This is a genomic window from Lutibacter aestuarii (assembly GCF_042676885.1).
Classification (GTDB): domain Bacteria; phylum Bacteroidota; class Bacteroidia; order Flavobacteriales; family Flavobacteriaceae; genus Lutibacter; species Lutibacter aestuarii.
The window spans coordinates 230,685-288,355 of sequence record NZ_JBHTIC010000006.1 but is presented as its reverse complement, the minus strand read 5'-3'; the positions used below and the strand labels follow the sequence as shown (position 1 = coordinate 288,355).

The 57,671-nt window shown below is 29.3% G+C and carries 45 protein-coding genes (2 of these 45 cut by a window edge); 11 read left to right on the top strand and 34 right to left on the bottom strand.

Annotation, left to right across the window (positions count from 1 at the left end):
* Positions 1-191: the final stretch of a universal stress protein gene (locus tag ACFQZW_RS05995; RefSeq protein ID WP_386781771.1), read on the top strand. Its footprint begins 604 nt before the window's first position; the window shows 191 of its 795 coding nt (coding positions 605-795); its start codon lies beyond the left edge, outside the window; its stop codon occupies positions 189-191.
* Here ACFQZW_RS05995 and ACFQZW_RS05990 read toward each other — a convergent pair.
* The 8 genes from ACFQZW_RS05990 to ACFQZW_RS05955 form a co-directional block, all read right to left on the bottom strand.
* A complete protein-coding gene (locus ACFQZW_RS05990) occupies positions 186-1,028 on the bottom strand; it encodes an alpha/beta hydrolase family protein (RefSeq protein ID WP_386781769.1) in 843 nt (280 codons plus the stop codon). The two genes, ACFQZW_RS05995 and ACFQZW_RS05990, sit on opposite strands and share 6 nt — an antisense overlap.
* Before the next feature lie 12 nt (positions 1,029-1,040).
* On the bottom strand, positions 1,041-3,779 hold the full coding sequence (locus ACFQZW_RS05985) for a PD-(D/E)XK nuclease family protein (protein ID WP_386781767.1): 2,739 nt from the start codon (positions 3,777-3,779) through the stop codon (positions 1,041-1,043).
* Positions 3,780-3,868: 89 nt separating this feature from the next.
* On the bottom strand, positions 3,869-5,233 hold the full coding sequence (locus ACFQZW_RS05980) for an OmpA family protein (protein ID WP_386781765.1): 1,365 nt from the start codon (positions 5,231-5,233) through the stop codon (positions 3,869-3,871).
* A gap of 137 nt (positions 5,234-5,370) precedes the next feature.
* A complete protein-coding gene (locus tag ACFQZW_RS05975) occupies positions 5,371-6,732 on the bottom strand; it encodes an OmpA family protein (RefSeq protein ID WP_298262711.1) in 1,362 nt (453 codons plus the stop codon).
* 119 nt (positions 6,733-6,851) lie between these two features.
* Positions 6,852-8,045: a glycine C-acetyltransferase gene (gene kbl / locus ACFQZW_RS05970; protein WP_386781762.1), complete on the bottom strand. Its 1,194-nt coding sequence runs from the start codon at positions 8,043-8,045 to the stop codon at positions 6,852-6,854.
* Positions 8,046-8,076: 31 nt separating this feature from the next.
* The gene (locus ACFQZW_RS05965) at positions 8,077-11,247 is read right to left on the bottom strand and encodes a UvrD-helicase domain-containing protein (RefSeq protein WP_386781760.1); all 3,171 of its coding nucleotides are present in this window, start codon (positions 11,245-11,247) and stop codon (positions 8,077-8,079) included.
* Between the two features lie 82 nt (positions 11,248-11,329).
* Positions 11,330-11,764 (bottom strand): tellurite resistance TerB family protein, encoded by a 435-nt coding sequence (locus ACFQZW_RS05960; protein WP_298262714.1) that lies wholly within the window; start codon positions 11,762-11,764, stop codon positions 11,330-11,332.
* Between the two features lie 61 nt (positions 11,765-11,825).
* On the bottom strand, positions 11,826-12,266 hold the full coding sequence (locus ACFQZW_RS05955; protein ID WP_386781757.1) for a TerB family tellurite resistance protein: 441 nt from the start codon (positions 12,264-12,266) through the stop codon (positions 11,826-11,828).
* A gap of 103 nt (positions 12,267-12,369) precedes the next feature.
* On the opposite strand from ACFQZW_RS05955, the gene mfd reads away from it, so the two are divergent.
* From mfd to ACFQZW_RS05940, 3 genes are read left to right on the top strand one after another with little or no spacing between them, the layout of a single operon-like run.
* On the top strand, positions 12,370-15,750 hold the full coding sequence (gene mfd, locus ACFQZW_RS05950; protein ID WP_386781755.1) for a transcription-repair coupling factor: 3,381 nt from the start codon (positions 12,370-12,372) through the stop codon (positions 15,748-15,750).
* Entirely contained in the window at positions 15,737-16,600 is an 864-nt protein-coding gene (locus ACFQZW_RS05945) for a DMT family transporter (RefSeq protein ID WP_298262717.1), read from the top strand. The genes mfd and ACFQZW_RS05945 overlap by 14 nt, the downstream gene beginning before the upstream one ends.
* Before the next feature lies 1 nt (position 16,601).
* On the top strand, positions 16,602-16,970 hold the full coding sequence (locus ACFQZW_RS05940; RefSeq protein ID WP_298262718.1) for a hypothetical protein: 369 nt from the start codon (positions 16,602-16,604) through the stop codon (positions 16,968-16,970).
* Here the strand turns inward: ACFQZW_RS05940 and ACFQZW_RS05935 are convergent.
* The 3 genes from ACFQZW_RS05935 to dprA form a co-directional block, all read right to left on the bottom strand.
* Positions 16,967-17,563, bottom strand: coding sequence for an HAD family hydrolase (locus ACFQZW_RS05935; protein ID WP_298262719.1), 597 nt, complete (start codon positions 17,561-17,563; stop codon positions 16,967-16,969). The genes ACFQZW_RS05940 and ACFQZW_RS05935 overlap by 4 nt on opposite strands.
* A gap of 111 nt (positions 17,564-17,674) precedes the next feature.
* Positions 17,675-18,091 (bottom strand): nucleoside 2-deoxyribosyltransferase, encoded by a 417-nt coding sequence (locus tag ACFQZW_RS05930; RefSeq protein ID WP_298262720.1) that lies wholly within the window; start codon positions 18,089-18,091, stop codon positions 17,675-17,677.
* Between the two features lie 78 nt (positions 18,092-18,169).
* Positions 18,170-19,273: a DNA-processing protein DprA gene (gene dprA / locus ACFQZW_RS05925; RefSeq protein ID WP_298262721.1), complete on the bottom strand. Its 1,104-nt coding sequence runs from the start codon at positions 19,271-19,273 to the stop codon at positions 18,170-18,172.
* 95 nt (positions 19,274-19,368) lie between these two features.
* Between dprA and ACFQZW_RS05920 the strand changes: the two genes are divergently transcribed.
* Positions 19,369-20,295, top strand: coding sequence for an HU domain-containing protein (locus ACFQZW_RS05920; RefSeq protein ID WP_298262722.1), 927 nt, complete (start codon positions 19,369-19,371; stop codon positions 20,293-20,295).
* Between the two features lie 69 nt (positions 20,296-20,364).
* Positions 20,365-20,874 carry an acyl-CoA thioesterase gene (locus ACFQZW_RS05915; protein ID WP_298262723.1) on the top strand — a complete coding sequence of 170 codons (510 nt, stop codon included), beginning with the start codon at positions 20,365-20,367 and terminating at the stop codon, positions 20,872-20,874.
* Between the two features lie 4 nt (positions 20,875-20,878).
* On the opposite strand, the gene ACFQZW_RS05910 is transcribed toward ACFQZW_RS05915, so the two are convergent.
* Genes ACFQZW_RS05910 through ACFQZW_RS05900 form a run of 3 tightly spaced genes read right to left on the bottom strand, consistent with a single transcriptional unit; the run spans position 20,879 to position 23,850 of the window.
* Complete coding sequence (locus ACFQZW_RS05910) at positions 20,879-22,114, bottom strand: murein hydrolase activator EnvC family protein (RefSeq protein ID WP_298285105.1); 1,236 nt, start codon at positions 22,112-22,114, stop codon at positions 20,879-20,881.
* On the bottom strand, positions 22,114-22,890 hold the full coding sequence (locus tag ACFQZW_RS05905) for a DUF4292 domain-containing protein (protein WP_372800385.1): 777 nt from the start codon (positions 22,888-22,890) through the stop codon (positions 22,114-22,116). The genes ACFQZW_RS05910 and ACFQZW_RS05905 overlap by 1 nt, the downstream gene beginning before the upstream one ends.
* Positions 22,891-23,850, bottom strand: coding sequence for a tetratricopeptide repeat protein (locus ACFQZW_RS05900; protein WP_386781748.1), 960 nt, complete (start codon positions 23,848-23,850; stop codon positions 22,891-22,893). It lies immediately after the preceding gene.
* 154 nt (positions 23,851-24,004) lie between these two features.
* Here ACFQZW_RS05900 and ACFQZW_RS05895 point away from each other — a divergent pair, with 154 nt between their 5' ends.
* The gene (locus tag ACFQZW_RS05895; protein WP_386781746.1) at positions 24,005-25,864 is read left to right on the top strand and encodes an ABC-F family ATP-binding cassette domain-containing protein; all 1,860 of its coding nucleotides are present in this window, start codon (positions 24,005-24,007) and stop codon (positions 25,862-25,864) included.
* Here ACFQZW_RS05895 and ACFQZW_RS05890 read toward each other — a convergent pair.
* Positions 25,861-26,577, bottom strand: a complete 717-nt coding sequence (locus tag ACFQZW_RS05890; RefSeq protein ID WP_298285113.1) for a 3'-5' exonuclease — start codon at positions 26,575-26,577, stop codon at positions 25,861-25,863. The genes ACFQZW_RS05895 and ACFQZW_RS05890 overlap by 4 nt on opposite strands.
* 181 nt (positions 26,578-26,758) lie before the next feature.
* On the opposite strand from ACFQZW_RS05890, the gene ACFQZW_RS05885 reads away from it, so the two are divergent.
* Positions 26,759-27,457, top strand: a complete 699-nt coding sequence (locus tag ACFQZW_RS05885) for a response regulator transcription factor (RefSeq protein ID WP_298262729.1) — start codon at positions 26,759-26,761, stop codon at positions 27,455-27,457.
* Positions 27,447-28,496: a sensor histidine kinase gene (locus tag ACFQZW_RS05880; RefSeq protein ID WP_298262730.1), complete on the top strand. Its 1,050-nt coding sequence runs from the start codon at positions 27,447-27,449 to the stop codon at positions 28,494-28,496. The genes ACFQZW_RS05885 and ACFQZW_RS05880 overlap by 11 nt, the downstream gene beginning before the upstream one ends.
* Here the strand turns inward: ACFQZW_RS05880 and ACFQZW_RS05875 are convergent.
* The 5 genes from ACFQZW_RS05875 to rnpA all read right to left on the bottom strand — a co-directional run bounded on the left by ACFQZW_RS05875 (position 28,464) and on the right by rnpA (position 34,604).
* Positions 28,464-29,384, bottom strand: coding sequence for a glycosyltransferase (locus tag ACFQZW_RS05875; RefSeq protein ID WP_386781742.1), 921 nt, complete (start codon positions 29,382-29,384; stop codon positions 28,464-28,466). The two genes, ACFQZW_RS05880 and ACFQZW_RS05875, sit on opposite strands and share 33 nt — an antisense overlap.
* A gap of 123 nt (positions 29,385-29,507) precedes the next feature.
* Positions 29,508-30,779: a phosphoribosylamine--glycine ligase gene (gene purD, locus ACFQZW_RS05870; RefSeq protein WP_298262732.1), complete on the bottom strand. Its 1,272-nt coding sequence runs from the start codon at positions 30,777-30,779 to the stop codon at positions 29,508-29,510.
* A gap of 55 nt (positions 30,780-30,834) precedes the next feature.
* Positions 30,835-32,523: a DUF6909 family protein gene (locus tag ACFQZW_RS05865; protein ID WP_298262733.1), complete on the bottom strand. Its 1,689-nt coding sequence runs from the start codon at positions 32,521-32,523 to the stop codon at positions 30,835-30,837.
* A gap of 73 nt (positions 32,524-32,596) precedes the next feature.
* Entirely contained in the window at positions 32,597-34,231 is a 1,635-nt protein-coding gene (locus ACFQZW_RS05860) for a S41 family peptidase (RefSeq protein WP_386781739.1), read from the bottom strand.
* Entirely contained in the window at positions 34,218-34,604 is a 387-nt protein-coding gene (gene rnpA / locus ACFQZW_RS05855) for a ribonuclease P protein component (protein ID WP_298262735.1), read from the bottom strand. Before rnpA ends, ACFQZW_RS05860 begins: the two co-directional genes overlap by 14 nt.
* A 162-nt stretch (positions 34,605-34,766) precedes the next feature.
* On the opposite strand from rnpA, the gene ACFQZW_RS05850 reads away from it, so the two are divergent.
* On the top strand, positions 34,767-35,945 hold the full coding sequence (locus ACFQZW_RS05850) for an acyl-CoA dehydrogenase family protein (protein WP_298262736.1): 1,179 nt from the start codon (positions 34,767-34,769) through the stop codon (positions 35,943-35,945).
* Between the two features lie 77 nt (positions 35,946-36,022).
* On the opposite strand, the gene ACFQZW_RS05845 is transcribed toward ACFQZW_RS05850, so the two are convergent.
* The 8 genes from ACFQZW_RS05845 to ACFQZW_RS05810 form a co-directional block, all read right to left on the bottom strand.
* Positions 36,023-40,765 carry a LamG-like jellyroll fold domain-containing protein gene (locus ACFQZW_RS05845; RefSeq protein WP_386781735.1) on the bottom strand — a complete coding sequence of 1,581 codons (4,743 nt, stop codon included), beginning with the start codon at positions 40,763-40,765 and terminating at the stop codon, positions 36,023-36,025.
* Positions 40,766-41,004: 239 nt separating this feature from the next.
* Complete coding sequence (locus ACFQZW_RS05840) at positions 41,005-43,458, bottom strand: TonB-dependent receptor plug domain-containing protein (RefSeq protein WP_386781733.1); 2,454 nt, start codon at positions 43,456-43,458, stop codon at positions 41,005-41,007.
* A gap of 2 nt (positions 43,459-43,460) precedes the next feature.
* Positions 43,461-44,177: a DNA repair protein RecO gene (recO, locus tag ACFQZW_RS05835; protein WP_298262739.1), complete on the bottom strand. Its 717-nt coding sequence runs from the start codon at positions 44,175-44,177 to the stop codon at positions 43,461-43,463.
* A 356-nt stretch (positions 44,178-44,533) separates the two neighbouring features.
* Positions 44,534-44,770 carry a hypothetical protein gene (locus ACFQZW_RS05830; protein WP_298262740.1) on the bottom strand — a complete coding sequence of 79 codons (237 nt, stop codon included), beginning with the start codon at positions 44,768-44,770 and terminating at the stop codon, positions 44,534-44,536.
* Positions 44,771-44,893: 123 nt separating this feature from the next.
* Complete coding sequence (locus ACFQZW_RS05825; protein ID WP_386781730.1) at positions 44,894-46,222, bottom strand: sensor histidine kinase; 1,329 nt, start codon at positions 46,220-46,222, stop codon at positions 44,894-44,896.
* Between the two features lie 3 nt (positions 46,223-46,225).
* A complete protein-coding gene (locus ACFQZW_RS05820; protein WP_298262742.1) occupies positions 46,226-47,035 on the bottom strand; it encodes a LytR/AlgR family response regulator transcription factor in 810 nt (269 codons plus the stop codon).
* A gap of 16 nt (positions 47,036-47,051) precedes the next feature.
* Positions 47,052-47,708 (bottom strand): PAQR family membrane homeostasis protein TrhA, encoded by a 657-nt coding sequence (gene trhA, locus ACFQZW_RS05815; RefSeq protein ID WP_386781727.1) that lies wholly within the window; start codon positions 47,706-47,708, stop codon positions 47,052-47,054.
* Positions 47,709-47,749: 41 nt separating this feature from the next.
* Positions 47,750-48,493 (bottom strand): lysophospholipid acyltransferase family protein, encoded by a 744-nt coding sequence (locus tag ACFQZW_RS05810; protein ID WP_298262744.1) that lies wholly within the window; start codon positions 48,491-48,493, stop codon positions 47,750-47,752.
* 81 nt (positions 48,494-48,574) lie between these two features.
* On the opposite strand from ACFQZW_RS05810, the gene trpS reads away from it, so the two are divergent.
* Positions 48,575-49,543 carry a tryptophan--tRNA ligase gene (trpS, locus tag ACFQZW_RS05805; protein ID WP_298262745.1) on the top strand — a complete coding sequence of 323 codons (969 nt, stop codon included), beginning with the start codon at positions 48,575-48,577 and terminating at the stop codon, positions 49,541-49,543.
* Between the two features lie 59 nt (positions 49,544-49,602).
* On the opposite strand, the gene ACFQZW_RS05800 is transcribed toward trpS, so the two are convergent.
* The 6 genes from ACFQZW_RS05800 to ACFQZW_RS05775 form a co-directional block, all read right to left on the bottom strand.
* Entirely contained in the window at positions 49,603-50,577 is a 975-nt protein-coding gene (locus ACFQZW_RS05800) for a DUF4837 family protein (protein WP_298262746.1), read from the bottom strand.
* 61 nt (positions 50,578-50,638) lie between these two features.
* On the bottom strand, positions 50,639-52,177 hold the full coding sequence (locus ACFQZW_RS05795; RefSeq protein WP_386781723.1) for a lytic transglycosylase domain-containing protein: 1,539 nt from the start codon (positions 52,175-52,177) through the stop codon (positions 50,639-50,641).
* A gap of 6 nt (positions 52,178-52,183) precedes the next feature.
* Positions 52,184-53,134, bottom strand: a complete 951-nt coding sequence (locus ACFQZW_RS05790) for an OmpA family protein (protein ID WP_386781721.1) — start codon at positions 53,132-53,134, stop codon at positions 52,184-52,186.
* A 14-nt stretch (positions 53,135-53,148) separates the two neighbouring features.
* Positions 53,149-53,910, bottom strand: a complete 762-nt coding sequence (locus ACFQZW_RS05785) for an exodeoxyribonuclease III (RefSeq protein WP_298262749.1) — start codon at positions 53,908-53,910, stop codon at positions 53,149-53,151.
* 1 nt (position 53,911) lies between these two features.
* Entirely contained in the window at positions 53,912-55,732 is a 1,821-nt protein-coding gene (locus tag ACFQZW_RS05780) for an AMP-binding protein (protein ID WP_386781718.1), read from the bottom strand.
* Between the two features lie 6 nt (positions 55,733-55,738).
* Positions 55,739-57,671: the 3' portion of a penicillin-binding protein 1A gene (locus ACFQZW_RS05775; protein ID WP_298262751.1), read on the bottom strand. It continues 350 nt past the right edge of the window; 1,933 of the gene's 2,283 nt are visible here — the last part of the coding sequence; its start codon lies beyond the right edge, outside the window; its stop codon occupies positions 55,739-55,741.

Here is a 57,671-nt window from a genome sequence, read left to right as displayed (position 1 = left end):
CTCTAGTTTATACAGAAAACGAAACAATTTATCATGGAGTTTTAGAATATTTACATGATGTTAAACCTGATTTAATTTGTGTGATTAGAAGAAAAAGAGGGTTCTTTTCTAAACTTTGGGAACAAAATACAGTTAAAAAAACGGATTTTGAAAGCAAAGTTCCTTTATTAATTTTAAAAGGAGCTTTATAAAATAAAATCAATACTTAATTCAACTACTTTTTTTAAGTGATTTGGCATTTCGTTATTTAGCCAAGGTTGCGTACATCCCAATGTGTGTTCCATTTTTTCAATCATCGCAAGTTTACTATTTGAATTCCATTTATGTAAATTTTTAGCTTCGTTAGGTACAACTACTTCATCTTTTTCTCCTTGAATAATCAAATGAGGAATATTCAACTTAGACGTTGATTTTTTTATAGTTAACCGCTCTTCATTCTCTTTAAAATTTTCATAAAATTGAAATAAATGAGGCATCTTTTGTTTAGTTCTAGAGTTTTGAATATATGAAACCCCTGCTTCTTCCCATTGTTTTAAAGCATCTCCTGTAGGGAATCTTGCTCCAAAATCGGAAACAGCTGCCCAAGTAATTAGCTTTGTTATTTTTTTATTTTCTGAAGCCTTAATTGTTACTATTCCTCCTCCTCTTGAATGACCTATTAAAGTGATATTTGAAAAATCTATTTCATTTTTAAAGTCATCATTTTCAAGTACCCAATTAATAACATCTTCTAAATCATCAAGCTCTATCGAAAAGTTATTTTCACCAAAAGCTTCTAAATCTGGGAAGTCAATTGGATTTTCTAATGTTCCTCCATTATGAGAAAAATTGAACTTCACAAAAAATAGATTCTTTTTAACAAACTCTTTTGCGGCTATATTCCATGCACCCCAATCTTTATACCCCTTATACCCATGACAAAAAATAACAATTGGTTTCTTCTCATTTGTTTTATTAAAAAAAACATCGGTTACTATTGGTTTTTTATGCTTTGAACTTTTTACAATGGTATTTTTTATTGACTTCATTAAGTAAATTTTTTAAAATGGTAAATTTTTATTTTCTGTAAAAGGAATTTCTGGGTTTAAAATTTCAATAAAAAGTTGATTCAATTCAACCATAAACTCATTTATTCGCTCTAAAGTTACCTCATAATCTTTTCCTCTAGAATTTTCAGAAAAATTCATTTTTAAAAATCCTGAATTCAAATTTTTGAAAGAAATGATACCGCTTTGTAAATTTATATTTTTATTAGTAAGATTTTTAGAATACATATAACTATACAACATTACTTGTAGCGCTTTAGTGTATTTATAATCTTCGGCAATGACACTAAAATTAGTTAATTTTAAATTTTTAGCTTCTACTTTTCCCGTTTTATAATCAATAATTCTAATAACACCATCCAACTCATCAATTCTATCTACAATTCCTTTTATTTTTATTGGAAAATTAATTCCTTCTACGATTAATTCAGTTGTTAAAGACTCTTCTAAAGCTTTAATTTTTAATTGATGATTTTTTAACAATTGTAATTCTTGCTTTAAAAAGCGTTGAATATGGTTTTTACATACTTCAAAAATTAATTTGTTTTTACCTGTTTGTATATTTCCGTTTAAATAATGTTTTTGGAAAAACTTACCTAATAAACCATTTGTTTGTTTTTCCATATTAACAATATGCTCCTTAGTTAAAAACACGTTAATATATGGCTTGTACAGGGCTTCTAACACATCGTGTATAACAGAGCCCATTGTATTCATAGCTATTGTTTCTTCAACTTCATCTTGCTCTTTAATTCCTAAAATTTTTTGTTCATAAAAACTAATAGGATTATAAATGTAAGTTGCTAGTGCTGAAGGTGAAATTCCTTTTGAAAAAACTTCTTTTAACTTTTGTAAAACTTCTGGTGTTTTTTCAAGTTGAAAAAACACTTCTTTTGAAGATTGAATTTTGGGGCTTATAATAGACTTAATAATATTAGGGTTTTGAATCTCCAATTTAGTTAAAAAACGACTTTTTTCTCCTGCTCCATATCCATCTGTTTCTGTATTGTAAATTAAATAAACATTTTTAGCGCGTTGTAATAAACGTTGAAAATGGTATGAAAAAATAGCATCTTTTTCTTGATAGGTTGGCAATTTAAAATGTTTTTTAACATCAAAAGGCATAAATGAAAATTCATTTTTTCCTGCCGGTAAAATTCCTTCGTTTACAGAGGTAATAATAACTGTTTCAAAATCTAAAACCCGAGTTTCTAACATACCCATTAACTGTAAACCCTGCAAAGGTTCTCCTTGAAATGATAATTTTTCATTTTTCAACAATTGATTAAAAAAATGAATAAGTGTTTTTAGGTCTGAAATATGTTGATACTTTAAATTTAACGTTTTTAATTGCTGAAAAACTGCATAAAAACGATATAAATACTCTTTTTCTACACCTTCAACAAAAGTTTTTAATTTATTTATTAAGTAAATGCATTGTTCAATTATTAAATTAACGTTTGTAGGTATTATAAATAATGAAAACAATAATTGAAGTTTGTCTTGTTCTTCAGTTGAAATATACTTCTTCAAAGCATTAGCACTTAAAAATATAGAATTTTCATTTTTAATTTTTTCTATTAATACTTGGAGCAGCTCATCTTCAAATTTATTTAAAAAAGGATCATTTAAAAGGTTTAAAACATCTTTATAATAAAACTGTTCTTCACTTTCTTTATTAAATTTTTGTTGATTAAGATATAATTTAAATAGTTTTTCAAACAAATTAGCTAAAGGAATATCGTTTAAAGGATATCCCATAGTAATATTAATATTTTTTACTTTATTTGGTAAAGAATTTAGGGTTAGAGTTAGTAAATTTTCATCAGCTAAAACTAAGGCTGTTTTATTAAAATTATCAAATTTAGAAAGTAATTCTCCTACATATTTAATTTGTGTTATATTTTTTGGAGCGCCAATTATGTGCGTTTTTTGATTGTTTTTTTCAATAGTTTGAGTCCATAAAAAAGGATTGCTTTTATAATAATTCCATTCATTTTTATATTTTCTTAAAAACACACCCGCTTCATTTGATTTATGGAAAAAAGTTTCATTAGCATCCCAATAAACAGTGGCTATATTATTATTAAGCATTTCTTGAAAAATATACTCTTCCGCTTTATTTAAGGCATTAAAACCTACATAAAAAATATGTTTGTTTAAATTTGTTTGAATATAAAACTCTAAATTATTGGTAGCTTCTTTATAGATTAACCCTTGATATCCATACTTATTGCTCTTCAACTTTTCGGAAAGAGCATTGTATAATACATCTAAACTTCCAAAAAAATTAAGATAGTTAATGGCTAATTGACTAGGTTTTTGATTTTGGAACCATTTATCTAATTGTTTAATATCTTTTAAACTAGAAAAAATAGCATTTGAGTTTACCAAATAGCTATCTATCTCATTAAAATCGTGGAGTGCTATGGTTGCCCATTGAGAAAAAGCCTCAAAAGACTCTCTATTTTCCTTAGGAAAAAACTCTTTATATACATCGTAAAACTCAAAAAGTAATTGTGTATTATCAATTAAGTTAAGGTCTGCAAGTTCCTGAATATAATTTTCTATACTTATAATTTTTGGTAAAAATGAAGATTTTGGTAGCTTCGCTATAAGTTCTTCTTTTAAAAAAATACAGGCACGTTGACTAGGAAGCACAAAAACTAAATTAGCATAGTTTTCATGATTTTTTATAACTTCATTTACAACATTTGAAATAAAAGTATTCATATCATTTATATACACCATAAAAATAGAAAAGTCAAAACAAATGTTTTGACTTTTCTAAAACTATTTTTAGTTATTTAGTTAGATCATTATTAATCTATTAACTTCACATCAACTCTTCTGTTTTGTGCTCTTCCTTTAACGGTGTTGTTAGAAGCTATTGGCATTTCTTCTCCATAGCCTTTAGCAGTTAAATTACCTGAAGAAACTCCTTTAGTAATTAAGTAATTTTTAACAGCTTGTGCTCTACTATCAGATAATTCTTGGTTACGAGACTTGCTTCCAACACTATCTGTATGACCAGAAATGGTAAATTTTTCAGTTGAATATTTAACCATAATACGAGCTGCTTCATCTAATTTTGAAATAGTTTCAGATTTAAAGGTTGTTTTTCCCGTATCAAAATAAACTGTTTTAAACAATTCTTCAAGTTTTGCCACTTCAGTTTCAGTAATTTTTGGGCAACCATTATTTGAAGCTGGACCAACTTCATTAATACATTTATCATCTTTATCTAATACACCATCTCCATCGGTATCTGGCCAAGGACATCCTTTGTTTAAAGAAGGGCCTGATACATTAGGGCAGGCATCATCTTTATCAACTACACCATCTCCATCGGTATCTGGACAACCATTATTAGCTTTAGTTCCTTTGTTATTAGGACACGCATCATCTTTATCAGTTATACCATCTCCGTCTGTATCTGGGCAGCCATTTAATTCTTCTAAACCAGCCACAGAAGGACAGTCGTCTTTTGAATCAATAACTCCATCTCCATCTGCATCTGGACAACCATTATACTCAACCAATCCAAATACATCAGGACAGGCATCATATTTATCATAAATAGTGTCTCCATCCCTATCATTTCCTCCAAACTTAAGTACAAAACCTAACGAGTGTTGAAAATGTTGTACAATGTTACTTTCAAAAGTGTGTTTATATTTAGACTCTATATTTAATCCAAATTTTTCATTAAACCACACGTTAAATCCTACTCCTCCATTAAAGGTTCCTATTCCAAAATCATCCATCCAAGTATATCCACCTCCAATGGTAGCATATGGATCAAACCAAGAAGTTTCACCAAAAGCTTCATTTAAGTCATATTTAACAGCACCATCTAAACTAACATATGACATATTGCTCTCTGAATTATCTCCAACTTTTGAAATTCTATTTAATGAAGCAGCTCCCTCAATGCTAAATCCATCAGTTAAGTACTTTCCAATAGTTAATTTAGAAACTGAAGCCAGTATGTTATAATGATCTTTTGTATTAACAAATTCATCGAACCATCTACCATGTCCATTCAAATTTGCATTGGTTGGGTAAAAATCAATTGCATTTGTACCAATTCCAATAAGCCAAGTATTGTTTTTGTCTTGTGCCACTAAACTGGCAGTTCCCATAATTAGAAGTATAACTAATAACGTAGTTTTAAAATATTTCATCGGTGAGAATTTAATTTGTGAATAATCTGTTTACTAACAAATTTAACTTATTCATTATAAAATATCCAAATAATTTTAACAAAAAAAAGGGGTGATTCATATGAATCACCCCTTTTTTACTGATAATTTTTTATAATTTATTTTATCTCGTTGATTTCAACTCTTCTATTGTTGAATCTTCCTTCTTTAGTAGCATTAGTATCAATTGGAGATGCTTCACCAAATCCTTTAGTTACCAATCTATTTGCATCAACTCCTTTATTTACAAGGTAAGTTTTTACTGAGTTAGCTCTAGCTTTAGATAATTCTAAATTTCTAGCATCAGAACCTGTATTATCTGTATGACCATCAATTGAGAATCTAAATTGTAAGTTTTGGTTTTGATTTAAAATAGTAGCAACATGGTCTAAAATGGTTGCAACTTCAGGTCTAATTGTTGATTTTCCTGTATCAAAGTTAATCCCTTTAGCAGCTTCATTTACTGTTTCTTGATCAACAAAAATTTCTGGACATCCTTCATTTGATGCAGGACCAGGAACCTCAACACATCTGTCAATTAAATCAATTACACCGTCTTCATCAGTATCTTTGAATGGACAACCCGCATTTGTTTTTGGGCCAGGTACTTCAGGACATGCATCATCTTTATCTGCAACACCGTCTTTATCTTTATCTGGACAACCGTGTAATTTCATTTCTCCAGGAACAGTAGGACATTTATCTTTCATATCGATAACACCATCACCATCTGTATCAGGACATCCATCAAATTTTGCTAAACCAGCAACTTCTGGACATTTATCACAACAGTCACTAACACCATCATTATCAGAATCTGTATCAGGGCAACCATCAAATTCTGCTAAACCAGCTACATCTGGACATTTATCATCTTTATCTCTTACACCGTCTCCATCAGAATCAGATTTTCCAAATCTCCAAGTTAATCCAACTGAATGTTGGTACATTTCAAAATCAATAGGTGTATTTACTTTTTTGTATCCTGTAGTAAAGTTGATACCAACTTTATCTGATATCCAAGCATTAAAACCTGCACCAGCATTGAAACCTAATCCGTCTTTTGAACCTACCCAGTTTTCACCAATACCAGCATATAAGAAAGGATCAAACCATCCTGTTTGTCCAAATGCATTGTTTAAATCATATTTTACATTCAAATCTAATCCTACGAAAGTAACATCAGAACCAGCACCCCAAGGTCTGTCAATTTTATTAACTGCTCCAGCTACTTCAAGGCTAAATCCTTTTCCTAAAAATCTGTTCACAGAAATTCTACTTAACCAAGGCACAACATTTACGTCGTTTCCATTAAAGTCATAAGACCCAAAATAACCAGATTTTGCATCTGATGCTGTACTAACGTCAATAGCATTAGTTCCAAAGTTTAACATCCAAGGATTTTCTTTGTCCTGAGCATTAGCAGTGCTATAGGATGCAATTAATAACAAAGCCAATACGGCAATTTTTAAATGTTTCATTTTCAATAAATTAAATTAAATGTTCTTTTTTTATGTTTTAAGCAACAACCCTTATGCTGTATAACTTAATTAACAAATTTACAAATTATTCTTAAATAGAGTACAATATTATGATAATTCTAGACAATATTCAACTTTTTACCCACTTTTATAAAGGCTTTTATGGCTTTATCTAAATGATTTTGGCTATGAGCTGCTGATAATTGAACTCTTATTCTAGCTTTTCCTTTTGGCACAACTGGGAAAAAGAATCCTATCACATAAATTCCTTCTTCTAGCAACATATTAGCCATATCTTGAGATAATTTGGCATCGTATAGCATCACTGGAACAATGGCAGAATCTCCTTTTACAATATCAAAACCAGCTTTGGTCATTCCTTCTTTGAAATAATTAGTATTCCATTCCAATTTATCCCTTAAAGAAGTATCTTTAGAGATCATTTCAAATACTTTTAGTGAAGCCCCTACAATTGCTGGAGCTAATGAATTTGAAAATAAGTAAGGACGTGATCGTTGACGAAGTAACTCTATAATTTCTTTTTTCCCTGTTGTGTAACCTCCCATAGCTCCTCCAAGAGCTTTTCCTAAGGTACCAGTTACAATATCAACTCTACCCATCACATTTTTTAACTCCAAAGTTCCTCTACCTGTTTTTCCAATAAAACCTGCTGCATGACATTCATCTACCATTACTAAAGCATCATATTTATCCGCTAAATCACAAATTTTGTCTAAACTTGCAACTACACCATCCATTGAAAAAACTCCGTCCGTTACAATAATTTTGAAGCGGTGGTTATTTTTATTTGCTTCAATTAGTTGTTCTTCTAGAGCTTGCATATCGTTATTTTCATATCTATAACGAGCAGCCTTGCATAAACGAACTCCATCAATAATTGAGGCGTGATTTAAAGAATCTGAAATTATAGCATCCTCTTGTGATAATAATGGCTCAAAAACACCACCATTAGCATCAAAAGCTGCAGCATATAAAATAGTATCTTCTGTTTGATAAAAATCGGCTATTGTTTGTTCTAATTGTTTATGAATGTCTTGTGTTCCACATATAAAACGAACCGAAGACATTCCAAACCCATGCGTGTCAAGAGTTTCTTTTGCTGCTTGAATTATTTCTTTATTATTAGATAAACCTAAATAGTTATTTGCACAAAAATTAATTACCTCTTCTCCAGTATTAATTTTAATTACCGCATCTTGAGAAGTTGTAATAATTCGTTCAGATTTGTATAAACCTGCTTCTTTAATCTCTTGCAGTTCGTTTTGTAAATGTTGTTGTATTTTACCGTACATGTTGTTTATTTTTTTACAAATTTATAAGTTTTTAAACTTCTTCAACAATAATTTCTTCATTAATATATACCAATATTTTTTTAATAATTAAATAATTTAAATCTTCAAGAATATTTTTATAATTTATTAGTTGTTGATGATATTTTTTATGAGGATTTCCTGTTTTATAATCTATAATTACTACTTCATTATTATTGACTACTAATCTGTCGGGGATGATAATTTGTTGATCTTTAGAAAGAATTTCTTGTTCGGTATAAACTTCATTATTTTGCTCAAAATACATTTGAAGTTTTGGGTGATTTACAATATTGTTGAGTATTAAACTTATGGCTACTTTTTCATTTTTTGAAATAGTACCATTAAAAATATATGTATTTACAACTTCTTCAATGTCGTTTTTGGTATTAATTTTTGATAAAATTTCATGAATTAAATTTCCATAACCAATTGCTTTTCCTTGTTCGGTATCCCAAAGTAAAGAAGAGTTAGCTACAATAGAAATGTTATGGTTTTTCCAAGAATTTGAAATAAAACTTTGTTGAAAACTCGATTTATTTTCTTCCTGCACTTCAATAGTTACTCGTTTTGGGTTTCCAAAAGTATAGTCATTTATAGCTGCATCCCAGGCATTTATTTTTTTTAAATAATTAATGAAAAACCCCGAGGTTACTGATAATTTTTCCTCTCCTTTTGTTAAATTTTGTTTTTCTGAAATAATATATAATTGTTCTATAGGACGAGTTAATGCAACGTATAATAAATTAAAATTATCTAATTCTAATTCTTCTCTTTGTTTTTCAAACAACTGTACTCCTTGCTCTCCAACATAATTTAACTTATTACTATAGTTAACCAATACCGAGTTTATAGTACTTTCGCTATTAAAATTATACCAAACTTTTGGGTTAATTTGTCGATAAATTTCAATATCATACGGAAAAATAACTACTGGAAACTCTAATCCTTTAGCTTTATGAATCGTCATAATTCTAACCGCATTTTTAGCTTCAGGAGCTACAATGCTAAGCTTCTCTTTTTTTAATTCCCAATAATCTAAAAAAGCATTTATTGAAGTTTCCTTTTTTTGTTGGAACTCAAAAACTACATCTAAAAAAAATTGAATATTTGAATCGGATTCTATAGCTAATTTAAAACTTCTAATACAATACTCTATACTTTCATAAAATGGACTTTGAACAAACTCATTATAATTAAAATAAAGCTGATATTGTTGAAGTTTTTCAAAAAACTGAGTAAAAGGAAGTTCAATAAAATGACTGAAAAATTTATGTTTTGACTCTTTAATTTTTAAAAAATCATATAAAAAATAAAGCAGCTTAATCTTATATTCTTTAGCTAGTGGGTTTTCCAACGCGTATAATAAATTAATAAGAAAGTTTATTTTTTTACTGTTTTTTAACAACAAGGTTTCTGATGAAATTATCTCAATTCCGTTTTCTGATAAATAATTAGCAACTGCAATGCCTTGATCTTTTTTTCTAACCAATACACACACTTCATTTTTTTGAAATGAAGCATCTAAATTTTGAATAATATTTAAAACCTTTTTAGGATACACTAATTCTTTATCTTCATCCTCATTACTTTTTTCTACAAATGACAACTGTACAAAACCTCCTATATTAGTAGTTGTATTTTGATTATTTCCATTAAAATACAAATTACTATAATTTGCGTTACTTAAAAATTGTGAAATATGTTGAAAAAACTTATTGTTAAAATTTATTATTTCGCTAAAGCTTCGGTAGTTGGTTTCTAAATTTTGTAGCTTTTTAGGCACATAAAAAGGATTATTAGTTGGAGCTATTTCTTTTGAAGAAAGGTTTATAAACTGTTCTGCTTTACCTCCTCTCCAACGATAAATAGACTGTTTTGCATCTCCAACAAGTAGTAATTTACCTTTTTCACCCAATTCATTTTCAGATGAAAGGGCATTATCTATTAATGGTATTATATTTTGCCATTGTAGTTCAGAAGTGTCCTGCATTTCATCAATAAAATAATATCGAAATTTTTCACCAATACGTTCGTAAATAAATGGTGCAGGTTCATTTTTAATGGTATTGCTAATTAACTGATTAAACTCCGCATTAAGCATTATATTATTTTCACTTTTTAATTCTTGTAACGCATTATTGATATAATTTAAAACAGCTAAAGGAATTAAACTTTCAATAATTAAACTGTTTAAAACATAGCTATTGTAAAAAGTTTCGAATATTTGTTTTGAAATAAAGTAGTAGTCTTTTAATTGATCTGAAATTGCTTCAATAGATGACTTGGAAACGGCATTACATTTGGCTGCATAGAGGTTTTTATTTTCTTCGATTGTTTTATTTAACCTTCCATCAAATTTTACAGCCTCTGGCTTTTGTTGCTTTAAGTTTTGGAGCTTTAAAAAATGTTTAGGAAGTTCACCAGCATAGCTAAACTCATTAAACTCTAAGCCATTATTTTTAATAAGTGTTATTGCTTTTTGGGCAACTTCCTTAAAATTATGTTCAATTTTTTGATTTTCTTTTTGAAGTTTATTTTTCAGCAATTTAAAATCTTGAACAGAAACATTTGTTAATAATTTTAAATGAGAAGCATGATTTTCATTTAAAATAATTTTTGCAAACTCTTTTAATTCTCTTGAAACATCCCAAGCTTTATCTTCATCTACTTTTTGAAGTGAATAATTAACCAATAAGTTTGTTAGCTCTTGATCTTCTCCTATTTTTGAAATTACTAAATCTACCGCTTCATTTAACAAACTTTCAGCATCCATTTCTACCTCAAAATTTAATGGAATTCCTAAATCAAAAGCAAAAGTTCTAATTAATTTATGGGTAAAACTATCAATAGTTGTAATATTAAAAGCTGAATAATTTTGAAGTATTGCGTTTAAAATTATCTTCGATCTTTTAAAAATTATATCATCTAACAAGTTTGTTTCTACGCCTATAACCTTAAGCATTTGGTTGGTAGTTTTTTTGGAAAATGCATTTAAATTTTCAACCACCCGCTCTTTCATTTCGCCAGCCGCTTTGTTGGTAAATGTAACTGCTAATATTTGTTGAAATTTATAAGGATTCTCACTGGTTAAAAGAATTTTTAAATACTCCTTTACCAAAGTAAACGTTTTACCGCTTCCAGCCGAGGCATTATATACTTGAAATGATGTTTGGTTTTGCACGTTCTATTTTTGATGCAAAATACCACTTTAAACACAAAAAGCCGAACGTTAAGTTCGGCTTTTTCAACATTTATTTAACCTATTAAATTTTATTTACCTTTTTAATAGCATTTGTAAATTCATCTAAATCGTTGTCATTTAGCACTAAATGAATGGCTTCATCAGCTACTTTTTCAACATTATCAATTGGAAATCCAAGTCCAACACATATTTTTTTTAACACTTTAGCTTCATCTCCTGTAGCTTCATTATCAGCAAAAACCATTTTTGCTAAATCATATAAATGTTCTATACGTTCTTCATAACTATGAGGAGTGTATATTGGATAATCTTCTGGATTATTTAAAATTTCTTTGTATTTTTCTTCTAAAATATGAAATCTTTTAGCCAATCTTTTTAATAATACTTCTTCTCCTTCAGACAAAAAACCATCTGCCTTTGCCAATCTAACTACACTAGCAAAATGTGCAATATTTCTTTTTTGTTTACCACTTAAATTATGATCTGAAATTCCCATTTAATAAATTTTAACCGCAAATATAAATAAATATCTAAATATTTAAATTTAATTTTTCAAGTTAATGTTTCATGGGGTTTGCTTGTTTAATAACTTTTTTAAAATCGTCCATATCAGGTTCTTTTAAAAAAAACTTAATTGCTTCTTTAACAATTAATCTTGCGTTTTCTGCTGGAAAACCTAAACCTACGGCAATTCTATCCATCATAGAGGTTTTATCTATTGTTGGATTTTTATCTAAGAATAGCATTTTGGTTAAGTCGTATAAATGCTCTAATCGCTCCTCATAACTTACAGGCGGATTAATAGGGTACTTGTTTGGGTTTTTTAATATGGCTTCGAATTCATTTATAGTTATATCTAACCTTATCGCTAATCGTTCCAGTAGCCTGCGTTCATCTGCGTTAATCACATCATCAAGCAAAGCTAATCTAACTATCGAAGCAAAATGCCCAATATTTTGTTCGTGTAACCCTGTTGGGTATAAATCTGAAATAGACATAATAACTGATACTTTTTTAATTCACTTACCTAAATTTACATAATAATTGTTAATTTTTTTCATTTTTTTTATAAAATACTACCTTTGGCAAAATTTGCAACAGTTGAGTAAGCAAAATATTATTAAAACCTACGAACAAATTGTTGAAAACAAACAATTTGTTCAACTCTTATTAAAAGAAAAACAACAAATTCAAATTTCGAATTTGGTTGGATCTTCATTGTCTTTTATCATTTCTGAAAGCTTTAAAAAAGTAGATAAGCCCTTCCTATTAATCTTTAACGATAAGGAAGAAGCAGCCTATTATTTAAACGATTTAGAACAATTGTTAAATGATAAAGATGTGCTTTTTTATCCAGGATCTTACCGTAGGCCTTATCAGATTGAAGAAGTTGATAATGCCAATGTTTTATTACGTTCAGAAGTTTTAAACCGATTGAACTCTAGAAAAAAACCAGCGGTAATTGTAACCTATCCAGATGCACTCTTTGAACAAGTTGTTACCAAAGCGGAATTAAACAGAAACACCCTAAAAATTGGTGTAAACGATAATTTAAGCTTAGATTTTGTAAACGAGGTCTTGTTTGAATACCATTTTAATCGTGTTGATTTTGTTACCGAACCAGGTGAATTTTCTGTTCGTGGGGGTATTATTGATGTATTTTCATTCTCAAATGATGAACCCTATAGAATTGAATTTTTTGGCGATGAAGTAGATAGCATTCGAACTTTTGATGTTGAAACTCAACTTTCAACCGAAAAACTAACAAAAGTTAGCATAATGCCAAATGTTGAAAATAAAACATTGGATGAAAAACGAGATAGTTTTTTAAAATATATTTCCTCTAAAACTGTTGTTTTTACTAAAAATAAAGACCTATTTGCTGATAGACTTAATAAACTATTCTCAAAGGCAGAGGAAGTGTTTAAACAATTATCTACTTCCATAAACCACACCAAACCAAGTGAGCTTTTTTGTAATGGTCAACTCATAAAAAAACAATTAAAAGATTTTACAACTGTTGAAATTGTAAACACATTTCAAGCAGGAGTTACTTCTAAAACACAACAAAAAATTCTTCAAAATGGAGAAAACAATGCCATAATATTTAATACAAAACCACAACCAGCATTTAATAAACAATTTGATTTGTTAATTGAAAATTTTCATCAAAATTCAGAAAAAGGTTATACCAATTATTTGTTTTGTGATTCTCAAAAACAAGCCGATCGTTTTCATGATATTTTTAATGATGTTGACAAAGAAATTGAATACAAAACCATTGTTTTTCCATTATTCCAAGGTTTTATTGATGTAGATAACAAGTTAGTTTGCTATACCGATCATCAAATTTTTGAACGTTATCATAAGTTCCGTTTAAAAAATGGCTACGCTAAAAAACAAGCTATTAGCTTAAAAGAATTAACCAATCTTGAAATTGGAGATTTTGTTACCCATATTGATCACGGTATTGGAAAATTTGGAGGACTTCAAAAAATAGATGTTGAGGACAAAAAACAAGAAGCTATTAAATTAATTTATGGAGAACGCGATATTTTATACATCAGCATTCACTCACTTCATAAAATTTCAAAATACAACGGAAAAGATGGTAAAGCTCCTAAACTTCATAAATTAGGTTCTAAAGTTTGGAAAAACCTTAAGCAAAAAACCAAATCTCGTATCCGTCATATTGCTTATAACTTAATCGAGTTGTATGCAAAACGAAAATTTCAAAAAGGATTTCAATATCAACCAGATAGTTATTTACAACACGAGCTTGAGGCTAGTTTTTTATATGAAGATACTCCAGACCAATCTTCAGCTACTCAAGATGTAAAAACAGATATGGAAAGTGAACAACCTATGGATAGGTTGGTTTGTGGAGATGTTGGATTTGGAAAAACTGAAGTTGCGGTTAGAGCCGCTTTTAAAGCAGTCGATAACGGAAAACAAGTTGCTATTTTAGTGCCAACTACAATTTTAGCTTTTCAACATTTTAAAACATTTAGCGAACGTTTAAAAGATTTTCCCGTAACTGTAGAATATTTAAATAGGTTTAGAACAGCAAATCAACGAAAAGGAGTGTTAACTGGTTTAGAAAATGGTTCTGTTGACATTGTTATAGGTACGCATCAATTAACTAATGCAGCTATAAAGTATAAAAATTTAGGATTGTTAATTGTTGATGAAGAACAAAAATTTGGTGTTGCTGTTAAAGACAAGTTAAAAACCATTAAAGAAAATATTGACACTCTTACATTAACCGCAACTCCAATTCCAAGAACACTGCAATTTAGTTTAATGGCAGCTCGAGATTTATCAGTAATAAGCACTCCGCCACCAAACCGGGTTCCTATTGAAAGTAATGTGATTCGTTTTAATGAAGAAATTATACGTGATGCTATTCGATATGAAATACAACGAGGTGGACAAGTATTTTTTATACATAACAGAATTGAAAACATAAAAGAAGTTGCTGGAATGTTACAACGGCTAATACCAGATGCTAAAATTGGTATTGGTCACGGGCAAATGGATGGTAAAAAATTGGAGCAATTAATGCTTTCTTTTATTAATAATGAATTTGACGTGTTGGTTTCAACCACCATTATTGAAAGTGGTTTAGACGTGCCGAACGCAAATACCATTTTTATAAACAATGCCAACAATTTTGGCTTATCCGATTTACACCAAATGCGTGGAAGAGTTGGACGTTCAAACAAAAAAGCGTTCTGTTATTTTATTACACCGCCTTATCATATGATGACAGATGATGCGCGTAAAAGAATTGAAGCCATTTCGTTATTTACCGATTTAGGAAGTGGAATTAATATTGCCATGAAAGATTTAGAAATTCGTGGTGCTGGTGATCTATTAGGTGGTGAACAAAGCGGTTTTATTAATGATATTGGTTTTGATACGTATCAGAAAATATTGACCGAAACCATTGACGAATTAAAAGAAAATGAGTTTAAAGACTTGTACAAAGATGATTCAAATGAGCCAAAAAAATATGTAAAAGAGATTCAAATTGATACTGATTTTGAAATATTATTTCCAGATGATTATATCAATGTAATTTCTGAAAGATTGAATTTATACAACCATTTAAGTGAGTTAAAAACCGAAGAAGAATTACAACAATTTGAAGTACAATTAATTGATAGATTTGGTGAGCTTCCAACACAGGTAGTAGATTTATTAGACAGCGTTCGTATAAAATGGATCGCTAAAAAATTAGGTATAGAACGTTTAATTTTAAAGAAAAATAGAATGATTGCTTACTTTGTTTCTGATCAACAAAGTTCATATTATCAAACACCCATTTTCACAAAAGTGCTGTCGTATGTTCAAAAAAACCCAACAAGTTGTGTGATGAAAGAAAAGGAAACCAAAGCTGGGCTACGTTTATTACTTACCTTTATCAAAATAAATTCGGTTGAAAAAGCTTTAAATACCCTTGTAAATGTTGAAAAATAATCATTTAAAACATGTTTTAGAACTAAATATAGCAGTGCTTTTAGTTAGCACGTCGGGGGTTTTAGGGCGTTATATTGAAATGCCACCACCTGTTACTATTTGGTTGCGATGTGTTTTTGCTGCAATTATTTTAGGGATCTTTTGTTGGTATAAAAAAATAGATTTAAAAGTACTTCGAAAAAGAGACTGGTTCACTATAGGAATCAGTGGTTTATTTTTTGGAGCACATTGGGTAACTTATTTCTACGCCTTGCATCTTTCCAATGTGGCAATTGGAATGCTTTCATTATTTACCTACCCTGTGGTAACAGCGCTACTTGAACCCTTATTTTTTAGAACTAAATTAAATATTAAACATGTAGTTTTAGGCGGTATAGTTTTAGTTGGAATTTATTTTTTAACACCCGAATTTGATATTCATAACAACTATACCAAAGGAGTTATTTTTGGACTAATTTCTTCAGTTTTTTATGCAATTAGAAATATTTTAATGAAGAAAAAAGTAGCCAACTATCATGGCTCTATGCTAATGTTTTATCAAATGATTATAATTACTTTAGTTCTATGGCCAGTTCTTTTTATTTTTGAGACAAATCCAACTATAAACGATTGGTCTGCTCTTATTGTTTTAGCTTTATTTACTACTGCCATTGGACATACGTTATTTGTAATAAGTTTTAAAAACTTCTCGGTAAGTACTGCAAGTATTATGAGTAGCGTACAACCTATTTATGGAATTATATTCGGCTTGTTATTTTTAAATGAAATACCAACCTCAAAAACTATTATTGGAGGAATTTTAATAATTTCGACAGTAATTATTGAAAGTATTCGAACAAACAAAAAGTAATATGGAATTTTTCAGAATTATTGATAAACAAACTACAGAAGAACAGCTTCAAAAAAATATACTGCCAACTACTATTGATAGGTTTACTGAGACTATGCTTTTTCTTGAAAGTTTCAATTCTGATTTTAAAGGCGTTACTCTTTGGGGTGAATTCAATATTAGTTATCACAAAATTAATGGAGGTGTACGATTTACTTTGCTGGATTGCCCAAATGCACTATCGTGGACGATAACCACAGGCTTTCCACCTGAAAGAAATAAAATTGTAGTACACTGCACCATAAACCGAATTCAAAAACCAACTGAGTTTATTGAAGAAATTGAAGAATTTTTAGGTGAATGGGAGGCTGGATTGTTTGAAAATTTCTAAAATGTAAATTCCATTGTAAAATAATTAGTTACATCTATCACATGCATCCCCACACTTTCTGCAGCTTGCATTCCTAAAATTCCATCTTCAAAAACCACGCAATCTTTTGGAGCAACTTTCATCAATTCAGCACATTTTAAAAAAGTTTCAGGATGTGGCTTAGGGTTGATAATATCTGTAGAAGTAACAACTATATCAAAATATTGTTGCATATTAATAACTTCTAATGTTTTTTGGGCTCCACTTCTAGTACTCCCAGTTCCAATAGACATTGGTAAAACTTGATGATATTTTCGAATTACATCTGCTACTATTGAAATTTCTTTAGTACTCTCTACTAATGTTTTAAAATGAGATGACTTTATGGCTCCAACTTCAATAGGATTCATGGTAGTTCCAAATAACTCATTTAGTTTTAAAATAGTTGCAGTTCTTGGCTTTCCTGTTAAACTCATAAATAACTCTGCATTAAAATCAATGCCATAAGGAGTAACGGCTTTTCGCCATGATTCAAAATGATATTGCATCGTATCTGCTATGGTGCCATCTAAATCAAAAATGAGACCCTTTACATTTTTTGGGATTTCAATCATATCGGGTTTGAATAGGTTTTGTTGCGTGTTTAAAGTTCAAATTTAACAAAAAAACGAATAGGAAGTCCTTTAGAGTTTTCGTAAGTTGGCTTAAATTAGCAATAAACTATATTACTGTATTACAGGTAGTTTTTTTAATAATTTTAATATTTTTTTCATCAACTCTTTTAAATGAGTTCCGTTTTCATACTCTATATTGTAAGTTGAACTTCCAGAAGCTGTAGTTGAATATTCGGAACCCTTTTTACGTAAATAAATAATCGGTTTTCCTTTTGCTTTTGCATATCCAATTTCAATTCCTACTCCAATTGATTTAGTCGTCAATTCAGCAATTAGAAAATCAGAGTTGTCAATCTCAACAAACGCTGTTTTCATCATTTCAATTTCCTCATTTTCTTTGAAATTATATTTATCAACAAATGAAAGTAATTTAATATCATTCGTTTTACATATTTCAATCAAGCTTTGTACTTCTTTATCGAATAATTTTCGGTTAGAATAACTTATGGCTAAATATGCATTTCTCATTTTTGTTAAATTACCTAACAATTATTTTTATAAACGACAAAAATAGAAATTATTGAAAGAACCAACGTAAACAAACCATTAAATAGCTTCAAACAGTTTTCCAGGTAATGGTTTTACTATTCCTTTCATTTCTAAATTAAATAATACTGTAGTTGTTTTATGGATGGGCAAATTACAATTCAAAGAAATTACATCTAACATTTTTTTACCTTCATCTACTAAAAAATCGTACACTAATTGTTCAATTTCGTCTAATTCAACAAATAATTGCTTTTGAATTGTTTTTGTTAAGGTAGTTTCCAATTCCCAATTTAACATTTCTATCAAATCTTTTGAAGAAGTTAAAATGGCCGCTTTATTTTGCTTAATTAAATTATTACAACCCTTACTATAAGTGTCAGATGCTCTACCAGGAACTGCAAAAACATCTCTATTATATGAATTTGCAATATCTGCAGTTACTAAAGAACCTCCTTTTTCAGCAGATTCAATGATAATAGTTGCCTCAGAAATACCCGCTACAATACGGTTTCTTTTTAAAAAATTTTCTCGAGTTAAAGCGTCATTATGCCAAAAATCAGTTAAAAAACCACCATTATTGTTAATTTGAGCCATGTATTTTTTATGGGATTTAGGGTAAATTTCTTCAAAACCATGAGCCAATACTCCAACGGTTTGCAAGTTGTTTTTTAGAGCTGCTTTTTGTGCGCAAATATCTACTCCATAAGCAAAACCACTTACAATTATTGGGTTATAACTTTTAAGTTCTTCAATTAATTTTTCACAAAAAGTCCTTCCGTAACTAGTAATTTTTCTTGTTCCAACAATACTTATTACTGGATGATTTAATAAATTAATAGTTCCATCTTTAAATAATAGTATAGGACCATCTATACAATGTTTTAATTTTTCGGGATAATCCTTTTCTTTAAAATAAAGTGTTTCAATTGCTTTTTGTTGAATGTATTTTAATTCCTTTTCTGCATCTTTTAAATTTTTTATATCAAATAAATGGCGTATGGTAAAAGCTCCTATCCCATTTATTTTTTGAAGTGTTTGTTGTTTTTCTTTTAGTACATTTTTGGCGCTTCCACAGTGAGATATTAACTTTTTAGCATTGATATCTCCAATACCTTTTGCACGTTGAAGTGCCAAAACATAGAGTAATTCTTCTTCTAGCATATTTTAACAATTTGAATGTCAATATATAAAATTATTGTTAATAAAAAAGCTGATAACTTTCAAAAATACATTCGCTTTTTTCTATATTTGTTTTAATGACACTAGCAAAATACATAAGCGACTTATTATACCGATATGAATGTGTAATTATTCCAAATTTTGGCGGATTTGTTACCAATGAAATTTCTGCAAAAGTAAATCACTATACGCATACATTTTATGCACCTTCTAAACAATTAACCTTTAATTCACATTTACAAAATAATGATGGTTTATTGGCAAATTATATAGCAGCGTCTCAAAATATTTCATATTCAAAAGCTTTAGAGTTTATTTCTAAAGAAACCGAACAATGGAAATTTCTTTTAAAAAATAATGAATTAGATATTGAAAATATTGGGTCACTTCGTTTAAATAAAGAAGGAAATTATATTTTTGAACCCAACACCTCTGTAAACTATTTAACTTCATCTTTTGGTTTTAGTACTTTTAATTCACCAGCAATTAAACGTATGGAATACCAACAAAAAGTTAAACAACTTAAAACTATAGCTCCTGTTTTACCAACCAATGAAAATAAAACGCCTGCTTTTATAAAATATGCAGCTAGTGCAGCTATTATTTTTGCTTTAGGAACGCTCGGTTGGAACGAATATCAAAAAATAACATACAACAATTTGGTAGCTGAAGCTGAACAACAACAGCAACAAGTAGAAAAAACTATTCAAGAAGCAACCTTTGTTATCAACAATCCATTACCTGCTATTACTTTAAATGTTACCAAACAAACCTACAACTATCATGTAATTGCTGGTGCTTTTAGAGAGTCTATAAATGCTGAAAAGAAACTTAAAGAGTTACTTGAAAAAGGTTACAATGCTAAAATTTTAGGAGTCAACAAATGGAATTTAACACAAGTTTGTTACTTAAGCACCAATTCTAAAAATGAAGCAATTAACACCTTAAACAGCATTAAAAAAAGTGTTTCTAAAGATGCATGGTTGTTAGTAAAAGAGTACTAATAACTTAGACTTTATAGCTTTTATTATTTTTCATAAAATAGCCTTATCTTTGCCGAAAATCAAAAAGGCATGGTAAAAACACCTAAAGAATCTTTAACTATTTTAACTGATATTGTTTTACCTGGTGAAACCAATCCATTAGGAAATCTATTTGGAGGAGAATTACTAGCTAGAATGGATAGAGCTTGCAGCATAGCTGCACGTCGTCATTCAAGAAGAATTGTTGTAACAGCCTCAGTAAATCACGTTGCTTTCAATAAAGCTGTTCCTGTTGGAAGTGTAGTAACAATTGAAGCAAAAGTTTCACGTGCCTTTAAATCATCTATGGAAATATATGTAGATGTTTGGATTGAAGATAGAGAATCGCAAGAGCGCTCTAAAGTTAACGAAGGAATTTACACCTTTGTTGCTGTTGATACAACAGGTACTCCAGTAACTGTTCCCCAAATTGAACCTGAAACGGAATTAGAAAAAAAACGTTTTCAAGGTGCATTAAGAAGAAAAGAATTAAGTTTAATCCTTTCTGGAAAAATGAACCCAAATGAAGCTACTGAATTAAAAGCACTTTTTACAAATTAAACAACTACATTCTATAAATCCAAGAAGCTGGGTTTTCTGTGGTAGTGTTTTTTGACAGTACAAACCCAAGTATAGTTTTACCCGTAACCTTATCTGTAAAAATAGTCCCAATTTCTTGTTTTGTAGTTACTTTATCACCCTTATTTACAAATACGGTTGCTAAATTTTTATAAATGGAAATATAATTTCCGTGTTGAATATATACCATTTTTTTATTCCCACTCATTACTTGTACCGCTAAAACTGTTCCGTTAAAAACCGCTCTAGCTTTACTTCCTGAACTTGTAGTAATTCTAACTCCATTACTTTTAATAGTTGCTGTTTTAACAATTGGATGAGGCTGATTTCCGTAGTACATAGAAACATACCCTTTTTCAACTGGCCAATCTAGTTTTCCTTTGTTTAACTCAAATTTAGAAGCTAATTCTTTAGCCTCTGGCGTTAAAGCAAAAGTAGCAGAAGAACTTGAAGTTGTAGTTTTTGTTGATCCAGAAGCTTTATTAGATGCCACAATTGCATCTCTAATTAACTTTTCAATTTGTGCATCAATTCTACTCTCCTCTCTTTGAAATTGTTTTATTTGTCTTTTATACTTGTTTTCTTTTTTCTTAATTTGAGTTAACAAATTTTCTTGCTCTTTTTTTTCTTTTTCTATAACAAATTGTTCTTTCTTTTTTTCTTCAAGCAACACTTGCTTTTGTTTTTTCTTTACTTCTAAAGAATCCGTTAATATTTCTAATTCTTTAGTTTTTTCAATAATCTCTTCCCCTTGTCTTTTTCTAAATGAAGTATATTGCTTCATATATTGAAATCTTTTATATGCTTGAAAAAAGTTGTCGGATGATAGTAAAAACATGATTCTACTATTTTGAGATTTACTTTTATAAGATTTAAAAATCATGTCTCCATAATCTTTTTTTAAAGCTTCAAGATTGCGCTTATTTTTATTAATTTCAAGCTGATTTAAATAAATTTCGTTACCTAATTCATTTGATTCTTTAGTGATAATTGAAATTAACTCTTGGCGTGTGTTAATTTTGCCATCTAAATCTTTCAACTCAACCAATAGGTTTTTTTCTTTTCTTTTGGTATTTGAAAGTAATGCATTAATGTATATTTGATCCTTTTGTAATTGAACACGACGCGCTTCTAATTTTTGACGCTTGGTTTTTTGAGCCGATATATTTACACTTAACAAAAGTGCTACTGCAAGAAAAAGGTAATTTAATTTAAACTGCATTATTCTAAACTAATTTCTTTGTAACCATTAGGAATTGAAAAAGGAAACGTTAATTTTTGATTAAATTCAACTGATCTATATTCAATATTAATTGTAGTTATACTTTTATTATCAGTAGCCCTAATACGAATATTTTCAGGGAACTGTTCTCCTTTAATTTCTTTATAATGCGGATAAGATACAATTAATAATTGTTGTTTTTCAGTATTTCTAATTTCTTGTTTATTTAACTTAAAATTATCTGGATTCATAAAAAATAAAATCCCAAACAAATCATTGTCTTTTTTAGGACTTAATTGATATAAGTTATTCGCTATTTTTGAGTTATATTTTCCTTTTTTTAAATCTAAAACTGCTTGCCCTAGTAAAATATTTTGGACTTTTTCATAATCTAATTCTGTCCCCAACCACTTACTTAATAGAGAAAAATCGCCATCAAAATATGTGCGTTGTAACTTTTCGTAATAACTAACCCTAGTAGGTGTTATTTTTACTTTCGCTAAAGGAATTCCAAGTTTGGTGGCACTCATCCAAATTGTTTTATCTTTTTCTATTCGTAATTTAATCGTAACGGAAGCTGATGTTTTACGGTCTTTGTAACGAGCACTTATTTTAGCATTGACTGTTTTTTTATTAAAATTTTGATGGTAGTGGTTGTTAATTATTTTTTTTGTTGAAATATCTCGAACAGTACTTTTATCTGCAATGTTTTTATTGGTTTTACATGAAGTAATTATCAATAAAATTAATACTACTATTTTTGAAATGTTTTTCATTTAATTTCTTTGTCTTAATTCTTGAAGCTTTTGTTTATATTTCAAAAGTTCTTTTTCTTTATTCAACCCTTCATAACTTATAATCAACTGCATATAAAACTCGGCTTCCATTTTTATATCATCTATTACAAAATCAATGCCAATAGTTAAAACGTCAACAGCTTCATTATATTTTCCCAACTTATTTAATGCCAGTCCATTTATTTTATACAAATAAGGTTGAGCTGGGAATAAATCTAGTGCTGCTTTACTATCTAAATACACCTGTTTAAATTTCTCTTCAGTTACTTCTTTTAATAAAATTTCTTTTAAAATTTTAAACTCTTTTTTTTCAACATAAATTTTTTTTAAGGAGTCTATATCAGTAGTTTTATAATCATCCACCTCAGTTAACTTCTTATGAATAATTACTTTAGCTCTGGTGTCCAAATATTTTTGATATGCTTTGGTTTTTAACGTTGTTAAACCTCTTTCTTTAATTTCAGAAATTAATTTTTTAGCGGCTTCCAAATCAGAATTTTGAAGGTAAAGCACCACCAATCCATCAGAGTATTTTGGGTTGGCATCCATTAATTTCTTTTGAATTTCTATTGCATCAATAAAATTTCTTTGAGCTCTTAAAATGGCTACTTTTTGACTTAATAAGTAATTGTTATTGGGCTCTTTTGCTAAAGCTTTATTGATAAAAATTTCTGCTTCAAAGTATTTTTTTAGCGCCAAATAATTTTTAGAAAATTCAAAAAAAACAGCCACATTAGTAGAATCTATTTCATAACATCTTTCTAAATTTTCAATGGCTTTGCTATAATTATTAATAGCTTTTTGTTTTAAAGCTTCAAAAAAATGAGTTTGAAACATTAACTGTTCATCTTCATTTATCGTTGCTTTTTGAGCTGAAACTAGTATTGAAAAAAACACCATTCCAACTATAAAAATGCTATGTAACCTATTTCCTTTCATACAGGTTTGCAATATACAATTTATTAGAGCTAAATATAATTGACTATTGCAAAAATTAAAAGGTTTATATTAAATTTTAAAGTTAAATACTCATAATGATGTTATTTAAAGTTTTCACTTTAATTTTATGTAGTTTTGTGAAAATTTTGAAAGAATGAATTACTTATCAGTTGAAAATATATCAAAAGCATTTGGAGAGGTTGAGCTGTTTAGCAACATTTCTTTTGGAATTAATAAAGATCAAAAAATAGCTTTTATTGCTAAAAATGGTACTGGTAAAACTTCGATGTTAAATATTATTGCGGGTATCGACAATCCTGATACTGGACAAGTTATCTCTCGCAAAGGGTTAAATATTGAATATTTATCTCAAGAAGATTGTTTAAATGACCATCTTACAATTGAACAAACCATTTTTGATTCAGATAATGAAACTTTAAAAGTTATTGAAGAATATGAAAATGCTTTAAAAAATCCTTCTGACGAAAAAGCCTATCAACTTGCTTTTGAAAAAATGGAAACATTGAATGCTTGGGATTTTGAAACGCAATACAAGCAAATATTATTTAAATTAAAATTAGACGACTTAACTCAAAAAGTTGGTTCACTGTCTGGTGGACAGCGTAAAAGACTCTCTTTAGCTGTAATTTTAATTCATAAACCTGATTTATTGATTTTAGATGAGCCAACCAATCATTTAGACCTAGAAATGATTGAGTGGTTAGAAAGTTATTTTGAAAAAGAAAAAATCACTTTATTTATGGTTACACACGATCGCTTTTTTTTAGAACGTGTTTGCAATGAAATTGTAGAGTTAGATAATGGTAATTTTTATACCTATAAAGGAAATTATTCTTACTATTTAGAAAAAAAAGAAGAACGTGTTGAACAAGAACAAGCCAGTATAGAAAAAGCCAAAAACCTTTTCAACAAAGAATTGGAATGGATGCGCAGACAGCCCAAAGCACGAACTACTAAATCCAAAAGTAGAATTGATGATTTTTATAAAATAAAAGAAGAAGCCCATAAACGAAGAAACGACCATACGGTTCAACTAGAAATTAATATGGAACGTATGGGGTCTAAAATTCTAGAATTACACAACATTTCAAAATCGTTTGATAATTTAAAAATATTAGACAAATTTGATTATGTTTTTAAAAGAGGAGAACGCATAGGTATTATTGGTAAAAATGGTACTGGAAAATCGTCCTTTTTAAATATGATTACTCAAAAAATCCCTGTTGATTCTGGCAAAGTAGTTGTTGGAGAAACTATTAAATTTGGCTTTTATACACAAAATGGAATCAATCCTAAACCCAACCAAAAAGTAATAGAAATTATTAAAGAATACGGCGAGTATATCCCGTTAACTAAAGGTCGTAAAATTTCAGCTGCGCAATTATTAGAACGCTTTTTATTTAGTAGAAAACGACAATATGATTTTATTGAAAAATTAAGTGGTGGTGAACGTAAACGCTTGTATTTATGCACGGTATTAATTCAAAATCCAAACTTTCTAATTTTAGATGAACCTACTAATGATTTAGATATCATAACTTTAAATGTATTGGAAAACTTTTTATTAGATTTTCCTGGGTGTTTGTTGGTTGTTTCTCATGATCGCTATTTTATGGATAAAATTGTAGACCATTTATTTGTGTTTAGAGGAGAAGGTATTGTTGAAGATTTCCCTGGTAACTATTCCGATTTTAGAGTTTATGAAGACTCTAAACCTGCAGAAACAACATCCGTTGTAAAAAATACAGATACTCGAGAAAAAAACACTACCAAAGCTAAATTATCCTATAAAGAAAAAAAAGAATACGACGCTATTGAAGGTGAAATTGAAGCTTTAAACATCGAAAAAAAGAATATTGAAACTCAATTTTTAGACACTTCTTTATCAGGTGAAGAAATAAATGAATTATCGATTAAACTTCAAGAAATAGCTAAAAAAATTGAAGAAAAGGAAGATCGATGGTTTGAACTCACAAGCCTACTTGAAGATTAAACATATATTATATCCATTTCTTCCATAAGTGGCTCATTATTAAAACGAAGCAATAATTGTGCTACTGCTACCGCATCTTTCTCACAATATCTAACTATCCTGTCAATATTCCCTTCTTTGTAATACACTTCTCCAACTTCACTTCCACTAATATCATCTTTAGGAGAAGGAATCTTTAAAATTGAAGTCAATAATTTTAAAGAAGTATAATGTTTATAATCTCCAAATTTCCATAACTCCATAGTGTCTAAATGAGGAATTTCCCAAGGCTTTTTCCCAAATAAATTTAATTTTTCTGGCAACGCTATTTGATGAATAATCATTCTTCTTGCTATGTATGGAAAATCAAACTCTTTACCATTATGTCCACATAGCAAGTGTTGAGGCTTATTAAAATGATTTTCTAGCAGGTTCTTAAAATCATTTAAAATCTTTACCTCATCTCCAAAAAAAGAGGTAACCCTAAAAGCTCTACTGGTACTGTTGAAATTAGAAAAAAAGCCAACTGAAATACATACAATTTTACCAAATTCAGCCCAAATTCCAGCTCTTTCATAAAATTCAGATGGGGTTATTTCGTCTTTGCGTTGGTATTGTGTTTTTAAATCGAATAGTTCTTGTTTTTCCTCAGATAAATCGGAATAATTTTCTACTTCAGGAACTGTTTCAATATCTAAAAACAAAATGTTTTCAAAATTTAATTTTAAGTTCATAGCTTCACATTTTTTACTAAAAATACTAAAATAACATCTAAAATTAACAACTTTTGTTCGTAAAATTAATATTATGTAATTTTAATGTTAGCTTAATGTTATAATTTTATTTAAATCTCTTCATTTATTTTGTACTCGCAATTTATATGTATTTTTGAACATTAATTAGTAATTGATTATAATGAAAAACGCTGATATTAAAATTTTGTTAGTTGATGATGAACCCGATATTTTAGAAATTGTTGGGTACAATTTAAAAAATGAAGGATATAAAATTTTTACTGCTAAAAATGGAATTGAAGCTATTAAAATAGCAAAAAAGGAAGTTCCTCATTTAATAATTTTAGATATCATGATGCCTGAAATGGATGGTATTGAAGCTTGTGAAAAAATTAGAGCAACAGAGGGTTTAGAAAATGTTTTAGTCACATTTTTTACCGCAAGAGGAGAAGATTACTCTCAAGTTGCTGGGTTTAATGTTGGTGCAGACGATTATATAACAAAGCCCATAAAACCAAAATTATTGGTTAGTAAAATTAAAGCTTTATTACGTAGAATTAATAATGTAGTAGAAGTTGAATCTAATGAACAAGTTACCATTGGAGATATTATTATAGATAGAGACGAGTATGTAATTATTAAAGATGGTGAAAAATTATCCTTGCCAAGAAAAGAATTTGAGTTATTTTCGTTATTAACTTCAAAACCAGGAAAAGTTTTTAAAAGAGATGATATTTTAGATAAAGTTTGGGGAAATGAAGTTGTTGTAGGGGGGCGTACTATTGATGTTCATATAAGAAAATTAAGAGAAAAAATAGGAGATAAAAATTTTAAAACCGTTAAAGGAGTAGGCTATAAATTTGTAATAGATGAAGATTAAAAAAACATATTCTTTTGCCTTTTGGTCATCTTTTTACATTACCCTTTTAACCGCTTTTGCTCTTTTTTTATCAGCTTATTTTTTATTAGATATTTGGCTTAGTTTTACATATTTATTACTTTACATAAGTATTGTATTTCTATTTACTTTTTTAATCATCCAATACCGTTTAGAAAAATTTATTTATCAACGTATAAAAAAAATATACGATAGCGTTTCAATTTTAGATAAATCCGATTTAAATAAAACATCTATAACTTCAGATATAGATACTTTATCTCGTGAAGTTCAAAAATTTGCAGAATCCAAACAGCAACAAATCAGAAATTTAAATTTAAGAGAAGGGTATCGAAGAGAGTTTTTAGGGAATATTTCACACGAATTAAAAACACCTTTATTTACCGTTCAAGGATATTTACTAACCTTAGTTGATGGTGCTTTTAAAGATGAAAAAATTAGTCTAAAATATCTAAATAGAGCAAATAAAGGCGTAGATAGACTGATCTCTATTGTTAAAGACCTAGATCTAATTTCAAAGCTAGAATCTGCCGATTTAAATTTAAACAAACAGCCATTTGATATGGTGAAACTTGTAAAAGATGTTTTTGAGCTTTTAGAAATGAAAGCTAAAAAAAGAAATATCTCATTATTGCTTGATAAACACTACGAGTTTCCAATGATGGTTATTGGTGATGTGGAACGCTACGAACAGGTACTTACAAATTTGATTGTAAACTCAATTAAATACGGAAAAATTAATGGAACTACTATTATAAGTATGGAACCCCACAAAGGCAAAAAAATACTTGTAAAAGTAAAAGATAATGGCGAAGGTATTAAAGAAGATCATTTATCAAGAATATTTGAACGCTTTTATAGAGTTGATCAGAGTAGATCTAGAGAACAAGGGGGTTCTGGATTAGGACTTTCTATTGTTAAACACATAATTGAAGCACATAACGAACAAATTTTCGTAAAAAGTAAAGCTTTTAGAGGTTCAGAGTTTTCATTTACTGCTGAAAAGTTGGAACAATTCTAAATGAATTGTAGTTTTTAAAGGCTGAAAACCATGATGCTTTTTTACTTTTTTTAATTCATTTAAATTAAAGTCTTCCTGTTTAGAGTAAGGTGAAATTTTCTTAAAATCCATTAATTCAGCTAAATATTCTTGTTCCTTTTGTCCAGTAGTTGGTATAAAAAAAGTTTTTTTACCTAAAACTGCCATATCCATAATAGTTGAATAACCTGAACGAGCTATAACTAAATCACTTTCATTAATTGCTTTTTCTAACTCGTGAGATAATAAATGATTTTTAACCACAATATTGGATGAAGCAGTGATTTTTTTTTCAGAAAAAACACCTCTAATAAATAATACTTTTCCATTAAAATGTTTCAGTTCATTCAACAGCTTATTTTCTAACAAGGTTCTTTGAGGTTCTATCCCTGAAAGCACTACTAATATATTATATTTTAAAGGTAATTTTTGAAGTTTAAATCTACTTAAAACACCTATAAATTTTAATTGTTCCTTTGGAAGTTTTGTGCTACTTAATTCTCCTGAAAAATTTGATTTTCCATAAATATCAGGCACCCAAATTTCGTTAAATTTTTCATATATTTTTTGATGAATTTTTGTAGTAAAAAAAGTAATAAACCCTGAAAGAACTCTTAATTGATGTGTAATATAAACCGATGGAATTTTAGCATGATAAATCCCAAATCTATTGTCAGAAATAAGTCCATCAATCTGCTCTTTTTCTATAATTTTAGCAAGCGCCTTTTTTTCTTTGAATATTGTTAAAATAATAGCTGGAACTTGTAAAAATAAGCTACCTATTAAATAGTTTCCATTTTTAGGATAGCTGATATTGTACGATGGTAAATTGTAACTTTTAAGTAAAGGAAATTCATTTTGAAGTAGCATCAATGAATTTCCATCACTTGCAATAATAGGTTCAAAATTGGCTTCTTGTAGGGCTTTTATAATAGGAATACAACGCGTAGCGTGGCCAAGTCCCCAATTTAGTGGAGCGACAAGAATTTTTTTTTACAAGTCAAACCCAATATCTTTTCTAAAATTCATTTTATCAAAACATATTTTATCAATATTTTGATATGATTTTTTTAACGCTTCTTTAAAATCATTTCCATAAGAAGTAATAGCAATTACTCTACCTCCGTTGGTAATTACCGCTTCATTTTTAGTTGTAGTTCCTGCATGAAAGGCAATAGAGTTTTCTATGGTTTCTAAACCAAAAATTTGTTTCTCTTTTTCATAAGTCTCAGGATATCCACCAGAAACTAACATTACCGTACAAGCACTTTCTTCCTTAAATTCAATTTTTTTGGTATGTAACTCATTATTCCCAGCAGCAATTAACAGCTCTAAAAAATCACTTTTAACCCGTGGAATTACCACCTCGGTTTCTGGATCACCCATTCTACAATTGTACTCAATTACTTTTGGCTCATTTCCAACTTTTATAATTCCAAAGAAAATAAATCCTTTATAAGGTATCTTATCCTTTTGTAAACCTTCAATTGTTGGTTTTATAACTTTGTTTTCAATTTTACCCATAAACTCTTCGTTGGCAAATGGCACTGGAGAAACTGCACCCATTCCACCTGTATTTAAACCAACATCCCCTTCACCAATACGTTTGTAATCCTTGGCGTTTGGCAAGTTCACATAACTTTTTCCATCTGTTAATACGAAACAGCTTAGTTCAATTCCGTCCAAAAATTCTTCAATAACAACTTTATTGCTTGCTGCACCAAATTTTTGATGGGTTAGCATTTCTTTCAATTCATTTTTGGCTTCTTCTAAATCATTTAAAATTAGCACTCCTTTTCCAGCTGCTAATCCATCAGCTTTTAACACATACGGAGCATTTAATGTTTCTAAAAACTGATACCCTTCTTCTAAATTTTGTTGTGTAAAACTTTTATATGCTGCTGTTGGAATGTTATGACGGAACATGAATTCTTTTGCAAACTCTTTACTTCCCTCTAATTGGGCGGCGTATTTTTGAGGCCCAATTATTGCTACATCTTTAAGTTGATTATCATTTAAAAAGAAATCATGAATTCCTTTTACTAAAGGGTCTTCAGGACCAACCACAACCAATTGAATAGCGTTTTCTAAAACTTCCTTTTTAACAGCTTCAAAATCTGTAGGGCTTATAGCTATGTTTGTACCTACCTGTTGTGTTCCAGCATTACCAGGAGCTATAAATAAATTACTTAATATATTGCTCTGTGCAATTTTCCAAGCCAATGCGTGTTCTCTTCCTCCTGATCCTAAAATTAATACATTCATAAATAAAGTTCCTTATTCTTAAATTTTTAAAAAGTTGATTTTGTTTTTTATTTTGTTAAAAAATTTGTTCTAATATTTTTTGAGTAATTACGTAAGTTGGTAAAACCCCTGTAGTGCCTAAACCTCCTGAAGCTAGTGTACTACCTGTTTCTAAAGGATTATCTGAAGCATAGTACGCATAACGTACTTTAACTTTACTGGAGATATTTCCTCTAATTTTTGAAGCGGCCTGTATTGCTTTTTGATAATGTGCTCCTTCCATTTCAAGGCCTGTTACTTTCCAAGTAGATTCGAAAAAGAATTTTAAAATATCTTTGTTTTGAAGAGAAGTTCCTAAAACCGTAACCATAGCTCCTGTATACACATCAACTCCACAACCCTCAAACTGCTTCTTTTTTAATTGATTTTTAAATGGATAATTATCTGCTGTTCCTTCAAAAATATGTGATGAAGGAATCATTATATCACCTTTTCCACCTTCTAAAATACCCGCTTTCCCCATAATTGAAACCGACTCAACATTTAAATGCTGCTTTTTTCCTTTTTTACACTCGTATGGTTTAAGCAGTTCATCCATGGTTTCATATGCTTGCTCTCCAAACGCGTAATCCATTACAATAATTACAGGCTTTTCTTCATGTTCTAAACAATTTTTGTACACATATTGTGTTTTTGAAATATCAATTTTTTCAGTATCAATTATTTGAACATTGATATTGGTACCTGAAGTATCTTTAACATAAGTTAATCCATTTTTTGAAGCATACTCAATAACTTGATTTCTTAAATCTTCATTTTCACCATCACTTAATAACTCAAATAATGAAATAAGATTATTGTCTTTAACTTGCTTTGGCAAAACTATTGGAGCATAAATTGAATTCATTACACTATGCATATTAGCACTTATAATATGAATTGGGCGTTTTAAAAGATTGTGGTCATTTAATACTTTTTTAATATTGTTTGCCCAAATTTCACCATAAATATGATGCCCTATTCGTTCACGTAAAACTGGACTAAAAGAAATGGCTCTTTTTAAATTGTGTATTCGTTCATTTATTGCTAAACACCCTAACCAATATATAATTTGAAAAAACCTGTCAGCATTATTTTTTTGAGCTAAAATTTTATGAACATTTTGAACTTCTTCAAAAGTTCGTCCTAAAATACTTGCTAAATGAGCCAGCATAATATCTTGCTCATCTTTGGTTAATTTTTTATTATGTAGTACAACTTCCTGAAGTTTGTTCCATTCTCTTATGGTATTTCCATCATCATTAATAAGTACTTTTGATGCTATTTTATGCGATTCTACAAATAAAAATGTTAAATGTGTTAAAATATCATAGATTTCTGATCTTCCTCTAGTAACCTCAATATTCATTTGATCTTTATCTATTCTAAAACAATTTCTTCGTCTTTTAGGAGGAATTATAGGTTCAAAATGAGAATTTGAATATCCTTCATCGGCAGTTAAATTAATAAATTGACATTCTTCAATTCCAATTGGAAGGCGTTCAATTACATAAATTAACCCATTTAATTCTACTTTTTCTTCTGCAATAGACCCATAAATTTCTGGGCGTAACAATAATAAAGATTCACGCAAAGCATCACCCGAAATACCCATTGGTTTATAAAAACCACGGGTAAATAAATGACGCATAGTAATGTACAAACGCTCTATGGCATTTGATGATTCTTGTGCTCTAGTTCTTCCTTTAATTTCTGCTTGTAACATATATTGTTTTTGGATTGCAAAGATACAACATCTCTGATTATTTATTATTTATATTAAAAACAATGATTTTCAATTAATTAAGTATTGAATTGTATTGCTGATCATTAGTTAAAATTGAAACTGCTTTTAAAATTGTTTTATCAAAAACTACTTTTTGTTGATAAACGCCTTTTATATAATAATAACGTTTTACCAATTCTTCAGTTAATTTATAGCGTATTTCTTCTTTGTTTTTATCTAATTCAATTATTTTTTCTTCTTGTATTTTAGTTAACAAAGCTTGGTAAGTTTTGGTTAAATTAGCATCCAAATTTTCTTCTTTTGCTTTTTCTAAAGCTTTTTTTAATTGAATTTCAGTAGCTGTTTCAAAATCTTGGTGATGTGTGCTTAAATAATCTTTAAAAGCTTTATAATCTGATTCTTTCAACTGAAATTCAGCCGCATTTAAAATGGTTGGATGTTTATAAAAATATTGAGTTGCATAATTAAAAAATGCATCAGAATTAAATAGAATTTCTGTGATTTCTGTAGTTGTAGGTTTTTCTATTTTTACATCAGGTAAAATTCCACCTCCTCCATAAACAATTCTTCCTTTTTCAGTTTTATAAGCTTCTCTTCCAGCATCTGAAAATTTCGGAATAGTACCATCTTCTTTTCTATTGGTATAATCCAACTCCTGTATACACCTACCACTTGGTGTATAATATTTTGAAATGGTAATTTTCATTTGTGTACCATACGATAATTCTCTATAACGTTGCACCAAACCTTTTCCAAAAGAACGTTCACCTATTACAACCGCTCTATCATAATCTTGTAAAGAACCAGCCAAAATTTCTGACGCTGACGCTGACCGATTATTTACTAAAATTGAAATTGGAATTTCTAAATCTATAGGTTCTTGCCTAGTTTTAAAAGTTTCACTCCACTTTTCTATTTTTGCTTTGGTGGTAACTACAATTTTATCTTTTGGAATGAAAAAATTAGCAATTTCAACAGCTTCATTAAGCAGTCCTCCAGGGTTATTTCTAACATCAATTATTAGTTTTTTCATTCCTTGATCTTTTAAATCTTCAAATGCATTTTTTACTTCTTCTGAAGCCTTTTCGTTAAAGGTTATAAATGAAATATAACCAACTTCAGAAGTTAACATGGTATAATAGGGAACTGGATTTACTTCTATCTTTTTTCTGGTCACTTCAATTTCTGAAATTTTATTTTGACGTTCTATTTGAAGCTTCACCTTAGTGTTTGGAAGTCCATTTAATAATTCTGAAGCTCCTTTTTCGTCAAAATCTTTAATCTCCAAATTTTCAATTTTAAGAATTTGATCTCCTGGTTTTAATCCAGCCTTTTCGGCAGGGGAATTTTTTAATACTTCTCTAATAGTAAGAGTTTTGTTTTTAAATTTAGAAGTCGCTCCAATACCTCCATATTCACCTGTTGCAGCAATTCTTGCAGCTTCAACACCTTGTTCATCATAATAACGGGTATATGGATCCAAATTTTCGAGCATATGATTTACCGCATTATTAGTAAGTTTTGCAGGATTTACTTCATCAATATAATACATATTTAATTCCTTAAATAAGGTAGTATAAATATCTATTTGTTTGGCAACCTCAAAAAAATCAGACTGAAAACCAGCAGAAATTGCTATGGTTAGGATTAAAAAAATTCCTATCACCCATTTTTTAAACTTGTTCATCTTCTTTAATTTTAGTTAAAAATTTAGCACAAACTTTTTTTAAAGCAGCTTCTAAATCTTCGTATTTTAATTCTTCTTTAGCCATATAAATAAACATAAAAATATATGGTTCTTTTAAATTAGCAGAAAAAAGATACTTGTTTTTTCTGTAAACTTCACGCATTAATCTTTTTATTCTATTTCTATTTACTGCTAATTTTATTAACCTTTTTGGAACTGAAAACCCAACTTTAATAGGAAACTCACCTGAATGATTTAATGAAAGGTACTTGATTTGTATAGGATAAGACTTTACTCGTTGTCCTTCTTCAAAAAGTTGTTCAATTAACTTTCTGCTTTTTAATTTTTCTTCTTTTCCTAAAGTATATTTCATACTATTTTTTTGAATGTTGAACCTCCAAATAAATTTAGAGTTTAAATTTTCAAGATATATGTCTTAAAAAATTTCTGTTTTTACACACATAATTAAGTATCACAAATGTAAACAATAAAAGATTTTAATTGCTAAATTTGTGATTGAACAAAAAAACAAACAATGTCACAAGATTTATTTCAAGCACCAGATTATTATCAATTAGATGAATTATTATCTGAAGAACATATTTTAGTTAGAGATGCTGCAAGAGAATGGGTAAAAAGAGAGGTTTCTCCAATTATTGAAGATGCTGCTCAACAAGCTAAGTTTCCAACATCAATAATTTCAGGATTGGCTGAAATAGGTGCTTTTGGACCTTATATACCTGAGGAGTATGGTGGTGCTGGATTAGATCAAATTTCTTACGGATTAATTATGCAAGAAATTGAAAGAGGTGATAGTGGGGTACGTTCCACAGCATCTGTACAATCTTCTTTAGTAATGTATCCTATTTGGAAATATGGAAATGAAGAACAAAAACAAAAATATTTACCAAAACTAGCTAGTGGAGAATATTTAGGATGTTTTGGTTTAACTGAGCCCGATCACGGATCTAATCCTGGTGGCATGGTTACCAATATTAAAGATATGGGAGACCATTATTTATTAAATGGTGCTAAAATGTGGATTTCAAATGCTCCTTTTGCAGATATTGCTGTAGTGTGGGCTAAAAACGAAGAAGGCCGTATAAAAGGGCTTATTGTTGAACGTGGAATGGAAGGGTTTACAACTCCTGAAACACATAATAAATGGAGTTTAAGGGCTTCCGCTACTGGAGAGTTGATTTTTGATAATGTAAAAATTCCAAAAGAAAATATTTTACCTAATAAAGATGGTTTAGGAGCTCCTTTAGGATGTTTAGATTCTGCTCGCTATGGAATTGCTTGGGGAGCAATTGGTGCTGCTATGGACTGCTATGATACTGCTTTACGTTATGCTAAAGAACGTATTCAATTCGATAAACCTATTGCTGCCACCCAATTACAACAAAAGAAATTAGCCGAAATGATTACTGAAATTACCAAAGCCCAATTATTAACTTGGCGACTTGGTACACTTAGAAATGATGGCAAAGCAACTTCTGCTCAAATTTCAATGGCCAAACGAAATAATGTGGAAATGGCTTTAACTATTGCAAGAGAAGCTAGACAAGTTTTAGGTGCTATGGGAATTACTGGAGAATACTCTATTATGCGTCATATGATGAATTTAGAAAGCGTTATTACTTATGAAGGAACGCATGACATCCACTTACTTATAACTGGATTGGACATTACAGGCTTACCTGCATTTAAATAAAATTTATAAAGAAATTCAATTCTCCATAAAAAAGACTTCCTATAGGAAGTCTTTTTTATTTATATATATTCTAAAAATTATTGTATAACAATCTTTTTAACAATGTTTCCATTTGAGGTATATACCTTTACAATATAGGCTCCTGAGCTTACATTTACAGGAAATGAGTTATTTCTTCCATTAAAATTCTTATTCCAAGTATTCACTATTTGCCCTAAATAGTTATATAATGAAACTCTTTGAATTTCAGTATCTAAAATTTTATTGATTTGTAATTCACTAGTAGAATTATTCATAAAAACAAGGACTCCTTCATTTACACTAATTTCTTGAATGGTTTTTAATCTTGGTTGAAACGCCACTACAAATCTATCTTTATAAACTCCTTCCGCCAATTCAATTTCAAAATTATTTTGAGTAATATTATAGGTTTCTCCTGAATTTAAATCCTTTATATACACCTTAAAATCATCAGGGGTATTCTCTAAAGCGTCTACACCAATTTTTACCATTCCTCCGTTAGATTTAATTCCTAATGGTATTTCTGTTTCTGCGCTAATGGTATTGATTCCTTGAATCACAAACTTCTTATTATTTATTAACCAATACATATCATCATTAAACTCTTCATAAATTGGTGCATCGTACCCCCAATCAACTTCATTTGTAGTATTTTCATCAATAGTTAACAATAACTGCCTGTGTTGAATTTTAGTAGCTTCAAATCCTAATCTTATTTTTAATCGCTTATCTAAGTTCTCTTCTTTATTTACTTTTGAAGAAATTCCCCCTTTCATAAATATTGAATTTTTAGGATCTTCTTCTGTTACAAAGGCTCTTTGACTATTTTTAAATACAATGTTTCCGCCATCTGAATCTCCTTGTACAAAGAAACCTTGACCTACAGCAATAAATTGTTGTGGCTCTTTAGAACCATTAGGTACACTTTGATTGTTTATAGGATGGGCTGTAGCTTTAACTCCTCCAAGTTTAGTCAAAGTAGCAAAACCGGCTTGATAATCTTTTAAATTATGACTATCTCCTCCATAATGCTCCCAAAAATATAAAGTTCCATTATTCCCTAGTGATGCTGTATTATCGTCAATAAACTTATATGCATCAATTGCGGAAGGATAAGGATTACCAATCAAATAATCGTTAGTTCCACTTACATGTAAACTAATGTCTCCATTATTTGGTTTTCCAACAAATACATAATTTTGTTCAGTTAATACTCCAGGGTTGGCAGTTCCTTTCATTAAAAATCCTTCTCCGGCTTTTAGTTGCCCACTACTTCCAATTTGTTCCCAGCTACTATAACTATCATGAGTTTTATTTTTATAAGCATAAATCCAATAGTTAGCTATTTGAATAGGCGTAGTTGTATTATCTCCATTATAACCTCCAACAAAATCTATATCTATAGGGTTCATCTCATCTGTACCATCTTTTAAAACACTTGCAACAGCATATTTTTTTGGGGGAACATTAGAGATTACGGGAGAAGACCAATCATTGTACCTAAACTTATTGCCTACTCCTTGTTGATCGCGTTCCAAATATCCTGTACTATTAATTAAATCAAAATCACTATTGGTGGTTTGTATTAATTGAGATTCTCCATCTAAATCTATGACTCCATTTATTAACAAATAATGTGAAATTTCTAACTTATTTGCTGTGTTTATTGATAATTCATCTTCAGAATTTATCAATCCTAATAATTTAATTGATCTATTTCCTGAATTTATATGATCTCTAGTTTCTACAATATTCCAATCAATTTTTGTTTTTCCATCTAAACCAATTACATTAGGAATCATTAAATTACTTCCATTTTCCCAACTACTAGTATCGTCCCAATTTAAAGGTGTTGAAGCATTCACATTTACGGAAACATATGGTAACGGAGCCGATTGATTTTTAACTACATGTTTATTTTTTGAAAGGTATTTAATTCTTATAAAATTGTCATTATTTGAAACATCCTCTACCACTGTTCCATAAAATGAATTCATATTAAAATACGCTTGTAAACTAGCCCAACTTTTAGATATAATATCATTTTTAGAGATACTTTGAGGAAGTACTTTTCCATTTACTTTAGAAGAGAATTCTTCAATTTCCTGATTCATTATATAACGAATTTCTTCTACTGTAAGAGATTCGCTCCATATTCTAACTTCATCTATAGAGCCCTTAAATGAATCAATGTTATTTTTGTCTGTATATAAAGCTCCAATAGAATATTTATTGTTTGTGACCAAAGGATTAGGTAAGCCTGAAACGCTTTTATCTAAAATACCATCAATATATAAATTAGCAATACCTCCATTAAAAGTTAGTACTATATAATGCCATAAGTTATCAATTGCATTTATTGAAGTAATTTGTGTACTTCCATTCCAATCAATTTCAATAAAATTATTTGCATTTACTTTAAAATTATAGCCATTCGCCCCTTTAGATATAAAACTTCCTGCCGCCCCATTACTTTTTATCCAAGCAGAAACTGTAAAATTACCCCCTAATTCTAGAGATTCGTCTCCTAATAAAAATTCATGTGTTGAAAAATCTATTTGACTTTTTTGTTCAACTTTTGTGGCTTTACCAAAAGTGAAATATTTTGTCGAGTCAAAATCGTACCAAGTTTCAAAATTTAACCCTTTTAATTCTAATGGTATTACATCAACAATATCATTTGCATTAAAGGTGTTATTGTCTGAAACTATTAACACGTATTTTTCATTAGAATTTAGACTAACATTATTTGTAAGAATAGATGAAGGTATGGAAACTTTAACTTCGGGAACATCATTTTGACTTTCAGTAATTTTCCATTTTCTAGCTATTGGAATAAAAGTAGTAGCTGTTCCACTTAAATTAATTGTTCTAGATGATTGAGATGCTGTAGTAAATCCTCCATTATTATTTCCCCAAACCAAATAGTCTCTATCGGTATTAAAGCTTCCCAAATTTAAATTATTTGTTGTTGCAACTTCTCCTAAACCAATAGCTACAATGCCATTATTGTTTATACTTTTTGATTGTTTTTGATTTAAACTAGAAACATCATCTCTACCAATACCTGCAATATCATAATTAAATCCAGTATTAACAGATTGATCCCAAATTACTGTACCATTAGAATCGACATAATCTTGACTTACACCATTATCACCTAAAGTAATTCCATATTTAATAGCTAAATAGGATTGTATTCGGTTGCGTTCTTGAATCAAATTAGTGTCATTTTTACGAACTGAGTATGTTATAATTTCAGCTATTCTACCATTTAAACTAGCTGTACTTCCCTCACTTCTTCCAATCCAATATTTTCCATTTGAAATATTTCCAAAACTTACAATATCAGAAGTCGTGTTTGCAATATTTTTAGCATTGTAAAACAATTCCTGATTATTTGTTGAAGTATTGTTTCTTGTATTAATTATTCCTGCGTTAGTATAGTTGGCCGTTCCTGTTTGCGCTACTCCAAAACCATCGTTAAATCCACTTGAAATTCCATATGCATATGATATTACTTCATTATTAAATCTTTGCGAGTATGCACCAAAACCTATCCCTGAAGCATCATTTTCCGTATTTCCAGTATCAGAATCTGAACAAAAGATATCCATGACTCCAAAAGTTGAATTAACCGTAGCATCAGGTATAACCACAACAAATATTTCATTGGAATAGTATCCTAAAGCTCCTTCTAAATATTGTTGAGGAAGTTTTGTGTAATCAAAACTATTAGATGAAGAAGTTGAATTATTATCAAAGTCAATTACAGGGTTAAAATTTACATTATAGGTTGCATCATCTCTAAAAGTTGGTTCTTGGCCTGATGTGTTAACTGTAGCATCTGATCCTCTTGCATTATCTCCCCAAAGTGTCACTCCATTACTAGAGTTAGTACTTACATTTTCATTAGCTTTTAACCATAATTTTAAATCTGTTACCACTCCTCCAGGGCCTATAGTTAGAGGTGCAACACTAGTTCCTCTAACAGTAAAAGTATAAGGGTTTTCATCGGCATCATCATTTGAAATTGAAACCTCTGCCGAAAAGGTTCCCAAGGAAGTAGGGGAAAATGTTATAGTAAATGTAGTAAATTTTCCTTCATTAATCTTTTTTGTAGAAGCTAAACTAGAGCTAGAAAAATATCCACTTGTATTAGCTATTAATACTGGATTGGATACATTTAATTTTGAGTTATTTGTTCCAATATTATAAATTCTAAAAGTGACCGTTACTGAAGTTCCAACATCTATACTACCAAAATCAGTATTATTGGTTAACAGCGGTGAATTTGTAGAGTTATCTTCAATTTGGTTATCAAAATTATCTGTTACATCAATTTCAGGTTCTTTATTTGAAGACATTCCTTGAATATCAAATGAATAGCTTGAATACTTCCCATTATTATAAGTTATAGTAATGGTTGCTTTTTTAATACCAGAAGAACTCGGTGTAAATTTTATTTTAATGTTTTGCTTACCTCCTGATTTAATATTTCCAGAGGCATTTTGAATTATAGAAAAATCTGATGAGCCAGTTATAGTTACATTTATCTTTTTAAGGTTTTTATTCCCTTTTTTAGAAGCAATATTTTTAAGTTCAAAGCTATAAATTTTACTTCCATTAACTTCTCCAAAATCTGTATAATTAGTAAGTTTTGGATTTATACTTCCTCTATTGATAATTTGCCCATTACCTTTTACCTGAAGAATACCTTGTGAAAAACCATAAAAACTGAAAAGAAATATAATATTAAAAAAAAATATTTTTTTAAAATCTGGGGTATTAAAACACATAAAAACTATAATATTGAGCCTAACAAAAATAAGTGATAGAAATAGCTTTTACGTAGCTGATAATTTGAAATAAACAAACTACAAGGTATTTACAATAAAAAGTATTTTGTAATAAATAAATTGCAGCAATAAAATATTTAAAAACCCTTAAATTTAAAGATATTTAAGATTATTTAGTATTAAATATACTAATTTATGCGTATTCACTAACTAATTAACAAGTAAAAACAAAATTTTAATTAAATATTAATTAAAGCAGAAATTGATAAATTACGTCCTGGAGCACTAATAGAAGAAGCAAATTCTTTATAATGAACATCAAAAATATTATCAATATTTAGAAATAAAGTAATACTATTATTCGCTTTAAAATTTGATTTAAAATTAAACGTATTCCAACTTGGATTTCCATAATAAACATCCTCCTCTTCATTATAAGGTGTTTGTTCTACATTGTCTATACCCTCAATTAAATTATAATCATTAATTTTTTTCTTTGAATTAAATTTCCAGTTTAAACTTGCCTGAAATCGTTCTTTTTCATACCCTATTTCTATCATCCCAAATAAAGGTGGAATTGATGATAAAGGTTCTTTAGTATCATAAGCTTCTCCCTTTGTATACGTTAATGAACCTTTTGTTTTCCAAAATTCATTTAAACCTCCTTTAAAACTAAAAGTACTTCCAACAATATATGCATTGTCTTTGTTTACGTTTGCAATGATTATTCCTTCTTCTCCATCATACATAATAGTTCCTAAATTGTTTACTTCAAAATAATCTCGAGTTATGTAATTATTTAATAGCGTGTAATAAATATTTAAACCAGCTTCAAATCTTTTATTATTAAAATATTTTAATACACTACTTTCAAAATTATAGGCATATTCTGGCTTTAAATTTATATTTGGAACTGTTACTTTTCCTGATTTTTCTCTAATTTTTCCAACATCATCAATATTCGGTGATCTAAATCCAGATGAAATTACACTATTTAATTGCCAATTTGCATTAGGTTTAAAAATATAACCCAAAGTTGCAGTTACTGCAGAATTATTTGAAGATATGTCAAAATCTGGCAACGTAATAAACGTATCATCTATCCATTTTGCCTTTAAATGGGTATTTACCAATCTTAACCCCGTATTTAAAGTTGCTTTTTTACTAATATTTTGACGGTAATTTGCATAAGCTGCAATACTTGTGTAAGAGCTTCCTCCATCTGGATAACGAGATTGAACTACAAAATCATCTGTAAAACCTACTATTGTATTGTTATAAACATCAAGTGTTTTTCCATAAGATTTTGAATTAACATCATTATATGAACCTTCAAATCCATATGATAAAATTCTATCATCTCCTTTGGTCAACGGCACAAAAAAATCACCATTCAAACTAAAAACATCTACATCTTCATTTCTATAAGAGCGTTCTAAACTTGAAAATTTTCGTTGCACTCTAGACTCTTTAATGTTTTGGAATGCAGCTGTTAAAGTTCCTTTTTCAAGCCAACTTTTATTCGGACTTATTTTTAATTGCGTAGCAGCTAGTAATCTTTTTTGAGGACCATAGTACCACTCCGAAAATTTCAGTTCACCATCAGAATATTCCGTAAGCCTATCAAACCTATCAATATTAGAAGATTCTGAATATTGAAGATTAATTGTTAAATCTGTTTTATTAGAAAGTGGAATTGCTATTTTTTGTAAAATATCGGTTTGATTATAGCCTGTATTTTTTTGAACATTATGATCTCTGTTTACTATAGGGTTTAAATTATAGTACTTATTTGTGTTATTCGAATATTCATAAACCTTTCCCCAATCATCAAAACCATGGGTTCTGTTTTTCCCCATTTTTAAATCGCCAAATTTACTATAGGTTATGCTAGTATAAAAAGCCCATTTTTTATTACTAAACTCCATATTTCCTTCGGTAGTAAATTCATTATTAACGGTACTGAAACGAGAATAAATAGAAGAATTAATTTCTTTATCAGTACTTACTTTTGGTGTTTTAGTATAGTAATGAATTACTCCTCCTAAAGCATCTGACCCATAAACAACAGATGATGGTCCAAATATAACTTCTGTTCTATCAATAATATTAGGCGACACTGTAATAGAGTTTTGTAAATGTCCCATTCTGTAAATAGCATTGTTCATTCTTACTCCATCAATTACCAATAAAACTCTATTAGCTTCCATACCTCTTAACACGGGACTTCCACCTCCAAATTGTGATTTTTGAACCTTAATCCCTGGTAAATTAGCTAATAAATCTGCAGAAGTTTGAGGCGCCATTTTTTTGATGTCTTCTTTTGATGTAATTTCTATTTGTTCGGCTATTCTACTTCTTTTTTCTTCTCCTCTAGAGGCTGACAAAACAATTTCATCTAATTGTTCAGATTTTTTACTTAAATACACTACAAACTCTAAAACACCCAATTCTTTTTTCAATATCTCATATTCTATATACGACAAATGATTAAAAAACAACACATCAAAGTTTCCAAATACAGATAAATCTGCAATTCCATTTTTATTAGTATATACTACCGTATCATTAATATCATTATAAATAGTTACATTTTCTATTGGAAAATTGGAACCTCTTTCTAATACTTTTACTTGTTGTGCTTCTATTTTTGTTACTATAAAAATGAAAAAAATAATTTTTAAATATTTCATAATTAACTAAATACCGATTTTAAAACATTTATAGATTTTGGTTTCTTAAAACCACTAATATGTAATTCAAAATATTGAATTAAAATGGAGAGTACCTCTTGTCTGTTAGAAGCGCTAAAATCCACTTGGTGTAACACATCAAAATTTATGCCTAACAGCTTTTTAAATTGAAGTAATTTTGAGCCCGTTACCGTATGCTGTTTTGAATAGCTAGTAAAGTTTCCTTCTAGTAAATTAAAATAACTGCTATTAGCATTTTCAAGCTCTGGATAAAAACCTAAAAACTTAGTTAAGTTTAGCAAAAAAAGTAAATGAAAATTTGAAATATTTGCATGTGTATCAAGCCATAAAAATGAAGTCTCTAAATAAGTATACAACGTACTATTTTTATCTTCCTCTTTTATTGAACTAAACAATATTTCAGCTAAAAAAAGTGATATTGTTTGTTTTTTTATAGAAGTATGTATTGATTCATAAAAATGTGAAACTTCTACATCTCTTAAAGAATTTAATACCCCTCTATTATTATGATTTGCTGTTAAATTTAACTGAGTTAAAGGTTGAAAATAGGCTGGCTTAATTTTGGCCTTTTTAGACTTTAATACACCTTTTAACATATATGATTTTAAACCATAATCCTCTGTATAACAAGTTGTAATTAAACTGGTATCTCCATACTTTATAGTATTAATTACAATTGCTTTTGTACTTTGAATCATTATGTTAAATTGGAATGATAATTTTGTAATTGTAAACTTATCGTGTATTACTCAGTATTAAATTAAGACATTCAAATATATTTAAAAAATAATGAACCTGAATGTGAAGTTAGTTTCAAAAAAAAAACCTTGAACATTATAAATTTTAATTACAATGTTCAAGGAATAAATAAATCAACCCCAAAGACTTATTTAATGTTTTTAATGTATAGTGCCAAAACCCCTCTTGACATTAATACAAAACAAATATACATCTGATTATACTTACTTTGAAATGAAATATGCCTTTGTGCTTAAAAAATATATAAATGGTTAGTTTTTAGCAATAAACGGTATTTTTAGAATTTTCTATTTTATTAAAAATTGACTACTTCAACAGTTTCAAAACCCCAAGATATTCCTTTTTTCTTGTAAATCACCTTTTTAACTGTATGTTCATTGTTAAGTTGTACCAACCTTTCGTAAGTAGTTTCTTTAATATTCTGACAAACACTACCCGTACCTATAAATTTTATAGTACTTTTATTATTTTTAGTTTTAAAATCTTCAATGATTTTATCGTCTGAAGGAATTGAAAATTTAAGTATTGACATTAAAGATTAATATAAATTAATTACAAATTTAGTTATCCAAAAATATATATTTTATTAAAATTTGCTAAAACCTATTATGAATCAATAAATGGTATTTTAAATTTTATAAATGGTTTGTTTTTCTTAATTATTTATTGGAAAACTTACTAAAACTTGAGTCCCCGTTTTTTCTTCGGAAGAAATGTCTTTGGTTTCAATTTTTACATCTTTATTTTTATATAGAATTCTAATTCTATTTTCTGTTGCTTCAGTTCCAAAAAATTTGCGTTTTTTGGACATATGCTCTAATTCTTTTGCCTTATTAATACCAATTCCATTATCTTGAATAATACAAAGAACATTATCATTTGCTCTTTTTATAATAAGTTTAATCTCTTTGCTACCTTCTTTTTTCATAATTCCATGCCAAATAGAGTTTTCGATAAAAGGCTGTAAAAATAGAGGTGGTACTTTGATGCCATCTAAATTTAAATTTTCATCTACTTCAACAATGTAATCGAACCCCCCAGAAACTCTCATTTGCTCAAGTTTAACATATAGAGAAAGTATTCCTAATTCTTCAGATAATGTTGATGTAGGACTTGATGAACTGTTTAAAATAACTCTAATTAAACGTGAAAATTTTGTAATATAATCAGATGCTTTTTCTACTTCATTCTTTAACACAAAATTGTTAATGGAGTTTAATGAATTGAATAAAAAATGTGGGTTCATTTGACTTTGAAGAGCTGTCATTTTCAACTCTTCCATTTCTTTCAGTTTAACGGCAAGTCTCACTTCAGCATTTTTACTTTTTTGTTCAATTCTCTTTATTATAAAACCTATTATAACTGAAAATATAATGCTTTGTAAAATGGCTCCTAAATAGATGAAAAACATCGCTTGAAGCCCTCTAGATTCGAAAAATTCAGTTCCTAAAAATATTTCTAAAAAACTTATATTAGCTAATGCAACATAAATAAATGATCCAACCACAAAATAAATAGAAAATTTGTCTTTTATTTTAGTTACTATAATATAATATGTTAGTAAGGTAAAAAGTGTTAAAAAAGGAACTACTATTGTAAACGCCTTAACTTGAAATTCATAACCAAAAAGTGCTTGAATTACAATAAAAATACCTGCTAATATTAACAGTATTTTGGTTCCAAGTTCAAAATACTTGTCCCACTTTATTAAATGAGTTCTTGTATCTAATAAGTCTCTAGCAAAAGCAATGTAAGCTGCATATGCCAAAAATTGGATAGAAAAGTTAATGTAATTGTAAAATGCCTGAAACTCTCCATTTAATACATGTTGTAAAAAATAAATTGTAAGTGCTAGTAGATATAAACTATAGTATAAATATAGTTTACTTTTATTTTGAAAGAAAATTAAAAAATGATAAATGAACAGCACGAAAAGCCCTCCTCTTATCCACGAAAAAATTTCAGAACCGTAATCTAAAAACATTTTTTAATCTAAATATAATCTTTTAAATAATTCAGCTTTTCTATTTCTGCTTATACTAGCTGTTAAACCATTAGTCATAATAAGTTCTCCACCTAAACCTTTTAAATATTCTTTTACATGATTTAAATTTACTAAATAAGAATTATGTACTCTGAAAAACTCAGGAAATAAGAATTTCTTTTCAACTTCTTTAAGTGTTTTGGAAACCAAAATTTGTTGTTCAGATTTTAAAAAAATTGTTGTATAACTTTTATCAGATTTTAACATAACTACATCATCCTTTTCTAATAAATATACCTTTCCATCAGCTGAAATATTTATTTTATCATTATTGTCATTCAAATTATTTAATAATAATTGAAGTTTGTTTTCTAATAAATCGCCTTTTTTAGATTTTTGAATTTTATCCATTGCTTCTAATAGCTCATCTTTATCAACAGGTTTAAGAAGATAGTCTATCGCTGATACTTTAATTGCTTTAAGTGCAAATTCATCATGCGCTGTTGTAAAAATTAGATTAAAATCTCTATTATCAAGCTTTTCTATCATTGTAAAACCATCCATTTCTGGCATTTGAATATCCAAAAAAACAACATCTGGTTTTTCTTCATTAATAATATCAATGGCTTTTATTGGGGAGTTACAAGTGCTAACTTCCACATTTTCAATATAATTTTTCAATTTCCATTCTAATGCTTCTAAAGCATCATTTTCATCATCAACTAATAAAATTTGTAACATAATCTGAGGGTCGATGTTAATTATTCCTTTTTCAATTAATTTGCAAGATACAACATTTGAATATATGTTCAAAAAGTTAATTTTTTATTTACTTTTTTATAGGTAAAACGTAAAAAAATACTGCTATAAAGTGACAAAAACTACCTATTAAAACAAATATATGAAATATGGCATGGTTGTATTTTATACACTTAATACTGTATAAAACTGCTCCAATGGTATAAGAAATTCCTCCAGCTAATAACCATAAAAGTCCTTCTAAAACTAAACTATTTACTAAAGGTTTTATAGCAAAAATAATTAGCCACCCCATTAACACATAAGCTATGGTTGAAATTTTGTCATATTTTCCGGTATAAAAGAGTTTTAAAATAACTCCCATAAGTGCCAAGCCCCAAGAAACGCCAAAAATAGTCCAACCTACCCAGCCCTTTAAAACAACTAATGTAAACGGAGTATAGGTTCCAGCAATTAAAATATAAATAGCAGCATGGTCAAAAATATTTAAACGTTGGCGTAATTTAGGGTTTTGAACATAATGATATAAGGTTGAAGCCGAATATAAAACTATTAAACTTGCTCCATAAATACTAAAACTCACTATATGCCATGCCGTTCCTTCTAAACTTGCAAACACAACTAACAAAACTAAGGCGGGTATACTTAAAACCAACCCTATTAAATGTGAAATTACATTCCATTTCTCTTCTTTAGGATCATAGTATGTTACTAAGTCTTTTTTCATTTTTTTTAAACGAAATTAAAAACATTTAATTATTTATTGTTTTAATTATTTCTGTCGGAAATTAATTCATTAAAAATTAAATTAAATGTTTGTTTTTTTAAAGAGTCACTATCTCTAATAATCATTCCTTTAGTTTGAATAAAATGATGAATTTTTACTCTTAGTTTTCCTGGACTTCCACTAAAAAAAGTATACGAAAATCTTTTTTTACAATCATACATTGTAATAGGCACAATAGGTATTTGGTGCTCAATTGCCAAACGAAAAGCCCCATTTTTAAAATCGGCTAATACAATACTTTCATCATCAGGAACCAATCCTTCTGGAAAAATACAGATATCCAAACCATTTGATAGTCTTTTTCTTGCTTCATCAAAAACTGCTTTTCTACTTCTCGAATTGTTTCTATCAACAATAATACAGGTCTGTTTATAAAAAAATCCAAATATTGGAATTCTGGTCAATTCTTTTTTACCAACAAAAACAAATGGATTTTTTGCCAGCGCAAGCATAACCATAATATCGATCATTGAGGTATGGTTTGGGCAAAACATATAGCTTTTTTTATCATCTAAAACTTCATCTTCAATTACCGCTATTTTAAAGCCCATTACAAAAAGTATGGTTTTCCCCCAAACTTTGGCAATTTTAAAAAATACTGGATACAGTTTTTCTGACGAAGTTACTATTAATAAAATAGGAAAAATAGCAAGCACACTAAAAAACACCCAGCCATAAAACCAACAGCGCCAAAAAATGTATAATGGATATTTAAAAATTTTCATAAGTATCAAAAATACATATTTAAATTCTATTCTTTTTTTCTTTTTTAAATATGTATTTTTGCCTTTCAAATTTAAATACAAATGTCGAGAATTTTAACAGGTGTTCAAAGCACAGGAACACCACATTTAGGAAACCTATTAGGTGCAATTATTCCAGCAATAGAAATGGCAAACAACTCTCAAGAAGATTCGTTTTTATTTATTGCAGATATGCATTCTCTTACTCAAATAAAAAATGGTAAAGAACTACGTGAAAATACTTACAGCGTAGCAGCAACTTGGCTTGCCTTTGGTTTAGATGTTAATAAAAGTGTTTTTTATCGACAAAGTGATATCCCTGAAGTTACTGAACTTTCTTGGTATTTAAGTTGTTTTTTCCCATTTCAAAGATTGACTTTAGCTCATAGCTTTAAAGATAAGGCAGATCGTTTAGATGATGTAAATGCTGGGCTTTTTAATTATCCTATGCTTATGGCTGCAGACATTTTATTATATGATGCTGAAATTGTACCAGTAGGAAAAGATCAATTACAGCACTTAGAAATAACTAGAGATGTTGCTAACCGATTTAATCATCAAATGGGAGATACTCTTGTTCCTCCTGAAGCAAAAATTAAAGAGGGTACTATGTATGTTCCAGGTACAAATGGTGGGAAAATGAGTAAGTCTAGTGGAAATATTATAAATTTATTTTTACCTGATAAGCAATTACGTAAACAGATTATGAAAATTCAAACGGATTCAACTCCGTTAGAAGATCCTAAAAACCCTGATACTTGTAATTTATTTGCTTTATATAAATTAATTGCTTCTCCAAAACAAGTAGTTGAAATGAGAGCAAATTACGAAAATGGAAATTATGGTTATGGGCATGCTAAACAGGCTTTTTATGAATTATTAATTGATAAATATTCTACTGAAAGAGAACGTTATACCTATTACATGAACAACTTAGAAGAAATTGATAAAGCTTTAGCAATTGGAGCTGAAAAAGCACGAAAAGTTGCAGCAAAAGTTTTAAAAAGAGTTAGAAAAAAAATTGGTTATTAGTTTAATCAAATAAAAAAAACCGCTAAATATTTAGCGGTTTTTTTTATTTGGTTTTTTTGTTATTTAATTTTTATCGTTTTTAAAATAGCTTCTATTTCAAACATATAATCACGTTTGTTAATTGAAGGTGCGTAGGTAAAGCCTTCTACTACTACCAATCTATTATTTGGCTTATCTACAATAGTATAGCTTAAAAATGGACCTGCCATATATACATTTTTAACTTCCCACTTACCCCGAGTTTCAAAAGCTTTTTTACCATCAATTTCTACTTCAAAAATATGTGGTGCATAAGCTTCCTCAGTAATCATATATGAGCCATCTATTTCACCTGGAATGTATTTTTCACCTATTGCATCTCTAATAGCAACAATATTGTTTCCATTTTCATCATCTTCAGAAGTAATAGGAACTGTATACGCAATAACTTCCATGCTATTACCTCCACCTATATGGTAACGATACCATATAAAATCACCATCATCTTCAACTTTATTATATTTTCGTGGAAATTTTAAAGTAAAACCTTGCTTATTAAACGTCTCAATTGTTGTTGGATCCCAATAACTTTTTGAAATTTCTCGCTGAGTAGCTTTTAAATCGGCATCTTTAAAAATAGTGACTATTTTTTTACTATTTTTTTGAATTTCAGAAATCAACTCTTCTTTATTTTTTGCTGTTATTGTTACAATTTTTTGAGGTGCAGCATAAACATTGGTAGCAACTTTAAATGTAGTTGAATCTGTTATTCCAATATTTAACACACTTCTTGTAGCTCTAAACATGCTTCCAAAACTTTCTATTGGAACTTGAGTTACTTCAAACTGCGATTCTGGTTGTGGTAAGCCTAAAACAGGTTCTGTGATTATTTTTCTTAGCTCATCTCCTAACTCTCCTTGCCATTCGCTATTTTTCATTACAATTAGCAGATTATTAATACGACCATTTGCTTCTTTTAATATTTTTTTATTATCTCCAGATCCACATGAGATGAATAAAGAAACTACAATTAATAAAACACTTATTTTTTTCATTTGTTATGATATTAATTTACACTGATTAAATTGAATGCTCAACAAATTAAGCTTTTCTAAATTATTTTGTAAATATTTTTAATTTCATTCCTGGTTTTAGACTTTTAGCACTCCAAATATTGTTCCAATCTTTAATATTTTGAACAGAAACATTAGAATATTTTTGAGCTATAGACCAAAGCGAATCTCCAGATTTAACTGTATGTGTACTGAAATTTCCTTCAGGTTGTGCTTTTTTTGTTTTGTTAGATGTTGCAACTGCAACCGATGTGTTTAATTTTTTAGGATATACTATAAGTCTTTGACCAATTCTTAATCTGGTACTTCGCATATTATTCCAACGTTTTAAACTGCTTACAGATACGCCATATTTGTTAGCTATTTTACCTAAAAAATCACCGCTTTTAACTCTGTAAACAATCCGATCATTCATTTCAAAGTATTTTGGTAATGGTTTTTCTCTTTTAGCATCTTCAGCATCGGCATATGCATAAATTAATTGCTCGTTACTTATAAAATTACCAACATCTTTAACTGGTAAGGCTAATTTATAATCTCTACCTTTTATGTAAGGCACAATATCTAATTTATACTGTGGGTTTAAAAATTGTAATACTTCAATATCAACATTTAAAGTTTCATAAATTTGTTCAAAAGTTAATTGTCTTTTTACTTGAACCGTATCTGTTTCAAAATAGGTTAGTGTATTTTCTCTTGCCTTAATATTATGCTCATTTGCATATTCAAAGATATATAATGTAGCATAAAAAGCAGGCACGTAATTAGCTGTTTCTCTAGGTAAGTTATGCCTAATATTCCAATAGTTTGTACTACCTCCTGAACGGCGAATTGCTTTAGTTACATTTCCTGGTCCTGAATTATACGCTGCTAAAGCCAAATCCCAATCTCCAAAAATTTTATACAAACTAGCCAAATATTTACAGGCAGCTTCTGTTGCGCTATAAGGGTCAGAACGTTCATCAACATAAGAGCTTACATTTAAATCAAATTGTTTTCCAGTTTGATACATAAATTGCCATAATCCTGTGGCTCCAACTCTTGAGCGCGCTCTAGGTTTAAGTGCAGACTCAACAATGGCTAAATATTTCATTTCTAAAGGAATGTCATATTTATCTAATACCTCTTCAAACATCGGAAAATAATAACGTGCTTTTTCCATTAAACCAGAAAAAGCGGATTTTCTTCTTTTTAAATAGGTTTTAATAACTTGTTCTAAATGCGTATTGTATTCAATATGAAAAGGAGTTTTACTGTCTAAAATTTGCAAACGCTCTTTTAATACATCTGTTGGGAGTTCTTCTAAATCGGTTACTAAAATTTCATCTTCTTTTAGTACGTATTGAATGGTATCATACAAAGGCGATTTAATTAACTCGTTTAGCCATAAACTATCAATTAATGTTGCCTCTTTATGAAATTTAAGTACTAATGAATCTGATTTTTTTATAAATAGTGTATCATTTTCAGAAAATAACTCTTTGGTATCTTCAATTTTTTGAAGTTGCAAAGAATCCTTCTCTTTTTGCGAAAACCCAGTTACACTTATCAATAAAATTGCTATAAATCTTAGTTTCCTCATTAAAATTTATTCTTTTAATAGTTTTGAAATTTCATCTAAATTAGGTGCTAAAATAATTTCTATTCTTCTATTTTTAGCTTTCCCTTCAAGAGTTTTATTGGAGTCAATTGGTACAAACTCACTTCTACCTGCTGCAGTAATTTGAGTTGGATTAACTCCCTTGTTTTCTAGAATTCTAACTATTGCTGTTGCCCTTTTAACAGATAAGTCCCAATTATCAATTAGTGTAGAGCCTCTATATGGAACATTGTCTGTATGCCCTTCAATTAAAACATTAATATCGGTATTTTCAGATAAAACACTTGCCAGCTGCTCTACCGCTTTTTTACCTTCAGTTCCAACAGCCCAACTTCCAGAGTTAAACAATAATTTATTTTCCATAGACACATAAATTTTTCCATTTTTATGAACTACGGTTAAGCCTTTTCCTTCAAAATTGTGCAAGGCACTTGAAATTGCATTTTTTAAATGTTGCATTTGTGCTTCTTTTGCATCAATTAAAGCTTGTAACTCATCTATTTGTTCTGAGCGTTTATTCAGTTCTTTTTGTAGATTTTCTAAACGTTCGCTTTCCATTACAAGTTTTCGTTCTTTTTCTTCAAGTTGGACTAATAATTCTTGATTTTTTTTAGATTGTTCTGCTAGCTTTTTTGAACTTTGAGTTGCTAAAACCGTATATGATTCATCTAAATTTTTGTATTTATTTTGAAGTGCTATATACTCATCATTTAAACTTTTATTTTGATTTTCTAGTGCTGCATATTCATTTTGAAGCTTCTCAAAATCTTCTTCCAATGCCTTTTTAGAAACTAATAGTTGATCCTTTTCTTCAATTAAAGCGGTATTTGAAGCTCTTAATTTATTGAATTTTGTTTCTAACTCTTGATAAACTTTTTTAGAAACACAGGCATTTAAGGTAAATGCAATAACAATTAAAATTGAGGTTTTTTTAAACATATTTTTAGTGTTTTTTATTTTTCTATTTCTACTACTATTGGACAATGATCTGAATGTTTTGCTTCAGGTAAAATATATGCTCTTTTAATTTTATCTTTTAATGGCTCACTTACCATATGATAATCAATTCTCCATCCTTTATTATTATTTCTAGCATTGGCTCTATAACTCCACCAACTGTAATGATGAGGTTCTTTATTTAAATACCTAAATGAATCAATAAATCCACTATCTATAAAATTTCCAATCCATTCTCTTTCAACGGGTAAAAACCCTGAAACACCTTTCATTTTAGGGTTATGAATATCAATTTCTTGGTGACAAATATTATAATCTCCACAAATAATTAAATTGGGAATCTCTTTCTTTAAGTCATTTACATACTCTTGAAATTCATCCATATAATTCAACTTAAAATCTAACCTATCATCATTAGTTCCAGAAGGCAAGTACAAACTCATGATTGAAAATTCATCAAAATCAATACGCAAATTACGTCCTTCAAAATCCATTGATTCAATACCTGTTCCATATGCTACATAATTTGGTTCATGCTTTGATAAAATTGCTACGCTACTATAGCCTTTTTTTTGAGCTGAAAACCAATAATGGTATGGATAACCAGCTTCCTCAAACAAGTTTAAATCTAACTGATCTTTATGTGCTTTTGTTTCTTGAATACAAATTACATCAGGTTTTGCAGATTGTAACCAATCTAAAAACCCTTTTTTTAATGCTGCTCTAATTCCGTTAACGTTGTATGATATTATTTTCATTTTATTCGCTTTCGTATAAATCTCTTAATGTTCTTCTCATTACTTTATTGGAAGCTGTTCTAGGTAATTTTTCTATTTTTACCAAATCTGACACTTTAAATAGTGGGTTTAGTTGTTTTCTAACAACCTCTTTTGCTTGTTGTAAACGTTCTTCTTTAGTTACTTCAGTAGGGTTCTCTACATAATAAACAACTAATAAACTTGGTCCTCCATCTTTTGGTGAAACTGCAATTGCAGCAGCTTCTTTTACAAAGGAAAGTTTGTTTAAAACCGCCTCTATTTGAACAGAACTTACTTTAATTCCACCTAAATTCATTGCGTCATCAACCCTTCCTTGAGCTTTATAATACCCATTTTCTAATTGCAAAAGTTGATCTCCATGACGCCGAGTTAAATTTCCTTCAAATTTTGGAGTGTTTTTATAATATACTTCAAAATGATTTCGATTTAATAAGGTATTTGACAATCCCATTATCGGTGGAAGTAAAAATAACTCTCCTTTAGTTGTTTTATTGTTGTTTTCATCTAACAATACAAATTCTCCTCCTAAAGCTTGAGTTGAAAAAGTACTAGCTATATTTGGTTGAACAACAGTACTTGTAACATAACCTCCTCCTATTTCAGTACCTCCACAATATTCTATAACTGGTTTTTTATTTGCTAATTGCATTAAATATTCCATTTCGTTTGGATTGGAAACTTCTCCAGTAGAACTAAAACATTTTATGGTATCCCAATTAAAGTTCTCCATACACTTTGTGTGCTGCCAATATTTTACAAAACTTGGGATTACTCCCAACATAGTGACTTTTGCATATTGAACAAATTCACCAAACTCTTCACCCATAGGTGCTCCGTAATACAAAGCTATAGTAGCTTTGTTAATAAGTGCTGCAAAAACCAACCAAGGCCCCATCATCCACCCTAAATTAGTTGGCCAACAAACCACATCATTTTTATGGATATCTTGATGGTAATATCCATCACTAGCTCCTTTTATAGGTGTTGTATGTGTCCAAGGAATTGCTTTGGGTTCTCCTGTAGTTCCAGAAGAAAATAAAATAGTAATGATATCATCTGGATGTTGAATAACTGTTTCAAATTCAGTATTAGGACTTACAAAATCAGTCCAATACATATCATGACTTCTGAGGTTGATAGTTTTTTCTGAAACTTCTAAAACAACTGCTTTTGGAGCATTAGCATCCACTATTTTTTGAAATAAAGGCAACTCTTTACCCGCCCTTTTTAATACATCTTGAGTAAAAATTATGCTAGGTTTGGTTATTTTTAATCGAACAGCTATTTCATTTGGTGTAAAACTATCTGCTATGGTAACTATTGGCATTCCTGCTTTAATTCCTGCCAAATAAATTGCTACAGCTTCTAAAGTCATAGGCATATCAATAGCAATTCTATCTCCCTTTTTTAGTCCAATTTTAAGTAGTCCATTAGCAATTCTATTAACTAATTCTAACAGTTCTTTTTGACTTACTTTTTGAAGTTGCCCTCCTTCTTTCTGAAAAATTATAGCAATACTATCATCATCATTTTGAAAGCAAGAATCTACAATATTAAGTTTGGCATTTTTTAACCACTGTGGGTTTTCTACTCCATTAGAAACATCAACAATTGAAGTATATTTTTGTTGCAATTTAATTGCTAAATTTTGAAGTGTTTCTTCCCAAAAACTATCTTTTTGTGTTACAGACCATTTCCAAAAATCTTGATAATTATTAAAACCATGTTGTTGCATCATTTTAAAAATGTTGCTGTGTTCAATTACTTTTTTTGATGGCTTCCAAAAAGGTTTATACTTCATTTTATCTTAAAATTCTATTTCCTTTTCAATAATTTCTTCAACAGCACCTTCTTTTGTTTTATTACAGTCTATCTCAATGTTTAACTCTTCAGGTTTTTCAAATTCATCTTTACTCACATTTAAGCTTGGATCTGCATACAATTTTTGATAAAATAATGCCCAAATTGGCAATGCCATAGTAGCTCCTTGCCCTTTAGTTATTCCTGCAAAATGTGTGGCTCTATCTTCTCCACCTACCCAAACACCTGTAGCTAAATTAGGTACAATTCCCATAAACCAACCATCGGATTGATTTTGTGTTGTTCCTGTTTTACCTGCAATAGGATTGGTAAATTGGTAAGGATAGCCCGTTACTACATTATCTGGGTAATTCCCCCATTTACTACGCAAACGAATCCCCGATCCAGATTCTGTAACTCCTTCTAATAAATTTATAACTACATAAGCAGACTCTTCACTTAATACCTCTTTAGAGTTAGGTGCAAATTGTTCTAAAACTGTGCCATTTTTATCTTCAATTTTTAACAACATCATTGGTTCAACTTGCAACCCTTTATTGGCAAATGTTGCATAAGCGTTTACCATTTCATATAAGGATAAATCTACTGACCCTAAGGCAATTGCTGGTACCTCAGGAATTTCACTTTTAATCCCAGCACTTTTAGCTAAAGCCACAACAGTTTGTGGATGAACCATGTCAATTAATTGTGCTGTTACTACGTTAACAGAACCCGCTAAAGCTTCTTTTAAGGTTAATTCTCCTCCATAATCGTCAGTGGCGTTTTTTGGAGTCCAATCTTCTGGCATTCCGTACTTTTCTTTTGGAATAGTGTAAGGCGCGTTTGGTAACTTATAACAGGGTGATAATTTTAATTGATTGATTGCCGAAGCATATACAAATGGTTTAAATGTAGAGCCAACTTGTCTTTTTTGTTGTTTTACAGCATCAAACTGAAAATGTTTGTAATTGATACCTCCTACCCAAGTTTTTATATGTCCTGTTTGAGGTTCGATAGACATTAACCCTGCTCTTAATATATGCTTGTAGTATCTTATAGAATCTTTTGGAGATAGTATGGTATCGATATCTCCTTTCCACGAAAATATTTTCATGTTTGTTTTTTCGTCAAAAGAAGCCCTGATCTCTTTTTCAGAAGCTCCATTTGCTTTCATTCTTCTCCAACGGTTTGAACGTTTCATTGCTTGTTCAATTGTTGAGGCTATCTGATGTTTATCAAGCTCATAAAAAGGAGCTGTTCTGTTACGTTTTTGTTCTTTAAAAAATACGCGTTGTAAATTTGCCATATGCTCTTGCATCGCTTCTTCGGCATATTGTTGCATTCGAGAATCTATAGTAACATATATTTTAAGACCATCTCTGTGAATGTTGTATTCTGAGCCATCAGGTTTTGGATTTTTTTTAATCCAATCTTTCATAAAATCACGCAAATACTCTCTAAAATAAGTAGCATATCCATCACTATGTCCCTCTCTATTTATATTCAGGTCTAATCCTTTTTGCTGCAAAGAATCTTTTAATTTTTCAGTAATAAAATTATTTCTATGCATTTGACTCAATACTACATTTCTTCGATCTCTAACCAACTCTTCTCTTCTTAACGGATTAAAATATGAAGCATTTTTAAGCATCCCAACTAACATTGCAGATTCGGAAACGCTTAAATCTATTGGTTCCTTCCCAAAATAAATACGTGAAGCTGAACGAATACCTACAGCTAGATTTAAAAAGTCGTACTTATTCAAATACATCGTTAAAATTTCATGTTTCGTGTACTGACGCTCTAGACGAACCGCAATTACATATTCTTTGAATTTTTGAAGTATCCTTTCAGGCAAATTTTTAGATCCTTCTCCGTGAAATAATAATTTGGCTAATTGTTGTGTAATGGTACTACCTCCTCCTCCTTTACCCATTTTT

Excerpts from the sequence above, each read along its gene's own strand:
- ACFQZW_RS05780 (WP_386781718.1), bottom strand. The coding sequence starts at position 55,732 with ATGAAGTATAAACCTTTTTGGAAGCCATCAAAAAAAGTAATTGAACAC.
- ACFQZW_RS05915 (WP_298262723.1), top strand. The coding sequence starts at position 20,365 with ATGGTAAAAACACCTAAAGAATCTTTAACTATTTTAACTGATATTGTT.
- ACFQZW_RS05900 (WP_386781748.1), bottom strand. The coding sequence starts at position 23,850 with ATGAAAGGAAATAGGTTACATAGCATTTTTATAGTTGGAATGGTGTTT.
- ACFQZW_RS05985 (WP_386781767.1), bottom strand. The coding sequence starts at position 3,779 with ATGAATACTTTTATTTCAAATGTTGTAAATGAAGTTATAAAAAATCAT.
- ACFQZW_RS05945 (WP_298262717.1), top strand. The coding sequence starts at position 15,737 with ATGTTGAAAAATAATCATTTAAAACATGTTTTAGAACTAAATATAGCA.
- dprA (WP_298262721.1), bottom strand. The coding sequence starts at position 19,273 with ATGCTAGAAGAAGAATTACTCTATGTTTTGGCACTTCAACGTGCAAAA.
- trpS (WP_298262745.1), top strand. The coding sequence starts at position 48,575 with ATGTCGAGAATTTTAACAGGTGTTCAAAGCACAGGAACACCACATTTA.
- ACFQZW_RS05920 (WP_298262722.1), top strand. The coding sequence starts at position 19,369 with ATGACACTAGCAAAATACATAAGCGACTTATTATACCGATATGAATGT.
- ACFQZW_RS05795 (WP_386781723.1), bottom strand. The coding sequence starts at position 52,177 with ATGAGGAAACTAAGATTTATAGCAATTTTATTGATAAGTGTAACTGGG.
- ACFQZW_RS05890 (WP_298285113.1), bottom strand. The coding sequence starts at position 26,577 with ATGAACTTAAAATTAAATTTTGAAAACATTTTGTTTTTAGATATTGAA.
- ACFQZW_RS05905 (WP_372800385.1), bottom strand. The coding sequence starts at position 22,890 with ATGAAAAACATTTCAAAAATAGTAGTATTAATTTTATTGATAATTACT.
- rnpA (WP_298262735.1), bottom strand. The coding sequence starts at position 34,604 with ATGAAATATACTTTAGGAAAAGAAGAAAAATTAAAAAGCAGAAAGTTA.
- ACFQZW_RS05990 (WP_386781769.1), bottom strand. The coding sequence starts at position 1,028 with ATGAAGTCAATAAAAAATACCATTGTAAAAAGTTCAAAGCATAAAAAA.
- ACFQZW_RS05810 (WP_298262744.1), bottom strand. The coding sequence starts at position 48,493 with ATGAAAATTTTTAAATATCCATTATACATTTTTTGGCGCTGTTGGTTT.
- ACFQZW_RS05840 (WP_386781733.1), bottom strand. The coding sequence starts at position 43,458 with ATGAAATATTTAAAAATTATTTTTTTCATTTTTATAGTAACAAAAATA.
- ACFQZW_RS05785 (WP_298262749.1), bottom strand. The coding sequence starts at position 53,910 with ATGAAAATAATATCATACAACGTTAACGGAATTAGAGCAGCATTAAAA.
- ACFQZW_RS05800 (WP_298262746.1), bottom strand. The coding sequence starts at position 50,577 with ATGAAAAAAATAAGTGTTTTATTAATTGTAGTTTCTTTATTCATCTCA.
- ACFQZW_RS05875 (WP_386781742.1), bottom strand. The coding sequence starts at position 29,384 with ATGCTACTTCAAAATGAATTTCCTTTACTTAAAAGTTACAATTTACCA.
- ACFQZW_RS05930 (WP_298262720.1), bottom strand. The coding sequence starts at position 18,091 with ATGAGAAATGCATATTTAGCCATAAGTTATTCTAACCGAAAATTATTC.
- ACFQZW_RS05885 (WP_298262729.1), top strand. The coding sequence starts at position 26,759 with ATGAAAAACGCTGATATTAAAATTTTGTTAGTTGATGATGAACCCGAT.
- kbl (WP_386781762.1), bottom strand. The coding sequence starts at position 8,045 with ATGTACGGTAAAATACAACAACATTTACAAAACGAACTGCAAGAGATT.
- ACFQZW_RS05960 (WP_298262714.1), bottom strand. The coding sequence starts at position 11,764 with ATGGGAATTTCAGATCATAATTTAAGTGGTAAACAAAAAAGAAATATT.
- ACFQZW_RS05935 (WP_298262719.1), bottom strand. The coding sequence starts at position 17,563 with ATGATTGAAATCCCAAAAAATGTAAAGGGTCTCATTTTTGATTTAGAT.
- ACFQZW_RS05955 (WP_386781757.1), bottom strand. The coding sequence starts at position 12,266 with ATGTCTATTTCAGATTTATACCCAACAGGGTTACACGAACAAAATATT.
- ACFQZW_RS05850 (WP_298262736.1), top strand. The coding sequence starts at position 34,767 with ATGTCACAAGATTTATTTCAAGCACCAGATTATTATCAATTAGATGAA.
- recO (WP_298262739.1), bottom strand. The coding sequence starts at position 44,177 with ATGATTCAAAGTACAAAAGCAATTGTAATTAATACTATAAAGTATGGA.
- purD (WP_298262732.1), bottom strand. The coding sequence starts at position 30,779 with ATGAATGTATTAATTTTAGGATCAGGAGGAAGAGAACACGCATTGGCT.
- ACFQZW_RS05880 (WP_298262730.1), top strand. The coding sequence starts at position 27,447 with ATGAAGATTAAAAAAACATATTCTTTTGCCTTTTGGTCATCTTTTTAC.
- trhA (WP_386781727.1), bottom strand. The coding sequence starts at position 47,708 with ATGAAAAAAGACTTAGTAACATACTATGATCCTAAAGAAGAGAAATGG.
- ACFQZW_RS05860 (WP_386781739.1), bottom strand. The coding sequence starts at position 34,231 with ATGAACAAGTTTAAAAAATGGGTGATAGGAATTTTTTTAATCCTAACC.
- ACFQZW_RS05910 (WP_298285105.1), bottom strand. The coding sequence starts at position 22,114 with ATGCAGTTTAAATTAAATTACCTTTTTCTTGCAGTAGCACTTTTGTTA.
- ACFQZW_RS05940 (WP_298262718.1), top strand. The coding sequence starts at position 16,602 with ATGGAATTTTTCAGAATTATTGATAAACAAACTACAGAAGAACAGCTT.
- ACFQZW_RS05975 (WP_298262711.1), bottom strand. The coding sequence starts at position 6,732 with ATGAAACATTTAAAAATTGCCGTATTGGCTTTGTTATTAATTGCATCC.
- ACFQZW_RS05825 (WP_386781730.1), bottom strand. The coding sequence starts at position 46,222 with ATGTTTTTAGATTACGGTTCTGAAATTTTTTCGTGGATAAGAGGAGGG.
- ACFQZW_RS05895 (WP_386781746.1), top strand. The coding sequence starts at position 24,005 with ATGAATTACTTATCAGTTGAAAATATATCAAAAGCATTTGGAGAGGTT.
- ACFQZW_RS05865 (WP_298262733.1), bottom strand. The coding sequence starts at position 32,523 with ATGTTACAAGCAGAAATTAAAGGAAGAACTAGAGCACAAGAATCATCA.
- ACFQZW_RS05830 (WP_298262740.1), bottom strand. The coding sequence starts at position 44,770 with ATGTCAATACTTAAATTTTCAATTCCTTCAGACGATAAAATCATTGAA.
- ACFQZW_RS05980 (WP_386781765.1), bottom strand. The coding sequence starts at position 5,233 with ATGAAATATTTTAAAACTACGTTATTAGTTATACTTCTAATTATGGGA.
- ACFQZW_RS05845 (WP_386781735.1), bottom strand. The coding sequence starts at position 40,765 with ATGTGTTTTAATACCCCAGATTTTAAAAAAATATTTTTTTTTAATATT.
- ACFQZW_RS05790 (WP_386781721.1), bottom strand. The coding sequence starts at position 53,134 with ATGTTTAAAAAAACCTCAATTTTAATTGTTATTGCATTTACCTTAAAT.